The following is a 56,269-nucleotide window of genomic DNA, read 5'->3' as shown; positions in this document are numbered from 1 at the left end:
GCGCCTGCGGCTGCGTGCCTGGACCACCCGCCGCGACGACCTGGCCCGGCTCACCGACATCTACGGCCGGCCCGAGGTCACCCGGTGGCTCGGCGGCAGCCCGTCGGTGGGGCCGGTGGAGCTCGTCGCCCGATGGGCGGAGGTCAGCCGCGCCGACCCGCGCTTCGGGTGCTGGGCGGTGGAGGTGCGCGCCGATCCGCCGGTCGTGGCCGGCACGGTGCTGCTCAAGCCGCTGCCCGACGGCGTCGGCGAGGTGGAGGTCGGCTGGCACCTGCACCCCGACTGCTGGGGCCGCGGCTACGCCACAGAGGCCGCGCGCGCCGTCGTCGAACGGGCCTTCGGCGCCGGGCTGCCGGAGGTCTACGCCGTCGTCCGGCCCGGCAACGAGCCGTCGCTGGCGGTGTGCCGCCGGCTCGGCATGGAGCCGCTGGGCCGGATGCGCCGCTGGTACGACGTCGAGCTCGAGGCGTTCCGGCTCATGGCCCCGCCGGTGGTCGAGTAGCCGCCGCTCAGGCGGCGGCCGTCGGCGGACGGCGCCGCCCGGAGAGGCGGGCCCGCAGCCGCGCCCGGCGCGACGTGCGCGCCCGCACCCGGGCGCCCGCGGCGTCGGCGCTGTCGCGCTGGGCGGCCTCCTGCGGCGTGGGGGCGGTGCCGCCCAGGTGCGCCGGCACCCACCACGTGTCGCCGGGCCCCTCGGGCTGCTGCGGGTAGGTGCGCTGCGCCTCGTCCAGCAGCGCCTCCATGGCGACCTTCGTGCGGGCCAGCAGCGCCGGCGGCGTCTCGCCGGGCTCGGGCACGATCGGATCGCCGAACACGACGGTCACCGCGCGGCCGCGGGTGAGGTCGACCGGCCGCTTCTTGGTGGCCACCCGGTGCCCGCCCCACACCGCGGCCGGGAGGATCGGCACCTGCGCGTCGATGGCCATGCGGGCGGCACCGGCCTTGAGCTCCTTGACGGTGAAGCTCTGGCTGATCGTGGCCTCGGGGAACACGCCGACCACCTGGCCGTCCTTGAGCGCCCGGACGGCGGCGTCGAAGGCCGCGGCGCCGGCCTTGCGGTCGACCGGGATGTGCCGCATCGCCCGCATGAACGGCCCGGCGAACCAGTGGCCGAACACCGACGCCTTGGCCATGAAGCGCACCAGCCGGTGCCGCGGCAGCGCGCCGAGGCCGAGGAAGGTGAAGTCGAGGTAGCTGACGTGGTTGCTGCAGATCACCGCGCCGCCGGACGCCGGCACGTGCTCCGACCCCCGGACGTCGAAGCGCAGTCGCAGCAGCCGGAAGATGACCAGGGTGACGCGGACGACCAGCCGGTAGGGCCAGTCGCCGCGCTCCGGCCGGGGGCCGAACAGGTCGCGCCGGACGACGTCACGCCAGCTCGCGGTGTACATGGCGGGACGATAACCGGCGCGCCTGGGCGCCACCTGCCCACCACCTGGGGGGTCAGCGGACGACGGTGAGGTCCGCCGCCGCCCGCACCACCGCCGCCAGGTCCCCGGTCTCCCGGTACACCCGGCGCTGCAGGTCCGCGCCGGTGCCGCGGTCCAGCACGGCCCGCACGCCGTCCTCGACCCGCCGCCGGTCCCCGGAGGCGTCCAGCGCCGGGCCCACGTGCGCCAGCAGCGCCGCGACGACGTCCGCCGCGGGCTCCGGACGCCCGGTGAGCGGGTGGACGAGCTCCCCGCCGGTCCCCGAGCGGCCGGCGCGCCAGGCCGCCACCCGCAGCACCTCGCCGCGCACCGCCGGGGCCGGCCGGCCCTCCCGCCACTCGCGCGCCGCGGTGTCCACCAGCGCACGCACCAGCCCGGCGTGCGTGACGGCGTCCTCCACCCGCAGCGCCACGTCGGCGACCCGCACCTCCACCGTGGGCCAGCTTCGGGAGAGGCGGGCGGCGAAGTAGACCTGGCCGGCGTCGACGATCGTCCGGGTGGCCACGAGGTCGTCGACCACCCGGGCGTAGGTGGCGGCGTCGCCGAACACCTCCGTGGGGCCCGAGGAGGGCCAGCGGTCCCAGGCCTGCGAGCGGTAGCTGGCGTAGCCGCTGTCGCGCCCCAGCCAGAACGGGGAGTTGGCGGTCAGCGCCGTCAGCACCGGCAGCCAGACCCGGATCCGGTCGAGGACGGCCACGCCCTCCTCGTCGCCGTCGACCGACACGTGCACGTGGCAGCCGCAGGTGAGCTGGTCGGTGGCGATCAGCCCGAAGCGTTCCTCCATCTCGGCGTAGCGCGCCCCGGGCGTCGGCTCGGGGTCCACGGCGACCGGCGAGCTCGCCAGCGCCGCCACCCGGGCGCCCACCGCGCGCGCCGCCGCGTCGGCCCGGCCCCGCCAGAACCGCAGCTCCCGCGTCACCTCGTCGAGGCCGGTGCACACCCGGGTGCCGAGCTCCACCTGCTCCTGCTTGAGCTCGGGCACCAGGTGGCCGGGCCGCTCCCCCGCGCCGTCGTCGCGCTCGTGCTCCTCGGGCGTCTCCCCCTCCCCCCGGCGGGAGGCCACCGCGAGCGCCTCCGGGCCGCGGGGCACCGGCGTGCCCGACGGGTCGACGACCAGCAGCTCCTCCTCGACCCCGACCGTGCGCACCGGGACATCCTTCCCGGGCCCGGTCGCGTCTGCTCCCCGGCGGGGTCACTGCTTCCGGCGCCGGAGGCGCCGCCTGCGGTCCCACCACCTGAGGTGGTGCACATTTGTTGGGCATAACGGCGTAGGATGGGACTCGTGAGCCGCACCTGGCAGGGCCCGCTCCCGGAGATGCCGTCGGTCCCGGCGGCCCGCGCCTGGCAGCGGCTGGTGCCTCCCGAGGGCTACGCCGTCCAGTGGCGCCGACTGGTCGACGCCGCCCTGGAGCTGGGACTGGGCCCGGAGGAGCTTGCCACCGGCGGCATGGACGACGTGGCCGCGGCGCGCGGGTGGAAGCCCGCGACCGTCACGCTGTACAGCAAGGTGGCCCGCTACGGCGGCGTCCCCCTGCCCACCCCGCCGACGCCGGAGCCCGATCCCCGCACGCTCGACCTGAGGCCCCTGTGCGAGGTGCGCAGCGAGCAGCCCGAGCACCTGCGCACGGTCGTCTGGTGCGCGATCGCCCTGCACTGGCCGGCCCCGGTGGGCACCTTCCGCGACCTGCGCCGCGAGCAGGTGCACCCGACCGCCCGCCGGCTGCTGGTGCGCACCGAGGACGGCGAGTGGTCGGTGCCCGGCGCGCTGCGGGCCTGGCACGCCTGGGAGGACGTCCGCAACCGGTTCCCGGCCCTGGAGCGCAGCCCGTGGGTGCTGCCGGCGCTGCGCCGCGGCCCCGGCTTCTCCTCCGAGGTGGGCGGCCGGCTGTCCAGCCAGGCGCTGCAGGTGACCTTCGCCAAGCACGCCGTCCGCACCGCGCTGCACCTGCGCGGGACGACGACGGGCGGCGGGCGGGCGCGGGCCGACGCGCTGGCCGCCGTCTACGAGACGCTGTCCTACGACTCCTTCCGCCGCCTCGCGCTGGCCGGCGGCGCCGAGCCGGTCGCCGCCCGCGGCGCGGTGCGCGCCGAGCGGGCCGCGCGGGCCAACAAGGCCGCCGCCCCGCCGGCGCCCGGGCGCTGAGCCGCGCCCGGCCTCAGATCAGGGCGAGCTGCCCCGGGACGGCGTCGTCGCGCACGGCCGCCCGTCCCCTCCCCCGCCGGGCGGGAGCGGGCGCCGCGGGACGCACGGCGGGCAGGCTGCCCGCCGGGAAGCCCGCCTCGTCGTCGCCGGGCACCCCCGACGGCGCCTCGCCCGGCACGCCGCGCGCCTGGCCGCCGGGGTGCCCGTCGAGGCCGTGCCGGCGCAGCAGCGGCGCCACGCGCCGGGCCAGCCACGCCCGGTACTCCGCGGGCACGTAAGCGCCGCCGCGGTAGAGCTGCCGGTAGCGCGGGACGAGGGCGGGGTGCTCGCGGGCCAGCCAGGCGGAGAACCACTCGCGGGCGCCGGGGCGCAGGTGCAGCGGCACGACCGTCACCCCGGTGGCGCCGGCGGCGGCGACCTCCCCGAGGGCGGCGTCGAGGTCGGCCAGCCGGTCGGTGAGCCCGGGCAGCACCGGCGCGAGGAACACCCCGCACGGCAGTCCCGCGTCGGTGACGGCGCGGACCAGGTCGAGCCGGGCGCGCGGCGAGGGGACGCCGGGCTCGAGGCTCGCGTGCAGGTCGTCGTCCCAGATGGCCAGCGAGACGCCGAAGCCGACGGGCACGTCGCGGGCGGCGGAGGCCAGCAGCGGGACGTCGCGGCGGGCCAGTGTGCCCTTGGTGAGGATCGAGAACGGCGTCCCCGAGTCGGCGAGCGCCCGGATGACGCCGGGCATGAGTCGGTAGCGGCCCTCGGCCCGCTGGTAGGGGTCGGTGTTGGTACCCAGGGCCACGTGCTCGCGTCGCCACGACGGCTTGGCCAGCTCCCGGCGCAGCACCTCGACGAGGTTGGTCTTGACGACGATCTGGGTGTCGAAGTCGCGGCCGCTGTCCAGGTCCAACCACTCGTGCGTCTTCCGAGCGAAGCAGTTGTGGCTGATGACCCCGTTGGCGACGAAGTCACCGGTGCCCGTGGTGATGTCGAACATGGGCATCTCGACGCCCAGGTCGCGGAGCCCGGTGACCCGTAGGTCCGCGTCGCTCCTGACGGCCGCGCCGACGGTCACTGCGGTGTCCGACCGACCCACGCCCAGGAGCACGTCGTCGGTGCTCAGGTTCCGGCGACCGGCCATCGTGTCCGCGACGTGGGCCCAGCCTCCCGTGGTGAGGAAGCGGTGGTCGCCGCTCGCGACGATCTGGGTCCCGTCGCCGAGGGTGACGCGGTGTGCCGGCTTCACCGTGCTCCAGTGCGCGAGCACCTCGGTCTCGACGTAATGGCGGTACGTGCCGCGCCGCTCGGTGCCGATGATGCGGTCCCCCACCCGGAGGTCGGCGATGGGACGCTGGCTGCCGTCGGCCATCAGGACCAGGGTGTCGCCGGCCAGGCAGTACACACACTGGTGGAGGCAGCCCCGGTACGGGTTGATCGTGTAGCCGAAGGGCACCCGCGAACCGTCGGGCACCTTGTTCAGCGCCGACCGGGACAGCACCTCGTGCAACGTCACACCGGGGAACTCCGGCACCTGGACGCTGCGCAGCAGGCCCCGCGCGCTCGGCATCCCCGGGAGGAGGCCGCCCTCCTCGGCGTCGAGCCGCTGCCCCTCCCACCGCACGGGGTCCATGCGAACACACGTTCGACGGCGGTGTCCACCCGCCGCGCCCCTTCCCCGGCAACTGTGCTTTCCGTCAAGCGTCGGCTGACGCGGTAGTTGGGGATAACGGTCGTGGGGAGATGGGACGTCGCCCCCGGACGTGCGCCGGCGTCTCAGACCGGCGGGCGGTCCTCGTAGAAGGTGGAGAGCACGACGGTGGTGCGGGTGCTGACGTTCGCCGTCGTGCGGATGTCGCGCAGCAGCTGCTCGAGCGCCTCCGGCGAGGCCACCCGCACCTTGAGCAGGTAGCTCTCCACCCCCGCCACCGAGTAGCAGGCCTCGATCGCGTCGAGGTGCACCAGCTTCCCCGGGGCGTCGTCGGCCTGGGCCTGGTCCAGCGGGGTGATGGCCACGAACGCCGTCAGCCCCCGCCCGAGCAGCCGCGCGTCGACGGTGGCGCGGTAGCCGGTGATCAGCCCCCGCTGCTCCAGGCGGCGCACGCGCTGGTGCACCGCGGACACCGACAGGCCCACCCGCTCGGCCAGCTCGGTGTAGCTGGCGCGCCCGTCGCGGGCGAGGGCGGCGAGCAGCTTCCGGTCGACGTCGGAGGCCGGCTCCCCGCCCGCCTCAGCCGGGGAGGACGACGAGCCCACGGGGACCGTTGTTCAGGACGCGGACGCCCTCGTCGGTGCAGACCACGATGTCCTCGATGCGCGCGCCCGCGCGCCCGGCGAGGTAGATGCCCGGCTCGACGGAGAACGCCATGCCGGCCTCCAGCGGCAGGTCGTTGCCCGCGACGATGTAGGGCGCCTCGTGGGTGTCCAGGCCGATGCCGTGCCCGGTGCGGTGGATGAAGTGCTCGCCCCAGCCCGCGGCGGCGATCCGGTCGCGGGCGACGGCGTCGACCTGCTCGGCGGTCACCCCGGGGTGGACGGCGGCCACGGCGGCCTCCTGCGCGTCCTGCAACACGGCGTACCACTCGGCGGTCCCGGCGTCGGGCTCGCCGCCGACGGCGTAGGTGCGGGTGCAGTCCGACCGGTAGCCGGTGGGGGTCTCCCCGCCGATGTCGACGACGACGACGTCGCCGGCCTGCACCACCCGGTCGGAGAGCTCGTGGTGCGGGCTCGCGCCGTTGGGGCCCGAGCCGACGATGGTGAAGTCGACGCCCACGTGGCCCTCGGCGAGGATCGCCGCCGCGATGTCGGCGCCCACCTCGGCCTCGGTGCGGCCCACCCGCAGCCACTCCCCCATCCGCGCGTGCACCCGGTCGATGGCGGCGCCCGCGACGGCGAGCTCCTCCACCTCGGCCGGCGTCTTGACCACGCGCAGCCGGTCGAGCACCGGCGTCGCGAGCTCCAGCGCCGAGCCGGGCAGCGCCCGGTGCACCCCGAGGGCGTGCTCGGCCCAGGTGCGCGCGCCGACGGCGACCCGCGTGGGCGCCGTCCCCAGCCGGGCGGTGACCTCCCGGGCGACGACGGCGAACGGGTCGTCGGTCTCGTCCCAGGCGTGCAGCTCCAGCCCCAGCGCGCCGGCGGGCGACGCGTCGACCATCGGCGCCTCCAGCCGCGGCACCACCAGCAGCGGCTCCCCGGTGCGGGGCACGACGAGCGCCGTCAGCCGCTCCATGGCGTGGGCGGAGTAGCCGGACAGGTAGCGCAGGTCCGACCCCGGGGTGAGCACCACGACGTCGATGCCGAGCTCCTCGGCGACGGCGCGTGCGGCGTGCACGCGGTCGATGCTGACGAGGGCCCCCGTGCTGTCTCCCACGCCGGGACACTAACCCCGGGCACCGGCAGGACCGGACGGGGTTTCCCGGACCGTTACCGTCCCGGCCGTGACGACGATGCTGCTCGACGCCGCGAGTCTCTACTTCCGCGCGTTCTACGGCGTCCCGACCAGCGTGACCGCGCCCGACGGGCGGCCGGTCAACGCCGTCCGCGGGTTCCTGGACATGACCGCCCGGCTGCTCACCGCCCACTCCCCCACCCGGCTGGTCGCCTGCTGGGACGACGACTGGCGGCCGGCGTTCCGCGTGGAGGCCCTGCCGTCCTACAAGGCGCACCGGCTGTCCGCCGACGGCGGGGAGGAGACGCCCGACGAGCTCGGCCCGCAGGTGCCGGTGCTCGTCGACGTGCTGGCCGCCGCCGGGATCGCCCGGGTCGGGGCGCCGGGCTACGAGGCCGACGACGTGATCGGCACGCTGGCCACCCGCGCCCGGGGGCCGGTCGACGTCGTCACCGGGGACCGCGACCTGTTCCAGCTCGTCGACGACACCCGCGGCGTGCGGGTGCTCTACACCGCCCGGGGCATCGCCGACATCGAGGTGGTCGACGAGGCGGCGGTGACGGCGAAGTACGGCATCCCGGGCCGGGCCTACGCCGACTTCGCGGTGCTGCGCGGCGACCCCAGCGACGGGCTGCCCGGGGTCGCCGGGATCGGCGCGAAGACGGCGGCCGCGCTGGTGACCGAGTTCGGCGACCTGGCCGGCATCCGCGCGGCCGCGGCCCGCACCGTGGTGGCGAAGGCGCCGCTGACGGCGGCCGTGCTCAAGCGGCTGGCCGCGGGCGCCGACTACCTCGACGCGGCACCCGTGGTGGTGGCCGTGGCCCGCGACATCGACCTGCCCGCGGTCGAGGGGTCGCTGCCCTCCCGGCCCGCCGACCCGGCCGCGCTGGCGTCGCTGGCCGACGCGCACGGGCTGCGCTCGTCGCTGGGCCGGCTGGGCGCGGCCCTGGGCTGGCCGGCCGACGTCCTCGACTGAGCCCGCCGGCCGGCCCTCAGCGGGTCAGGACGTGACGTCCCACGTGTAGGCGGCGGAGTCGGCGTCGGTGATCGCGATCTGCAGCGTCACGTCCTCGTCGTCCTCGGTGACGCCCGAGCACTCGTAGGTGGCGCCGTTCTCCACGACCATCTCCTGGTCGCAGGTGACCTCGATGCCGACGCCGAAGGTCTCGGTGAACTGCTCGGCGATGTCCTGTTCGGCGCGGGCGGCGTCGAGGACGTCCTTGCCGAGCACGAGCGGCAGGATGATCGCCGCGGCGATGACGACGACGGCGAGGGCGACCAGGCCGATGACCAGCCCGGTGCGCGACTTCTTCGCCGGCGGCTGGCCGAACCCGCCGGGCTGCCCGTAGGGGCCGGGCTGGCCGTACTGGCCGGGCTGCCCGTACTGCTGGCCGTAGGGCTGCTGCCCGTACTGCCCGCCGTACTGCCCCGGCTGCCCGTACTGGCCCGGCTGCCCACCCGGCTGGCCGTACTGGCCGGGCTGGCCTTGCCCCGGCTGGCCCTGCTGGGGGTACCCGCCGTACTGGCCCGGCTGCCCGTACTGCCCACCCGGCTGGCCGTACTGGCCGGGCTGCCCGTACTGGCCCGGCTGGCCGGGCTGCTGGCCGCCGTACTGCCCCGGCTGCCCGTACTGGCCCGGCTGGCCACCCTGCGGTGGGTTGGTCATGGTCGCTCCTGGTCGATCCCTCGCCCCCGGCGGGGGCCGTTCCCATGACACTGCGTCACGGGAGCGGGGCGATTGTGCACCACCGCGCCCCGGCGGCGGCCCGTCCGCGCCGTGCGCGCGCCCCGACCGGGTCAGCGGCTGACCGCGTCGGGTCAGCCGCTGACAGCGACGGCCACCACGCCGCGGCGGATCCGGCCCACCGCCGCCCGGGCCACCCCGGCCACCGCCTCGTCGGCCACCTTGGCCAGCTGGTCGAGCACGTCGACGAGCTGCCGCGCCCAGCGGACGAAGTCGCCGCCGGAGAGCTCCGTGCCGGCCTGCTCGGCGCCGGCGAGCACCCGGTCGAGGGTCTGCCCGTCGGCCCAGCGGTAGGCCGCCCAGGCGAACCCGAGGTCGAGGTCGCGGGTGGCGGGCAGCCCGTGGTCGAGCTCGGTGTCCTGCAGGCGGGCGCGGATGCGGCGCATCTCGCCGATGGCGCCGGCGACCTTGCCGGCCGGCACCGCGGGCTGCCCGGGGGTCTCCCGCCGCGCCTCGAACACCAGCGTGGACACCACCGCGGCCAGCTCGGGCGGGGTGAGCCCGCGCCAGGCGCCGGCGCGCAGGCACTCGGCGATGAGCAGGTCGCCCTCGGACCAGATCCGCGCCAGCCGGCGGCCCTCCTCGGTGACCCGCGGGACGTCGTCGACGGGGGTGGGCTCCTCGGTGTCGGCGGGCACGAGCGGCGCGGCCTCGGGCACCAGGTAGCCCAGCTCCTCGAGGACGTCGCAGGTGCGGTCGAACTGGCGGGTCAGCGAGCCGGTGCGCTCGGCCATCGTGCGGTGGGTGGCCTCGGCGTCGGCGACCGCGCGCAGGTACCGCTCGGCGAAGCGCACCCGCTCCTCCCGGTCGGGCAGCGCGTGCACCGGGTGGTTGCGCACCGCGCGGCGCAGGTCGTGCAGCACCGGGTCGTCGGCGGCGGCGGAGCGCTGCTTGGTGCGGCGGGCGCCGAGGTCGTTCTCCAGCCGCGCGGTGCGCAGCGTGGCGGCGAGGTCGCGGCGGGCGTGCGGGCTGCGGTGGTTGAAGTTCTTCGGCACCCGCACCCGGGCCAGCGCGGTGACCGGCGTCGGGAAGTCGACGCTGGCCAGCCGGCCCGCCCACTTGTCCTCGGTGAGGACCAGCGGCCGCGGGTCGGCCAGGTCGGTGACGCCGGGGTCGAGGACGACGGCCAGGCCCTGCCGCCGTCCCGAGGGCACCCGGATGACGTCGCCGGGCCGCAGCGCACCGAGCGCGTCGGCCGCCTCCAGCCGGCGCTTGGCCGCCGAGTCGCGGGAGAGCTCCTTCTCCCGGTCGGCGATCTCGCGGCGCAGCCGGGCGTAGGCGAGCACGTCGCCGCCTTCGGTGGACATCTCCGCGGCGAACCTCTCCGCGTCCCGCTCCGAGCGGGCGGCCTGCCGCGCGAGCCCCACCACCGACCGGTCGGCCTGGAACTGGGCGAAGGAGGAGGCGAGCAGCTCGCGGGCCCGCGCCCGGCCGAAGGAGCCGACCAGGTTGACGGCCATGTTGTAGCTGGGCCGGAAACTCGAGCGCAGCGGGTAGGTGCGGGTGCTCGCGAGGCCGGCGACGACCGCGGGGTCGACGCCGGGCGCCCAGACGACGACCGCGTGCCCCTCGACGTCGATCCCCCGGCGGCCGGCGCGGCCGGTGAGCTGGGTGTACTCCCCCGGCGTCACGTCGACGTGCGCCTCGCCGTTCCACTTGACCAGCCGCTCGAGCACCACGGTGCGGGCGGGCATGTTGATGCCCAGCGCGAGCGTCTCGGTGGCGAACACGGCCTTCACCAGGCCGCGGACGAAGCACTCCTCGACGGTCTCCTTGAACGCCGGCACCAGGCCGGCGTGGTGGGCCGCGATGCCGGCGAGCAGGCCCTCGCGCCACTCCCAGAAGCCGAGGACGTGCAGGTCCTCCTCGGGCAGGCTGCCGGTGCGCTCGTCGACGATGCGGGCGATCTCGGCGCGCTCGGCCTCGTCGGTCAGCCGCAGGCCCGACTGCAGGCACTGGGCGACCGCGGCGTCGCAGCCGTTGCGGCTGAAGATGAAGGTGATCGCCGGCAGCAGCCCGGCGCGGTCGAGCCGCTCGACCACCTCCGGCCGCGCCGGCGGGCGGTAGCGCGGCTTGTGCCAGTCGCGCTCGCGGCGGGAGCCGCCGTTGCCGCCGCCCCAGCTGTCCAGGCGCCGCTCGTGCTCGCGCACGTACCGGACGAGCTCGGGGTCGACGACGCTGGCGCCGCGGTCGCGGGTGGACAGCGTGCGCGGCGTCTCGCCCTGCTCGGCGGCGTGCGCGGCCGGGCGCAGGCTGAACAGGTCGAACACCCGGCTGCCCACGAGCATGTGCTGCCACAGCGGGATGGGGCGCACCTCGCTGACGACCACCCTCGTGTGCCCCCGGACGGTGACCAGCCAGTCGCCGAACTCCTCGGCGTTGCTGACCGTCGCCGACAGCGACACCAGGGTCACCGACGGCGGGAGGTGGATGATCACCTCCTCCCACACCGCGCCGCGGAAGCGGTCGGCCAGGTAGTGCACCTCGTCCATGACCACGTAGCCGAGGCCGGCGATCGCCGGGGACTCGGCGTAGAGCATGTTGCGCAGCACCTCGGTGGTCATCACCACCACCGGGGCGTCGCCGTTGATGGCGTTGTCGCCGGTGAGCAGGCCCACCCGGTCCTCGCCGTAGCGGTCGACCAGGTCGTTGTACTTCTGGTTCGACAGCGCCTTGATCGGCGTCGTGTAGAAGGCCTTGCGGCCCTCGGCCAGCGCCTTGTGCACCGCGAACTCGCCGACGACGGTCTTGCCGGCCCCGGTGGGCGCGCACACCAGCACGCCGGAGCCCTCGTCGAGCGCCTCGCACGCCTCGACCTGGAACGGGTCGAGGGAGAAGCCGAGCTCGGCGGTGAAGTCGGCGAGGGTGGGGTGCGCGCTGCGCCGCCGGGCAGCCGCGTACCGCTCGGCGGGACTGGACATGCGACCCACGTTAGGCGCTCCCGCGCCGGGGCTCAGGTCGTGCCTTCGGTGCTCCTCCCCCGCGGCGGGTGCCCACCGTCCGGTGGCGCCGCTAAGTTGGGGATAACGGTTGTACGGTCGGGTCGCCACCGTCCTGCCTCGTCCCGGCGGGCTCAGGTGCGGGCCGAACCGACCACGCGCAGCGCGCCCGGCACCGCCTCGGCGACCACCGGCAGCGCCGCCACCGGCTCCCCGTCGGCGTAGGTGGTCAGCCCCGCGCCGGCGAGCTCCACCCGGGCGGCGCGGTGCACCGTGACCGCCGGGTGCGCCACGTGCGTGCCCTCGGTCAGCCGGGGCCGGGTGCGCACCAGCTCGCGGCGGGTGACCGGCCCGACCACGGTGACGTCGAGCAGCCCGTCGGTGGGGTCGGCGGCCGGGCAGACCCGCATCCCCCCGCCGTACCAGGGGGTGTTGCCGACGGCGACCAGCGTGACCGGCAGCGTCCGCGCCTCGCCGTCGAGGGTGAGCGTCACCGCGCGCGGCCGCAGCCGGGCCAGCTCGGCGAGGATGGCGACGTCGTAGCGGCGTGGCCCCCGCGGCCAGCGCAGCCGGTTGGCCCGGTCGGTGACGGCGGAGTCGAAGCCGCAGCACAGCACGGTGGCCCACCAGCGCCCGGCGGTGCGGCCGGCGTCGACGGGGCGCAGCGCCCCCTCCCGCAGGTCGGCGGCGGCCGCGGTGGCGGCGGCCACCGGCTCGGGTGGCACGCCGAGGGCGAGCGCCAGGTCGTTGCCGGTGCCGGCCGGGACCACGGCCAGCGGGGTGCCGGTGCCCGCCACCGCCTGCAGCCCGGCGTGCGCGGCGCCGTCCCCGCCGACGGCCACCACCGCACCGGTGCCCGCGGCCACGGCGCGCGCGGCGGCCCGCTCGGCGTCCTCCCGGCTGGTGGCGGGGAGCACCTGCGGGGTCACCCCGCCGGCGCGCAGCGCGTCGAGGACGGCGGCCGCGGCGGTGCGGGCCCGCCCGCGGCCGGCGGCGGCGCTGACCAGGACGGCGACGTCCACCCGGGCCTCAGCCGCGGGTGGGCGTGCGGTCCCCGTCGAGCCGCGAGGGCGTGGGGTCCAGGGCGGAGGGCCGGGCGTCCAGCGGCGAGGCCTCGTCGTCGGACAGCTCGTGGAAGTGCTCGGCGGCGTCCCGCTTGGCCCGCCGCCGGTCCACCACCCGGGCGATCTGGATGGCCAGCTCGAACAGCACGATCATCGGCCCGGCCATGAGCAGCATCGTGAACGGGTCCTGCGTCGGGGTGACGAACGCGGCGAACACGATGGTGAGGAAGAAGATCCACCGGCGGCTGCGGCGCAGCACGTCGTAGGACAGCGCCCCGACGGCGTTGAGCGCCACCGCCACCAGCGGCACCTCGAAGCTGACGCCGAAGGCCACCAGCAGCGAGAGCACGAAGCCGATGTAGTCCTGCGCGGTCAGCGCGATCACCACGCCGTCGCCGGCGAGGGACAGCAGCAGCTCCAGGCCCGCCGACAGGGACACGTAGGCGAGCACCGCGCCGAGGGCGAACAGCGTCGAGGACACCAGCACGAACGTGACGCCGTAGCGCTTCTCGTTGCGCTTGAGCCCCGGGGTGATGAAGGCCCACAGCTGGTAGAGCCACACCGGCGCCGACAGCACCGCGCCCGCGAGCAGGCTGACCTTCAGCCGGATGAAGACGCCGCCGAACACGTCGGTGATGAGCAGCCCGCAGCCGCCGTCGACGCTGCCGCCGTAGCGCAGCTCGTCGGGCAGTCCGCAGTACGGCGCGCGGATGAAGTCACCGAGGCCGTGCTCGTACCACCAGAACGCGACCGCGGTGGCGACCAGCAGGGCCAGCAGCGCCTTGGCGACCCGGTTGCGGAGCTCGGTGAGGTGGGCGACGAGGGACATCGTCGCCTCGGCGTCCCGCGGCGGCCGGCGCCGGCGTCCCCTGCGTGCGGCGGGCCCGGCCACGTCGCTGCTCCGGGAGGCGCTCAGCGGGGATCGGCGACGCCGGGCCGGGCGGCGCGCGCCCGCAGCTCGGCGGCGCGGGCCTCGGCGGCGGCCGCCTCGGCCTCCAGCTGCGCCCGGCGGTCCCGGTCGGCGGCGTCGAGCGCGGCCGGGCCGGAGGTGGCGGCGGGGGCCGCGCCGGGGGCGCGGTCGTCGTCCTTCATGCCCTTCATCTCGCCCTTGAAGATGCGCAGCGAGCGGCCCAGCGAGCGCGAGGCGTCGGGCAGCTTCTTGTAGCCGAACAGCAGCAGGACGGCCAGGATGATCAGGCCGATCTCGAGCGGGCCGAGGTTCATGCGTCCTCCAGGTCGCGGGGGCGGAGCCGATGCTACGCCGGAGGGTGTTCGTCCCCGGGGCGCGCAGCGGACGTACCGGCGGCGTTCACCCACCGTTGGAGCGGCGTTCCTCCGCCACGGCGGCCGCCCTCGCGGCGGTCGCCTGCGCCTGCTCGAGGAAGGGCCGCACGTCGCGCTCCGCGGCCTCCAGCTCGCGCACCAGCCGCTGCCGGGCGCCCAGCAGGCCGAACAGGATCGCGCCGAGCACGACCAGCGACAGCACGACGACGGCGATCCAGACCACCCAGAGCAGCACGGGCCGACCCTATGCGCCGGGGCCCGGCGCCCGCGGCCCGGGCGCGGCTCAGGTCCGGCGCCCGCTGTTCAGGCGCCGTAGCGGGCGAGCGCGGCGCGCGCGTCGGCGGCCACCGCCTCGACGAGCTCGGCCGGCTCGTCGACGGTCGCCGCCCCGCCCAGGGAGGCGACCAGCCGGCGCGCCCAGGCCGGGTCGCCGGTGCGCAGGGTCACCAGCAGGCCGCCGGGCGGGTCGTCGACCTCGCGGACGTCCTCGACCGGGTAGTACTCGGCCACCCAGCGGGCGGTGCGGGCCAGCCGCAGCCGGACCACCGGCGAGCCGGGCGCCGGCTGGTAGAGGCCCTGGTCGAGGTCGCGGGGCGCGGCCTGCGGCGGCGGGGCGGCGGGCTCGTCGAGCACCTCGACGTCGTCGATGCGGTCCAGGCGGAACAGCCGGACGCCGGCCACCTCCCGCGACCACGCCTCCAGGTACCAGCGGCCGTCGACCAGCAGCAGCCGCATCGGGTCCACGGTGCGCTCGGTGCGCTCGTCCCGGGTGGGGACGTAGTAGTGCAGGTGCAGCGCCCGCCGGCCCTCGAGCGCCTGCCGGACGACGGCGAGGGCCTGCTCGCGGGCGTCGACGCTCACCGCCACCGGGGTGACCCGCTCGGCGGCGTGCCCGGCGGCGGCCGACACCTTGGCCAGCGCGCGGCTGACCGCCTCCTGCTCGGCGAGGCCCGGCAGGTCCAGCAGGGTGCGCAGCGCGACGACGAGCGCCACCGCCTCGTCGGTGGTCAGCCGCAGCGGGCGGACCATGCCGGCGGTGAAGGTGACCCGCACCCGGTCGCCTTCGAAGGACAGGTCGATGAGGTCGCCGGGCCCGTAGCCGGGCAGGCCGCACATCCACAGCAGCTCGAGGTCGCGCCGCAGCTGCCGCTCGGGCACGCCGAAGTCGCGTGCCACCTCCGGCAGTGGCACGCCGTCGGGGCGGGCGGTGAGGTAGGGGACGAGCGACAGCAGCCGCGTCATCCGCTCGTTGGTCGCGGGCGTGGTCACGGGCGGGCTCCCATCCCGGCCAGCCGGCGCAGCCGCTCGACGACGGCGTCGCGGACCGCCTGCGGGGACTCGACGACGACGTCGGCGCCCAGGGCGGCGAGCTGGTCGGCCAGCCGGCCGGTGTCGGTGGTGCGCAGCTGCAGCCGGTCCTCGCCGTCGGGACCTGCGCCCAGTGGGGTGGCCCAGCGGCGCAGGCCGACGGCGGTGCCCGGGCGGGCGCGCACCACGACCAGCTGCTCCTCTCCCCCGCTCCCGCCGCCGGACTGGCGGGCGACGATGCCGGCGAGGTCGACGTCCGGCGGCGGCTCGAACGCGTTCTCCGGGCCGGTGGCCTTCGGGGTGCCGACCACCCGGGACAGCCGGAACACCCGCGGCGCCCGGCGGTCGAGGTCGAGGCCCACGAGGTACCAGCGGCCGTGCCAGGCGACGACGCCCCACGGCTGCACGCGGCGCCTCGCGGGGGTGTCCTCGTCGGGCCGGCGGTAGTCGAAGGTGAGCACCCGCCGGTCGCGGGCGGCGGCGTAGCAGGGCTCGAACGCCGGCTCGTTGCTGTCCAGCCGCGGCTGGACCGGCAGCGTGCGGCCGGGGTCGACGTCGACGCCGGCGGCGCGCAGCTTGACCAGCGCGCTCTGCGCGGCGCCGGCCAGCTGGGCGGACTCCCACAGCCGCAGCGCCAGACCCACCGCCGCGGCCTCCTCGCCGGTGAGCGTGATCTCGGGCAGCTCGTAGTCGGCGCGGGCGATGCGGTAGCCGTCCTCGGTGTCGAAGACGCTGGTGCGGCCGGTCTCCAGCGGCACGCCCATCTCGCGCAGCTCGGCCTTGTCACGCTCGAACATCCGCTTGAAGGCCTCGTCGGCGCGGGCGGTGCCGTCGTCGGGCTCGTAGCCGGGCACGGTGGCGCGGATGCGGGCCGCCGTCACGTACTGGCGGGTGCCCAGCAGCGCGATGACCAGGTTGACCAGTCGTTCCGCCCGCTTCGCCGACACGCGCCACAGGCTAGCCAGCCGGGGGCCGGGCCAACCCTTCCGGGCCGCGGACCCCCGGGTCCGTGGCTAGCCTCGCCCTGTGGGGGAGCAACGGACGACGCAGCAACGCATCCGCTGGCGACGCGGGCGGGTGACCGCGACCGGGCGCAGCTGGCGGGACGCGCTGGAGCTCACGGTGGACGTGCCCGGCGACGGTGAGGTGCGCTCGCTGGCCCACCCGTCGCTGGTCGGCGTCCCCGAGGTCGGCGACGACGTGCTGCTCAACACCACCGCCTGGGCGCAGAAGCTGGGCACCGGCGGCTACGCGCTCGTCGTCGCGGTCCCCGACCGGCTGCCGCCCGACCCGACCGGCCCCGGGCACCTGGTCAAGGCGCGGTACACGCCGCTGCAGGTGAGCGTGCAGGGCGTCGACGAGCAGGACACCGAGCACCACGACGCGATCGCCGAGGCCGAGGACCTCGCCGGGATGCCGGTCGTCGTCGCCGACCTGCACTCGGCGCTGCCGGCCGCGCTCATCGGCGTGTTCGCCACCGACCCCGACCTCAAGGTCGCCTACGTCATGACCGACGGCGGCGCGCTGGTGGCCGGCTTCTCCCGCACGCTGCACACCCTGGCGCCGTCACTGACCGGCGTGGTCACCGTGGGGCAGGCCTTCGGCGGCGACCTGGAGGCGGTCACCCTGCACACCGGGCTGCTCGCCGCGAAGCACGTGCTCGGCGCCGACGTCGCCGTGGTCACCCAGGGCCCCGGCAACCTGGGCACCGGCACCCCCTGGGGCTTCTCCGGGGTGGCCGCCGGGGAGGCCTGCAACGCCGTGAGCGTGCTGGGCGGGGAGCCGATCGGGGCGCTGCGGATCTCCGACGCCGACCCGCGCCCCCGCCACCGCGGGGTCTCCCACCACTCGCTGACCGCCTTCGGCCGGGTCGCGCTGGCCGGGGTGACGCTGGTGGCGCCGCGCGGGCTCGGCTCGGAGCTCGGGCAGCAGGTCGAGGAGGACCTCGCCGGGCAGCCCGAGCGCAACCGGGTGGTGTGGGTCGACGTCGACGGCCTCGACGAGGCGCTGCAGCTGTCGCCGGTGACGCTGTCGACGATGGGCCGCGGCTGGCCCGAGGAGCGCGCCTACTTCCTGGCCGCGGCAGCCGCCGGCCGCTACGCCGCCCTGCGGGTGCCCCTCCCCGACTGACCCGGCGCGTCTCCGCGGATCCGCGCCGGGCGGAGCCGCGGAGACGCCGGGTCACATCGAGGCGATGAGCTTCTCGACGCGCTCGTCGACGCTCTTGAACGGGTCCTTGCACAGCACGGTGCGCTGGGCCTGGTCGTTGAGCTTGAGGTGCACCCAGTCGACGGTGAAGTCGCGCCGCTTCTCCTGGGCCTTGCGGATGAACTCCCCGCGCAGCTTGGCCCGGGTGGTCTGCGGCGGCACGTTCTTGGCCTCGAACACCCGCGGCTCGTGCGCCACCCGCTGCACCTGCCCGCGGCGCTCCAGCAGGTAGTACAGGCCCCGCGTGCGGGAGATGTCGTGGTAGGCGAGGTCCATCTGGGCGATCCGCGGGCTGGACAGCGACAGGTCGTGCTTGGCCCGGTAGCGCTCGATGAGGCTGAGCTTGGTGGCCCAGTCGATCTCGCGGTCGATGAGCGAGAGGTCCTCGGTGTCGACGGCCTTGAGCACCCGCCCCCACAGCTCGAGCATCTGCCGGTGCACCGGGCCGAAGCCCTCCCGGTCGACGAACTCCGCGGCGCGGGAGTGGTACTCGGCCTGGATCTCCAGCGCGCTCATCTCCCGGCCGCTGGCCAGGCGCACCTTGCGGCGGCCGGTGATGTCGTGGCTGATCTCCCGGATGGCGCGGATCGGGTTCTCCAGCGCCATGTCCCGGATCGGCACGCCGGCCTCGATCATCCGCAGCACCAGGTCGGTGATGGTGACCTTGAGCAGCGTCGTCGTCTCGTTCATGTTCGAGTCGCCGACGATCACGTGCAGCCGCCGGTAGCGCTCGGCGTCGGCGTGCGGCTCGTCGCGGGTGTTGATGATCGGCCGGGAGCGGGTGGTGGCGCTGGAGACGCCCTCCCAGATGTGCTCGGCGCGCTGGCTGACGCAGTAGATCGCCCCGCGCGGGGTCTGCAGCACCTTCCCCGCGCCGACCACCAGCTGCCGGCTGACCAGGAACGGGATGAGCACGTCGGCCAGCCGGGAGAACTCCCCGTGCCGGCCCACCAGGTAGTTCTCGTGGCAGCCGTAGCTGTTGCCCGCCGAGTCGGTGTTGTTCTTGAACAGGTAGATGTCGCCGGTGACGCCCTCCTCGGCCAGCCGCTGCTCGGCGTCGACCAGCAGGCCCTCGAGGATCCGCTCCCCGGCCTTGTCGTGGACGACCAGCTCGGTCAGGTCGTCGCACTCGGCGGTGGCGTACTCGGGGTGGCTGCCGACGTCGAGGTACAGCCGCGACCCGTTGCGCAGGAACACGTTGGAGCTGCGCCCCCAGGACACCACCCGGCGGAACAGGTAGCGGGCGACCTCGTCCGGGGACAGCCGGCGCTGCCCGCGGAAGGTGCACGTGACGCCGTACTCGGTCTCGATCCCGAAGATCCGTCGGTCCACGGCCCGAGCCTAGGCGCCGGATGCGACTCCGGCCGGTTCCCTGCGCAACGGTCCGGTCACCCCTCGCCGTCGACGCCCGCGGGGCCGTCGACGGCGCCGCCGGCGGTGTCCGGCGCGGCCGGGTCGCCCAGGCCCGCGGGGGTGCCCGGCTGGGGGGCGCTGGGGGCGTGCGCGTGCGTCGCGGCCTCGGGGGCGGGCGCGCCGCCGCCGTCGCCGAGCAGGCCGTTCAGCGCCGCGCCGACGACCCGGCGGAAGGCCCGCTTGGGCCGCCGCCGGTCGAGGACGGCCACCTCCAGCTGCGCGGCCGGCAGCAGCCCGTCGCCGCCGTTGCCCGGCAGAGCCGGGCTGGACGCCGACAGCGCGCGGACGCCGACCATCAGCGCCTCGGACAGCGGCAGGCCCGCGCGGAAGTCCTCCCGCAGCCGGGCGGTGACCGCCTCGGCCTGCCCGCCCATGACGACGAAGTCGGGCTCGTCGACGACCGAGCCGTCGAAGGTGAGCCGGTACAGCTGGTCGGCCTCGCTGCTGTCGCCCACCTCGGCCACGCACAGCTCGACCTCGTAGGGCTTCATCTGTTCGGTGAAGATCGCGCCGAGGGTCTGCGCGTAGGCGTTGGCGATGACCCGGCCGGTGACGTCGCGGCGGTTGTAGGAGTAGCCGCGGACGTCGGCCAGGCGCACCCCGGCCACCCGCAGGCTCTCGAACTCGCTGTACCGGCCGACGGCGGCGAAGCCGATGCGGTCGTAGATCTCGCCGACCTTGTGCAGCGTGGAGCTGGGGTTCTCGGCGATGAACAGGACGCCGTCGGCGTAGGTGAGGACGGCGACGCTGCGGCCGCGGGAGATGCCTTTGCGGGCGTACTCCGAGCGGTCACGCATGACCTGCTCGGCCGAGGCGTAGTAGGGCATGGTCACGGCGTCAGAACCCCCGGTCGACGTTCTCGCGGTCGGCTTCGGCGCGCTCGCCGACGATGGTGTCGGCGATCCCGGCCACCTCGGCGTCGGTCAGGCGCACCGCGCCCTCGGCGTCGACGCGGTAGACGATCGGGTACAGCCGCCGCACCGGGTCGGGGCCGCCGGTGGCGGAGTCGTCGTCGGCGGCGTCGTAGAGCGCCTCGACGACGGTGCGGGTGGCGGCGTCGGCGTCGAGGCCGGACCGCCAGGTCTTCTTCAGCGAGTTCTTGGCGAACAGCGACCCGGAGCCGACGGCGGCGTAGCCCCGCTCCTCGTAGTTCCCGCCGGTGACGTCGTAGCTGAAGATCCGGCCCGGGGTGGTGCCGGCGGCGGCGTCGAGGTCGAAGCCGGCGAACAGCGGGACGACGGCGAGGCCCTGCAGGGCGGCGCCGAGGTTGCCGCGGATCATCTGCGCGAGGCGGTTGGCCTTGCCGTCGAGGCTGAGGGTGAGGCCCTCGATCTTCTCGTAGTGCTCGAGCTCGACCTGGTAGAGCTTCACCATCTCGATGGCGATGCCGGCGGCGCCCGCGATGCCGATCACCGACCAGGTGTCGGCCGGGTACACCTTCTCGATGTCGCGGCTGGAGATCAGGTTGCCCATGGTGGCGCGGCGGTCGCCGCCCATGAGGACGCCGCCGGCGTAGGTGACGGCGACGATCGTGGTGCCGTGCGGGGTGAGGTCGCCGGCGTTCACCGACGGCACCGTGCGCCTGCTGGGCAGCAGGTCGGGCGCCGCCGCGGCGAGGAAGTCGGTGAACGAGGAGCCCACGCGGTCCAGGTAGGCGGGCGGGAAGCCGCTCCGGCCCGTGTGCGACTGGGTCAACCCGTCCACCCTCTCCGCGCCCCTGCGGGGTGCTCCTCGACGTGCCGCGGGCGACCCGCGGCTGCTCGCCGTCGACCCTACCGGCGGGGCCGGTCCCCCACCCGGGACGCCGGGAGGCCTGGTGGGCGGGGCCCTCGTGGCTAGCGTGCGCCGGCCGCGACCCGGCGGTGCGGTCCGGTGCAGCGGTAGGTGGTGGACCGGACCGAGCTGGAGGGGACGGCACCGCTCCGCGGCGATCGCGACGAGCGGGTGCGCCGACGGACCTCACCTCCGCCGGCTCGGCCGGCGCCGTGGCCGCAGGCGTCCTGCCGGCCGGAGACGGTGACTCAGGGAGCGCCACCGCTGAGGAGCCGACGCAGCGTCGGGTCGGCCGGGTCGAGCGTCCCCTGCGCCTTGGCGTAGCGGAGCCGGTGCACCTCGACGTAGTCCGCCGCGGCCCGCATCAGGGACGCGTCGTCCCGCAGGAGGCCCAGCGCCAGGTTGCAGCGCTCGCAGAGCAGCGCCCGGACGAAGTCCGTCGCATGGTCGTGGTCGATGTGCCCGGGCCTCGGCTCGCCGCAGAGGGCACACATGTCGCACTGCCTCGCGCGCAGTTCAGCGATGCCGGTTCGGTCGAGTCCGTAACGACTGGCGTAGTAGCGGTCCATGTCCGCGGAGCGCTTGCAGGCCTTGCACTGACTACCGAAGCCCGACGGCTTCCTGTTCGACCGGGTGTAGTCCTCGTGCGCCACGGCCTGCTGGCACGACGGGCACCATCGGAACCCGTCGGGCACCCAGGAGTGGTCGCGGACCTCTCGCCCCTGCCGACGCCGACGCTCCCGGTACCACCGGCCGTTGCGCTCCCGATTGCACGCGAGGCAGTAGAAGGACAGCCCGTCAGGCAGAGATCTGTTCCGCCCATAAGCGGACAGCGGCTTGACCTCGTCGCATGACGGACAACGCTTGGACATCCGCCGAGCCGAGTTACTCAGAGCGAGAGGATCGTCACTCTCCGCCCTTCTGCACGTACGATCTCACGAACTCCTCGGCATTTTCTTCGAGGACGTCATCGATTTCATCGAGGATGGCGTCGACGTCCTCGGACATCTCCTTGTGGCGCTCGGCGACCTCGGTGTCGGCCGAGGCCTCGACCTCGTCGGTCTCCTCGCGCGAGCGCGTGGCGCGCTGCTGCCCGCCGGTGTCCCTGGTGGCCATGTGCCCTCCCCTGGTGCGCGCCGAGTGCGTGCTGCTGCCGAAACTACCCGCAGGTACCGACATGCGGGCGGCCGAACGCGGGCTCAGCCGGCCGCGCCGAAGGCGCCCAGCAGGTGCGCGCGGACGGCCGGCCGGGAGCCGAAGACGAGCAGGAACACCGCCTCCCGCGCGGTCCGCTCCGCCACGCTGCCCGCCCGGGCCGCCGCGCTCCCCGACGCCACCACCAGCGCGCCCGCCGCCCGGTGCGCGAGGGCCGCCGCCTCCGCCCGCGCGGCCGGCAGGTCCGCTGGCCCGGCGGCGTCGAGCCGGGTGCGCGCCGCCTCGAGCGCCGCGTCCAGGGGCGAGGGCCCGACGAGCGCCGCGCAGCGCCGGACCAGCCCGAGCGCCAGCGAGCCGTTGACCCGCAGCCCGGCCGCGTCGCCCGCCCGCACCTGGGCCAGCGGCGTGGCGCCCAGCAGCCGGCCGGCCGGCACGCGGTGGCCGCGCAGGTGCAGCTCCACCGTCGCGCTGGCCTGCACGGCCACGAGCGGCTGCGGCACCGCCTCCAGCGTCGGGCCCGCGGCCGCGTCGGCGAGCACGAAGGCGACGTCGTCGCCGTCGCGGGCGGCCACCATCAGCACGTCGACCAGGCCCCACCCGGTCACCCACGGCACGGCGCCGTCGAGCACGAGGTCGCCGCCGTCGCGCCGGAGGGTCACCGGCGGGGCGTCCGGCCGGGTCGCGGCCTGCAGCGCGATGCCCGCCCGCACCCGCCCGGCGCACAGGTCCGCCAGCAGCTCCGGGTGCGTCCCGGTCGCGGCCAGCCGCCCGACGACGCCGTGGTGCTGCAGGTACACGAACGCCGTCGCGAGGTCGCCCGCCGCCAGCTCCTCGACCACCGCGGCCAGCGTCGCGCCGTCGCCGTCGAGACCGCCGGCCGACGCCGGCCCCACCACGCCGTACAGCCCGGCCGCGGCCAGCGCGTCGAGGTGCCCGCGCGGGAGGACGCCCGCGGCGTCCACCCCGGCGGCCGCCGGCGCCAGCACGTCGGCCGCCAGCGCCCGCGCGGCCTCCACCGGCGAGGGCACTCAGCCCCCGGTGATGGTGTCGACCAGCTCCTGCGCGCTCGACGTCGACTCGAACAGCAGGCCGACGTGGTCGCGGGTGCCCTTGAGCGGCTCCATCGTGGGGATGCGCACGAGGTTCTCCCGGCCGAGGTCGAAGACCACCGAGTCCCAGGACGCGGCCGCCACCTGCGCCGGGAAGCGCCGCAGGCACTCGCCGCGGAAGAACGCCCGGGTGTCGCTGGGCGGCGTCACCATCGCCCGCGTCACCTCCTCCTCGGTGAGCAGCCGCTGCATCGACCCGCGCGCCACCAGCCGGTGGTAGAGCCCCTTGTCCGGGCGGACGTCGGAGTACTGCAGATCGACCAGGTGCAGCCGCGGGTCGCCCCAGCCCAGCCCGTCGCGGGACCGGTAGCCCTCCAGCAGCCGCAGCTTGGCCGGCCAGTCGAGCCGGTCGGCCAGCCGCATGGGGTCGACGGCGAGGTCGTCGAGCACCTCCGCCCACCGGCGCAGCACGTCGGCGGTCTGCTCGTCGGCGCCGCCGGAGCGCTCGACGAAGGCCACCGCCTGGTCGAGGTAGGCCCGCTGCACGTCGACGGCGGTCATCCGGCGGCCGTCGCGCAGCCGCACCAGGTGGGTGAGCGAGGGGTCGTGGCTGACCGCCTGCAGCGCCGCCACCGGCTCCTCGATCGAGAGGTCCTCGGGAAGCGCCCGCGCCTCGATCATGTCCAGCACGAGCGCCGTCGTCCCGACCTTCAGGTAGGTGGACAGCTCGGCGAGGTTGGCGTCGCCGATGATCACGTGCAGCCGGCGGTACTCGTCGGGGTTGGCGTGCGGCTCGTCGCGGGTGTTGATGATCGGCCGCTTCAGCGTCGTCTCCAGGCCCACCTCGACCTCGAAGAAGTCGGCGCGCTGGGAGATCTGGAAGCCCTGGGTGCGGCCCTCGGTGCCGATGCCGACGCGGCCGGCGCCGGCGAACACCTGCCGGGTGACGAAGAACGGGATGAGCCCGCGGATGATCTCGATGAACGGCGTCCGCCGGTCCATCAGGTAGTTCTCGTGGGCGCCGTAGCTGGCGCCCTTGCCGTCGGTGTTGTTCTTGTACAGCTGGATCGGCTGGGTGCCCGGGATGCGCGCGGCCCGCCGGGCGGCCTCGGCCATCACCCGCTCGCCGGCCTTGTCCCACAGGACGATGTCGCGCGGGTTGGTGACCTCCGGCGTCGAGTACTCCGGGTGGGCGTGGTCGACGTAGAGCCGCGCCCCGTTGGTGAGGATGACGTTGGCCATCCCCGAGTCCTCGTCGAGGTCGTTGTGGTCCAGCGCCTGCGCCGGGGAGAGGTCGAACCCGCGGGCGTCGCGCAGCGGGGACTCCTCCTCGAAGTCCCACCGCGGGCGCCGCCGGGTCGGGGCGTCGGCCACCGCCCAGGCGTTCACCACCTGGCTGGAGAGGGTGGTCGGGTTGGCCGTGGGCTGCCCGGGGACCGAGATGCCGTACTCGACCTCGGTCCCCATCACCCGCCTGACGCTCATGGAACCGAGACTAGGCCCCGCCCGGGACGTGCTCCCCGGGCCGGCGTGGGGGCGCGCGGGCAGGTCAGCCGCGGACGCTCGTCGTCGTCCGGCCACCCCCGGCGGGCACGAGCACGCACCGGCCGTAGGAGTACTCGGGCCACTCCTCGGCGGTGTCCACCCACACGTCGACGACGTAGCCGTTGGGCACCTCGCCGCCGCCGTAGTCCTCCGCGACGTTCGTGCACGAGCCGACCACCGAGCGGCGGGTCGGCTCGTCGGGGTAGGGCCCGCCCTCGGGCAGGGCCGCGACCTCGGTGCCCACCGGCTCCGCCTCGTGCGGCTCCGAGCAGGGGGCGACGCCGTAGTCGGCGGGTGCACCGACGAAGCAGGTGCGGTGCCGCGCCGGGTCGGACCCGGCCAGCGCGTCGGCGAGGATCCCGGGCGCGGGCTCGGGCACCAGGTAGCCGTAGAAGACGTCGCAGCGGATCCAGCGCGCGCCGGCGGCCCACTGCTCGGCGGTGGGCAGGTACGGCGCGTACCAGGCATAGGGGTCGTCGAGGGAGTCCCCGCCGAGGTACTCGCGGACGACGTCGAGGTCGCACAGGTCGGTCAGCGCCCGGCTGATCCGGCTGTCGAGGTCGTCGAGGTCGGCCTGGGTGGGGTGCGGCGCGTCCTCGGCCAGGCCGCTGTCCCCCACCACCGCGGTCTCGGCGTTGTGGTCGCCGGAGCACTCCACCGGCGCCGGCGGGTCGAGCGGGGTGCTCTGCTGCCCCTCGGCGATCGTCGAGCAGGTGCCGACGACCGGCGCCTCGGCGGGGTCGAGCGTGCCCTCGGCGGGCGGGACGGTCGGCTTGGCGACCTCGAGGCCGGCGTAGAACGCCTCGCCGTCGACAGTGGTGGTGCACCCGGCGAGCACGAGCGAGGCCAGGGCGGCCACCGATGCGGCGACGGCGCGGTGCCCGGTGCGCATGAGCCCGCCCTCCCGTCCGCCCGGCCCCGGCGGGCGCGTCGGGGCACAGGGTAGAGGCCCGCGGGCCCCGGCCGTCCCGTCCGCGGACGGGACGGCCGGGGCCGCCTCAGAGGTACTGGCCGGTGTTGGTGGCGGTGTCGATGGCGCGGCCGGAGTCGCTGCCCTTGCCGCTGATGAGCGTGCGGATGTAGACGATCCGCTCGCCCTTCTTGCCCGAGATCCGCGCCCAGTCGTCGGGGTTGGTGGTGTTGGGCAGGTCCTCGTTCTCCTTGAACTCGTCGACGCAGGCCTGCATCAGGTGGCCGACCCGCAGACCGCTGGACCCGCTCTCCAGGCTCTCCTTGATGGCCATCTTCTTGGCCCGGTCGACGATGTTCTGCAGCATCGCGCCGGAGTTGAAGTCCTTGAAGTACAGGACCTCCTTGTCACCGTTGGCGTAGGTGACCTCGAGGAAGCGGTTCTCCTCGCTCTCGGTGTACATCCGCTCGACGGTGCGCTGGATCATCGCCTGGATCGTCGCCTCGGCGCTGCCGCCGTTCTCGGCGAGGTCGTCGGCGCTGATCGGCAGCGACGGCTTGAGGTACTTGCTGAAGATGTCGCGGGCGGCCTCGGCGTCGGGCCGCTCGATCTTGATCTTCACGTCGAGGCGGCCGGGCCGCAGGATCGCCGGGTCGATCATGTCCTCGCGGTTGGAGGCGCCGATGACGATGACGTTCTCCAGGCCCTCGACGCCGTCGATCTCGCTGAGCAGCTGGGGGACGATCGTGGACTCGACGTCGGAGCTCACCCCGGACCCACGGGTGCGGAAGATCGAGTCCATCTCGTCGAAGAACACGATGACCGGGGTGCCCTCGCTGGCCTTCTCCCGGGCCCGCTGGAACACCAGCCGGATGTGCCGCTCGGTCTCGCCGACGTACTTGTTGAGCAGCTCCGGGCCCTTGATGTTCAGGAAGTAGCTCTTGGCCTGGTTGACGCCCTCGCCGCGGACGGAGGCGACCTTCTTGGCCAGCGAGTTGGCGACCGCCTTGGCGATCAGCGTCTTCCCGCAGCCGGGCGGGCCGTAGAGCAGGATGCCCTTGGGCGGGCGCAGCTCGTACTCGCGGAACAGGTCGGCGTGCAGGAACGGCAGCTCCACGGCGTCGCGGATCTGCTCGATCTGCCGGGACAGCCCGCCGATGTCGGAGTAGTCGATGTCGGGGACCTCCTCGAGGACGAGCTCCTCGACCTCGCTCTTGGGGATCCGCTCGTACACGTAGCCCGACCGCGACTCCAGCAGCAGCGAGTCGCCCACGCGCAGGGGCTGCCCGGTGAGGGAGTCGGCCAGGTAGACGACCCGCTCCTCGTCGGTGTGGCCGATGACCAGCGCGCGCTGGGTGACGCCGTCGACGGGCTCGAGCAGCTCCTTGAGCATGACGACGTCGCCCTGCTTCTCGTAGCCGAGCGCCTCGACGACGTTCATCGCCTCGTTGAGCATGACCTCCTGGCCGGGGCGCAGGCCGTCGACCTCGACGGCCGGCGACACCGACACCCGCAGCTTCCGGCCGCCGGTGAAGACGTCGACGCTGCCGTCGTCGTGCCGGCCCAGGAAGACGCCGTAGCCCGACGGCGGCTGGCCGAGCCGGTCGATCTCCTCCTTGAGCGTGACCAGCTGCTCGCGGGCGTCGCGCAGGGTGCCGGCCAGCTTGTCGTTGCGGTCGGAGAGGAAGGCCGCGCGGCCCTCCGCCTCGGCGATCCGCTCCTCCAGCGCACGCACCTGGCGCGGGCTCTCGGACACCTTGCGGCGCAGCAGGCCGATCTCCTCCTCGAGGTAGGAGATCTGGGCGAGCAGGGCGGAGACGTCACGCTCGCGCCGCGCTCGGAACTCGTCGGGACCATTGCCAAGGCCGGGGCCCATCGCGCACCTCCGCACACATCAGGGGGAGCCAGGAGGCAAATCTATACACGCCTGCCGACGTCCTGCCCGTGGCTCGCGGGCGGGGTGGGGGACTGGTACGGCCCCGCTGCAGGGTCCCGTCCCGAGCCTGCGAGGGACGGGGGGCAGCGGGGTCCTCCTACTTCTGGGCGCGGCGCTGGCGGACCGGCGCGACGACGCCCTCGGCGAGCCGGCGGGCGGTCACCAGGAACGCCGTGTGGGCCACCATCCGGTGCTCCGGGCGCACGGCGAGGCCCACCGCGTGCCAGGGGCGGACCAGCGACTCCCAGGCGTAGGGCTCGGTCCAGCAGCCCTGCGCGCGCAGCGCCTCCACGTAGGTGGACAGCTGGGTGACGGTGGCGACGTAGCCGACGAGGACGCCGCCGGGGCGGAGCGCGGCGGCCACGGTGGGCAGCACCGCCCACGGCTCGAGCATGTCGAGGACGACGCGGTCGACGACCTCCTCGGCGGGGTGCTCGGCGAGGTCGCCGAGGCGCAGGTCCCAGTTCTGCGGCACGCCGCCGAAGAAGGCGCCGACGTTGCCGCGGGCGACGTCGGCGAAGTCCTCGCGCCGCTCGTAGCTGGTGACCCGGCCGGACTCCCCGACGGCGCGCAGCAGCGAGCAGGTGAGCGCGCCGGAGCCGGCGCCGGCCTCGAGCACCCGCATGCCGGGGCCGATGTCGCCGCTGCCGACGATCTGGGCGGCGTCCTTGGGGTAGATGACCTGCGCGCCGCGCGGCATGGAGAGGACGAAGTCGGCGAGCAGCGGGCGCAGCGCCAGGTAGCCGGTGTTGGCGGTGGAGTGCACGACCGACCCCTCGGGGGCGCCGATGAGGTCGTCGTGGGAGATGGCGCCGCGGTGGGTGTGGAACTGCTTGCCGGGCTCGAGGACGACGGTGTGCAGCCGGCCCTTCGGATCGGTGAGCTGCACCCGGTCCCCGACGGCGAACGCGCCCGCGACGGGGGTCCGCCCGGCCGGCGCCTGCTCCTCTCCCGCCGGCTCGTCCCCCGCGGGCGCCGGCCCGGCGGCGGGCGCCGGGGCGGCGCTGTCGGCGGTCTGGCTGGGCTCGGGCTGCTCGGTCACGGGCGGCCAGCCTACGGCGAGCGCCGCAGGTGCCCGTCCCCGGCGCGGGGACGCAGGACTGTCGGTGGGGCGACCTAGCCTCGATGACATGACGGCCGTGTTCTCCCCCGACACCGCGTCCGACGGCGGCGAGCAGGCTCCCGACGCGGAGAAGGCGCCGCGCCGCCCGTCGCTGTCGCCCAGCCGCGCGGCCGACTTCAAGACCTGCCCGCTGCTCTACCGCTTCCGCACCATCGACCGGCTGCCGGAGAAGAAGAGCGCCGCGGCGGTGCGCGGCACGCTGGTCCACGCCGTCCTCGAGCGCCTCTACGACCTGCCGCAGGCCGAGCGCACCGTCGAGGCCGCGCGCGGCCTGGTGGCGCCGGCGTGGGAGGAGCTGCAGGCCGACCCGGAGGTCGCCGCGCTCTTCGCCCCGGGTGAGGACGGCGCCGAGCCGCCGTCGCTGGACGCGTGGCTGGCCTCGGCCGGGGAGCTGGTGGAGACCTACTTCCGCCTGGAGGACCCGACCCGCATCCAGCCCGAGGGCCGCGAGCAGCTGGTCGAGGTGACGCTGCCCGACGGGCTGCTGCTGCGCGGGTACGTCGACCGGCTCGACGTCGCCCGCAACGGCGCGCTGCGGGTGGTCGACTACAAGACCGGGTCGATGCCGCGCGAGGCGTTCGAGTCCAAGGCGCTGTTCCAGATGAAGTTCTACGCGCTGGTGCTGTGGCGCACCCGCGGCGTGGTGGCCTCCCAGCTCAAGCTCATCTACCTCGGCGACGGCGACGCGCTCACCTACGCGCCGGAGGAGGCCGAGCTGCTGCGCTTCGAGCGGACGCTGCTGGCCATCTGGGCGGCGATCGAGCGGGCGGTGGCCACGGGCGACTTCCGGCCCAACCGCACCCGGCTGTGCGGGTGGTGCGACCACCAGGCGCTGTGCCCCTCCTTCGGCGGCACTCCCCCGCCGTTCCCGGCCGAGGCCGCGGCCGCCGCGGGCTGGAGCACCCTGCCGGTCGTCGAGCGCGACTGACGCGCTCCGGCACGGTCCGCGCGCTCCCCGTCCGGGTCCGCGTCCGGAGCCGACCGCGAGCGCTCGTCCCGTCCCCGGCCGCGATCATGGAGCCGCGGTGGCGACACGCCGGGCGGCGTCGGGATGTCGCCACGCGGGCTCCATGATCGCGGGGGCACCGCCGCCGGAGCGCTGCCCGGGGGCTCAGGCGCCGAGGGCCGCGGTGCGGGCGTCGACCTCGGCGTAGGGCGTCGCGGGTGGGGCGGGCTGGCCGTCGCGCAGCCGCCGGGCCACCGCCACGGCGGCGTCGAGCGCGGCGCGGAACAGCAGCGAGCCGGTGCTCACCCGGCGGACGCCCAGCCCGGCCAGCCGGGGCGGCGGGTGGTCGGGGCCGGCGAGCACGTTGAGCGGCACGGGCAGCTCGGCGGCGAGGACGGCGATCTCGTCGGCGGTCAGCCGGCCGGGCACGAAGACGCCGTCGGCGCCCGCGGCCACGTAGCGCCGCGCCCGCTCGAGGGTGGTGGCGAGGTCGGCCCGCTCCCCCAGCCAGTACGTGTCCACCCGGGCGTTGACGAACACCCCGGGCGCGGCGTCCGCGACGGCGGCCACCTTCGCCGCGTGCCGCCCCGGGTCGGCCAGGCGCCCGCCGGTGCTGTCCTCCAGGTTCACCCCGGCGGCGGGCAGCCCGGCGACCAGGGCAGCCACCTCGGCGGGGTCGTCGGAGAGGCCGTCCTCGAGGTCGACGGTGACCGGGACCGGCAGCCCCGCCAGCCGCCCGGCGAGGTCGAGGGTCGCCGCACGCGCCGCCCGCGCGGCGTCGGGCAGCCCGGCGGCCGCCGCGACGCCCAGGCTGGTGGTGCCGACGGCGGGGTGCCCGTCGGCGGCCAGGGCGAGCGCCGAGGCGACGTCCCAGGCGTTGGGCAGCAGCAGCGGCGCGGGCCCGGCGTGCAGGGCCCGGAAGGCGGCCCGGCCGTGCGGGTCGGCGCTCACGGGAGCACCGCCGCCCAGGCCTCGGCCAGCGACCGGCCCGGGCAGGCGTGCGGGCCCCGGCCGAACGGCGCGCCGGCCAGGTCCACCTCCACCTCGGTGCCGTCCGGCGCGACCCGCCGGGTGGTCGGCACCGGCGGCCCCGGCCTCCCCTCCCGCCGCTGCCGGGCCAGCGCGGCGAGGCCGGCGTGCGCCTGCACGAGCAGGCACAGCCGCGCGGCGGTGTCGTCGCCGCGCCCGCCGCAGGCCGCCACCAGCCGCTCGAGGGCGGCGTCGGCATCGGCCGACTGCGGGGCGTGCGGCTGGTAGGCGGCCGCCACCCGGGCGACGTCACCGGCTCGCTCGGCCGGTAGGTCGAGCCCCTCCAGCAGCACCACCGCCGGATCGGCGCATGAGTTGGGGATAACGGTCAGGGTGGCGAGGAGGGCGTCGAGCCCCGCCCGCCGGCGGGCGTGCTCGGGCCCGTCGCAGAAGCGCGGCACCCGGGAGCGCAGCCAGGCCAGCCCCGTCGCCGCGGGCGGCGCGGCCGGGACGCGGTAGCGGGGATCCTCGAGGACGGCGGAGGTCAGCACGGGCCCACCCTGGCCGCGCCCGTGTTCGGCGGGGACCGAACCGTCGGTGCGCCAGGATGGCGGCGTGCCGGTGTCCGCCGCCTCCCTCGCCCGCTTCGCCGGGCTGCTGTCCGACCGCAGCCGGGTGGCGATGTGCCTGGCCCTGCTCGACGGCCGGGCCTGGACGGCGGGCGAGCTGGCCCGGCACGCCGGCATCGCCCGCTCCACCGCCAGCGAGCACCTCACCCTCCTCGTGGGCGCCGGCCTGCTCACCGAGCGGCGGCAGGGCCGGGCGCGCTACGTCGAGCTGGCCGGCCCGGAGGTCGCCGCGGCCCTGGAGGACCTCGGGGCGCTGGCCGGCGAGCGCGAGCGCCCGCGCTCCCTGCGGGCCGTCCGGGCCGACGCCCGCCTGGCCGAGGCCCGCACCTGCTACGACCACCTGGCCGGCCGCGTCGGCGTCGCCGCCCTCGACGCCCTCGCCGCCCGCGGGCTGCTGGACATCGGGGGCGGCCTCGCCCTCACCCCGGCCGGGCGGCGCTGGTCCGCCGAGGTGTGCGGCGCCCCACCGCCGGGCGGCCGCCCGCTGCTGCGCGCCTGCCTCGACTGGACCGAGCGGCGTCCCCACCTCGGCGGCGCCCTGGGCGCGGCGCTGCTGCGCACCGCCCTCGAGCGGGAGTGGGTGACCCCGGTGCCGGGCCTCCCCCGCGCGCTCACCGTGACCCCGGCCGGCGCGCTCGCCCTGACCGGCCCGGCCGCCGTCGCCGGTTGACCCGGGGCGGCGTCGCCCCCGGAACGGCGTGGCACCCGGAGCGGCGTGGCACCCGGAGCGGCCGAGCGAGACGCGCCGGGTCCCGTCGACCGCGCCGGTCCCCCGGCCTAGCGTCGGGCGCCTCCTCGCGGAGGGAGCCGCCATGCGGGGCTACCGGGCCGACCGCGCCTTCGACGGCGAGCGGGTGCTGCGCGACGGCGCCCTCGTCCTGGTCGACGACGGCCGCATCGTGGGCGTACAGCCGGCGTCGGCGGCCGCGCCCGACGGCGTGCCCGTCACCGCCCTGCCCGGGACGACCCTGCTGCCCGGTCTGGTGGACACCCACGTGCACCTGTGCGGGGACAGCGGCCCGCGCGCCCTCGACCGGCTGCCCGAGCTCTCCCCGGCCGAGGTCGACGCGACCGTGGCCGGGTCCCTGCGCCAGCACCTCGCCGCGGGGGTGACGGCGGTGCGCGACCTCGGCGACGTCGGCTGGGCGGTGGTCGAGCGGGCGCCGGACGACGGCCCGACCGTCGTCGCCTCGGGGCCGCCGCTCACCTCTCCCGGCGGCCACTGCGCCGGCATGGGCGGCGGGGTGCGGGGCGCCGGGCCGCTGCGGGCCGCGGTGCGCGAGCGGGCCGGGCGGGGCGCCGGCGTGGTCAAGCTGATGGCCAGCGGCGGGGCGATGACGCCGGGCACCGACATGGCCGCCTGCCAGTTCACCGCCGCGGAGGTGCGCGCCGTCGTCGAGGAGGCGCACCGGCTGGGCCTGCCGGTGACCGCGCACGCCCACGCCCTGTCCGCCGTCCGGCAGGTGCTCGCCGCCGGCGTCGACGGCATCGAGCACTGCTCGTGCCTGACCGCGACCGGCTGGGGCGTGCCGCCCGGGCTGGCCGGTCAGCTGGCCCGGGCGGGCGTGGTCGTCGGGCCGACGCTCGGGCTGGCGGAGGGCGCCGTCCCGCCACCGCGGGTGCAGGCGCTCATCGCGCGCCTCGGCATGACCGAGGAGGCGCGGGCCGCCGACGCGGCGCGGCTGCACGCGGCCGGGGTGCGGCTGGTGAGCGGGGTGGACTCCGGGATCGCGCCGGGCAAGCCGCACGGCATCGTGGCGCGGGCGGTCGCCTCGCTGGCGGGCGCCGGGGTGCTCGCCGCCGACGCGCTGGCGACGGCGACCGCCGGCGCGGCCCGGGCCTGCGGGCTCGGGCACCGCACCGGGCGGCTGGCGCCGGGCCTGGACGCCGACCTGCTGCTCGTCGACGGCGACCCCACCCGCGACGTGGCCGCCCTGGCCCGGGTGCGGCTGGTCGTCTCCCGCGGCCGGCAGCTCGTCGCGGCCTGAGCGGTCAGCGGCGGGCGGCGTCCCGGTCGAGCACCAGGCGCTCGAGGTCGGCGAGCCCGACGCCGGCCAGCGTGTCGCGCAGGACCAGCCCGTCGGCCGGGGCCAGGGGCTGCAGCGAGGGGACGCCCAGCACGGCGGCACCGGCGGCCAGCCCCGCGGCCACCCCGGCCGCGGAGTCCTCGACGACGACGCACGCGGCCGGGTCGACACCGAGCGCCGCGGTGGCCTGCAGGTAGGGCGCCGGGTCGGGCTTGCGGGCGGGCACCTCGTCGCCGCAGACGGTGAGGTCGAACGGCGGGACGTCGAGGTCGGCGGCGAGGCGGGCGATCACCAGGTCGGCCAGCGCGCGCGGCGTCGTGGTCACCAGGGCGGTGGGCAGCGCGGCGGCGCGCACCTCGGTGAGCAGCTCGCGGGCGCCGGGCCGCCAGGGCACGTCCTCGGCGAGCAGCCCCGCGACGGTCGCCTCGACGTCGGCGGCGTCGGCCTCCCACACGTCCTCGCGGTCGACGCCGAGGTCGGCGTAGAGGATCCCCAGCGCGGTGCGCATGCTGGTGCCCACGGTGGCCTCGCGGGCGGCGGGGCTGAGCTCCCCGCCCAGGCGGCGGGCGAGGCCGAACAGCGCCGCTCCCCAGTGCTGCTCGGTCTCCACGAGCGTGCCGTCCATGTCGAACAGGACGGCGGCGAGGTCGTGCGGCATGGTCCCCTGCTGGCTCGGTCCCCCGGGCGGTGCGGCGGGGCGCGGTCGGTGTGTCGCCGTCCAGTCTCCCAGCCGCGTCCGGCCCGTGCGGGCCCGCGGGCCGCCGCCCGCCGCGACGCCCCTCACAGGAGGGACGCCGCGGCGCCGGCCTCAGGCGGCGGGGACGACGACGACCTTGCCGCTGAGCCCGCCGCCGGCGGCCCTCTCGTGCAGCTCGGCGAGCCCGTCCAGCGGGACGCGCTCGGCGACGTCGACCCGCAGCTCGCCGCGGTCCACCCGGGCCACCAGCTCGGCCAGCTGGGCGGCGTCGCTGCGGACGAACAGGTCGATCCCGCGGACCCCGCGCGCCTCGTCCGACGGCGCCGGCATCCAGACGGTGGTGTTGACCAGGACGCCGCCGTCCCGGACCAGGCCGGCGAGCGCGGCGAGCTGCTCCGGCTCCACCGGCGCCAGGTTGAGCACCACGTCGACCGGCTCGGGAACCGCGGCCGCGACGTCGCCGGCGGTGTGGTCGACGACCTCGGAGGCGCCGTCGGCCCGCACCCGCTCGGCGCTGCGCGGGCCGGCCGTGGCGATCACGTGCGCGCCGGCGGCCCGGGCCAGCTGGACGGCGTAGCCGCCGACCGCGCCACCCGCGCCGTTGACCAGCAAGCGCTGCCCGGCCTGCAGGCCGGCGTGCTCGAACAGCGCCTGGTACGCGGTGAGCCCGACGATGGGCAGCGCCGCGGCGTCGGGCAGCGGGACGGTCGCGGGCGCGGCGGTGAGCACCTCGGCCGGGGCCAGCACGTACTCCGCGGCGGCGCCGTCCCCGGTCATCGGCAGGAAGCCGACGACGGCGTCGCCGACGGCCGGGGCGCTCACGCCCTCGCCGAGCGCGTCGACGGTGCCGGCGACGTCGATGCCCGGCGTGTGCGGCAGCGTCACGGGGATGGGGCCCTGCATGGTGCCGCCGCGGATGGTCGCGTCGACGCCGTTGAACGACGTGCCCGCGACCCGGATGCGCACCTGCCCGGGGCCGGGGACGGGCTGCTCGGCGTCCTCGTAGCGGAGCACGCCGGGGCCGCCGAACTCGTGGAAACGGACTGCCTTCATGGGTCTTCCTCTCGGGATGCGGTCGGCGGGGTGGGAGGTCAGGGGGTCGGGGTCAGCGGGGCGGGCCGAGGACGACGTTGCCGCCGAGTTCGGCGGCCTCGGCGAGCAGCTCCGGGGGGATGGCGAAGCCGTCGGGGCGGGGCCCGCTGCGGTCGCGGCCGGCGTGGCGGAACATCGCCTCCAGCCCGCCCGGCGTCGCCACGAGCAGCAGGTCGGCGCGCTCGGAGGTGATCCGGTAGCCGTGCGGGATGCCGCGCGGCAGGAAGACCGCGCCGCCCTCGCCCAGCTCGTGCCGCTCCTCGCCGGCCCACACCACGGCCTCGCCCGAGACGACGACGAAGACCTCGTCCTCGCGGGTGTGCAGGTGGAACGGCGAGGCGTCACCCTGCTCGACGTCCAGGCGGGCGACGGTGAGCGCGCCCCCGGTCGCCTCGGCGTCGAGCAGCACGCTCACGGTGCTGCCGCCGATCCACTCGAGCTGCTGCTGGTCCTGCCGCGGGGCGAGGAACGGGACGGTCACGGGATCTCCCGGGGTCCGGTGGACGGCGGCGCCGTCCTGCTGGCACCGACCCTGCGCCGCGCGGCTGCCCGGTCGCCACGCCCCCGGGTGCTCACCGGTGCCCACCGGTGCCCACCGCCGTCCGCGTGCGTGCTCCCGGACCCGGCCCCCGGCGCGCGATCATGGACGGCGGCGAGAGGAGCCGGGTGGGCACGGGACTGGGCAGCAGGCTGGCGGCCGCGCGGGCGGGGGCGCTGGTGGGCCGCGACCGCGAGCGGGGGGTGCTCGACGCGGCGGTCGCCGGGAGCGACGGCGCACCCGTCGTCGTCTACCTGCACGGCCCCGGCGGCATCGGGAAGTCGACCCTGCTGCGCCACGCCGCCCGGCAGGCGGAGCTGGCCGGGCGTCCGGTGGTGCACCTCGACGTCCGCTTCCTCGACGCCGAGCCCCGGCGCTTCGAGGAGGCCGCCGCGCTGGCGTGCGTGCAGCCCGGCACCGTCCTGCTGCTCGACTCCTTCGAGCACTGCCGGCCGCTGGAGCCCTGGCTGCGCGACACGTTCCTGCTGCGGCTGGCCGACGACGCGCTCGTGGTGATCGCCGGCCGGGTCGCCCCGGACCCGGAGTGGTCGCTGGACCCCGGGTGGGCGCCGCTGTTCTGCGAGCTGCCCGTCCGGCCGCTGGAGCCGGCCGAGTCCTCCGCGCTGCTCGCCTCCCGCGGCGTCGCCCCGGCGCAGCGGTCGCGGCTGATCGGCTTCGCCGGGGGCAGCCCGCTCGCCCTGTCCCTGGCCGCCACCGTCTCCGCCGGGAGCCCCGCGACGGGCGCGCCGTGGGAGCCGACCGGCGACGTGCTGACCACGCTCGTCGAGCGGCTGGTGGGCGACGTGCCGGGGCCGGCGCACCGGCGGGCCTTGGAGGTGGTCGCGCAGGCGTACGTGACGCGGGAGTCGCTGCTGCGCGCGGTGCTGGGTGGGGAGGACACCGCGGAGCTGTTCGCCTGGCTGCGCCAGCTCCCCTACGTCGAGGCCACCGCCGAGGGGCTGCACCCGCACGACGCGGTGCGGGCCACCCTGGAGGCCGACCTGCGGTGGCGGGACCCCGCGCGCTACGACGACGTCCGGGTGCGCGTCTCGGCCGCCCTGCTCCACGCGGTGCGCGCGGCCGCCGACGACGACGCCCTGCTGCGGGTCGCGGAGTGGATGTTCCTGTTCCGCGACCAGGCGGGGGTCGACGCGCTCTACGACTGGCGCGCCCACCCGCACGTCGAGGACACCCCGCTGACGGCCGCCGACGTCCCCGACGTGCTGCGGATGGCCGGGGAGGCGGAGGGACCGGGGTCCGCCCGCATGGCGGAGCACTGGCTCCGGCGGCGACCGGGCGGGTTCCGCGTGTACCGGTACGCCGGGTCCACCCGGCCGGTCGCCTTCATGGCCGTCCTGCACATGGCGGCGCCGTCGCCGGAGGACCTGGCGGCGGACCCGGTGGTCGCCGCGCTCTGGGAGCACGTGTCGGCGACCGCGCCCCTGCGGCCGGGCGAGCACCTCGCGATCCGCCGCTTCGCGGTGCAGCCGTCGTGGCACCAGCAGCCCTCGCCGGTCATGGACCTGATCAGCCGCCGCGCGATCGCCGACGAGATGCGCGCCCGCGGCCGGGCGGTGACCGCGACCGTCTTCGAGGACGCCGACCGGTGGGGCGCCTACCTGGCCGCCGCGCGGCTGCGGGAGGTCGCCGTCGTGGACGTCGGCGGCCGCCGCCAGCACGTGTTCGGCCGCGACTGGCGCAGCGAGCCGGTCGAGCGCTGGGTGGAGCTGCGGGCCCGGGCCGCGGTGGCCCCGAGGGCACCGGTGGAGGCGCCCGCCCCGACGCCCGTCGCGCAGGAGCGCACCGCCGGGGAGCCCCTGCCGGACGCCGCGTTCGGGGCGGCCGTGCTCGAGGCGCTGCGCACCTGGCACGCGCCCCGCGAGCTCGCCACCAACGCCCTGCTCGGCTCGGCGCTGGTGCCGCCGGGCTCGGCCGACCCCGTGGCCGACCTGCGGGCCGCGGTCTCCGCCGCCCTCGACGCGCTGCGGACCGACCCGGCCGGCGTGCGCGCCCACGAGGCGCTGACCGCCACGTTCATCACCGCGTCGCGCACCCACAAGGCGGCCGCCCGCCGGCTCGGGGTGCCCTACGGCACCTACCGGCGCCGGCTGGCGCTGGGCCGCGAGCGGCTCGTCGCGGAGCTGCGCCGCCGGACGTCGCCCGGCGACTGACCGCGCCGGCCGGCAGGCGTCCTGGGGCCGTCAGGCTGCGACGGCCCTCCTCCGGGCGCGGGCGAGGGCGAGCGCCGCGGCTCCCCCGGCCGCGGCGAGCACGATCGGCAGTCCGGCGCCGTTGCCGTCGGCGGGCATCTGGGTCGACGGCGGGCACGCGGCGTCGCCCTTGCGCGCGGCCAGGTTCGTGCTGCCGAGGTGCCACGTGGGGCCGCCGCCGCGGGTCACGGTCACCGCGAACACGCCGTGCCGGAGGCCGGGCTCGAAGGTGGTCGGCTGGGGCGTGCCGTACTGCGTCGGCGTCACCTGGTTCGCCGGGCCGACCGGGATGGTCACCGTCGTGCCGGTGCGGTTGTCGTAGCCGAACACCGCCGTCCAGCTGCCGTCGGCGGAGGTGGTGACGCAGTCGAGCACGGGGACCACGTCGGGCGGGTCGGACCGGTTCGGCGCCGCGGCGGCGGCACCGGGCACCAGGGCGACGAGGACGGCGACCGCCGCCGTCGCCAGCAGGCGGACCGGGGTCCGCGGGGTGGTCGTGCGTGCGTACCGCGGCATGGCGGCGTCCCGTCGTCTCGGCGGCTGCTTCACCTGGCGGGCAGGGCATCGGCAGGACGGCGGCGGCCCTGCAGCGCAGCGCCGGGATCTCACCCGCCCGGGTGTAGGTTCGGCGGTGGCGTCACTGCGGCGCTCAGCCCCCTCCGCATCCGGAGGGAGATCGGCGGTCCCTGTCATGGGACTCACCACGCACTCCCGCACCACGCACTCCCCCACCAGCGCGGCCGGGACACCCCGCCGGGCCGGCGCCGTCCGGCTGGCGCTCATCGAGCCGGCCGCGCCCCGCACCACGCTCGACGGCGCGTGGTGGCCCCGCACCGCGGACCTCGACGGCGAGCTCGGGCCCCTGCTCGAGGAGCTGCAGCGCCGCGGCGTCCGGGCCACCCGGGTGGCCTTCAACCCCGCGTCGTGGGCGCCGACCGGGCGCCGGCTGCGCACCGGCGACCGCACGGTCCGCCTCGGCTGGTTCGGCCGGCTCGACCCGCACCTGGTCAGCCTGACCGGGGACCTCGGACGCGCCCGGGTCGACCTGCTGGTGGTGCCGCCGGGCACGCCGCGGGCGACGGCGGACCGCGCGTTCGCCGCGGCCACCGACCACGGCAACCGCGCCGAGCCCACGGCCCTGCTGCGGTCGCTCGACACCCCGGTGCACGGCCGGCCCGAGCCGGCTCCCTGAGCCTCCCGGGGCCGGTCCGCCGGCCCCGGACCCCGCCGGCCGTCCGGCCGGCGGCCCCGGCCGCCCGCCGCCACGGCGGGCCGCCCTCCCCCAGGAGTCCGCATGAGCGACAAGTCGCCGCGCCAGTCGATGTCCGGGAAGTCCGCGAAGTCGATCAAGGAGAAGCGCACCGAGCGCAAGGCCAAGGCCGACGCCCGCACGCAGGCGGACCGGCCCGCTCCCGGGAAGGGCTGAGGACCGCCGCCCGGGCGGAGGACCCGTCCCGCCCGGGCGGAGGACCCGCCCGGGCGGTGTGGCGGCTCAGCCGAAACGGACCGGCTGCCCCGTCGCCTCGAGCACCGACATCCACAGGTCGCCCAGCGGGTCGACGTGGTTGCGCCGGCTGACGGCCAGCGCCATCGGGATGTGCACGAACCGCCGCCGGCGCCGCGCCACGATCACCTCGGTGCGCCCGGCCATCGCCGCGTGCACCGCCGCGTGCGCGAGGCGCAGGCAGTACGCGCTGTCGTAGGGGTTGGCCGGCACGCTGCGGATGGCGTAGCTCGGGTCGAAGTAGCGGACGTTGTTCTCGACCCCGGCCTTGTCCAGGTGCTCGCTGATCAGCCGGCGCATCAGCCGGCCGATGTCGCCGAGCCGGACGTTGCCCGACGCGTCCCGGCCGGGCTCGTGCTCCTCGATGTGCTCCTGCCCGGCGCCCTCGGCCACCACGACGACGGCGTGCCCGCGGTCCTCGACCCGGCGGCGCAGGTGCTCGAGGAAGCCGCCCTCGCCGTGCAGCGCGAAGGGCACCTCGGGGATGAGCACGTAGTCGGCGTCGTCCTTGGCGAGGGTGGAGTAGCAGGCGATGAAGCCCGAGTGCCGGCCCATGAGCTTGACCAGCCCGACGCCGCCGGGGGCCGAGCGCGCCTCGACGCTGGCGGCGTGGATGGACTTCGTCGCCTCCGACATCGCCGTCTGGAAGCCGAAGCTCTGGTCGATGTAGGGGATGTCGTTGTCGATCGTCTTCGGCACCCCGACGACGGCGATCTTCAGGCCGCGCTCCTCGACCACGCGGACGACCTCCATCGCCCCGCGGATCGTGCCGTCGCCGCCGATGACGAACAGGATGTTGATCGCCAGCCGCTCGAGGGCGTCGACGATCTCCTCGGGGTCCTGCATGCCGCGCGAGGTGCCGAGGATGGTGCCGCCCTCGTCGTCGATGTGCTGCACGACCTCCGGCGAGAGGTCGACGACGTCCTCGCCGTAGCGCGGGATGAAGCCGCGGTAGCCGTTGCGGAACCCGACGATCCGCCGCACCCCGTAGTGCCGGCACAGCTCGAGCACCAGGCCGCGGATGACGTCGTTGAGGCCGGGGCACAGCCCGCCGCAGGTGACGATGCCGACGCGGGTCTTGGCCGGGTCGAAGTAGATGCGCTGGCGCGGCCCGCCGGGCTCCAGGCTCGGCAGCTCCTCCACCGGGAGGCCGCGCGCGCCGGCCATGGACAGGGTGTCGTCGAAGAGGACGCGGTCCCCCTCCTGCACCGAGTGCTGCGTCGTCTCGCGGGCGGCCAGCCGCTCCGCCAGGGGCGAGTCGATGCGGCACGGGCCGAGCGTCCGCACCGCGAGGTCCTCGTGTCCGATCACGGGGAGAACGCTCCCACACCGGGGTGCCGCTCCGACGCGCGGCACCCCGGTCATCAGGACGTCATGTCGATTCATCCTCCCGGATGACCTCCCCGGCCCCGCCCGGCCGCACCCCGCGGTGCCGGTGAGGTGCTGGAACGGCCCCGGTGCAGGGGCCCGCGTCGAGCGGAGCGAGGCGTGGCGGGCACCCGGGTCCTTCGTCAGTCCACGAGGTCGAGGGCCGCGCCGACCACCGAGTCGACGTCGAGGCCGTGGTAGCGGTACACGCTGTCGAGGTCGCCGCTCTGCCCGAACCGCGTCACGCCCAGGTGTGCGGCCGGCACCCCGCGCAGGCCGGCGAGGAACGCCAGCGTGTGCGGGTGCCCGTCGAGGACGGTGACCAGCGGGGTGGCCCGGTCGGCCGGGAAGACGCTGTCGAGCACCCACGGCGAGGCGTCGTCGAGGCCGCGGCGGGCCTGCGCGGCGCGGAACAGCAGCCCCGGGCCGGTGACGACGACGACGTCGGCCGGGAAGCCCAGCCCGTCCAGCCGCTCGGCCGCCGCCAGCGCCTCGGGGACCACCGCCCCCATCGCGGCCAGCGTGACCGCCGGGCGCGGCACCCGCCGCAGCGGGTAGGCCCCGGCCACCACCTGCCGGCGGCGCCGCTCGCGGGCCGCCGCGTCGGCCGGCACCGCGGCCAGCGCCTGGTCCACCGGCCGGGTCGAGAGCCGCAGGTAGGCCGACTGCCCGCCCGGGCGGCCCATCTGGCCGAGCGCGGCGAGCAGGCACCACTCGGTGTCGAGGGCGAAGGCCGGCTCGTAGGTGAGGCAGCCGGGCTGCTCCAGGCCGAGCGACGGCGTGGTGATCGACTGGTGCGCCCCGCCCTCGGGGGCGAGCGTCACGCCCGACGGCGTCCCGACCAGCAGGGACTGCCCGCCGGCGTAGATGGTGAACGACCACGGCTCCAGCGCCCGCTCCACGAACGGGTCGTAGAGGACGCCGATGGGCAGCAGCGGCTGGCCCCACCGCGACCAGGTGGCGCCGAGCTCGCCGATCGCGCCGACCAGGTTGGTCTCGGCGATGCCGAGCTCCACGTGCTGCCCGGAGGGCCGCTCGCGCCAGTGCAGGATCGTCTCGGCGTCGTCGGCGAACCAGTCGCGTCGGTCCTCGTGCGACCAGACGCCGACCTTGTTCACCCAGCCGCCGAGGTTGGTCGAGCTGGACACGTCGGGGCTGACGGTGACCACCCGGCGGCCCACCTCGGGCGCGGCGCGGTTGAGGTCGAGCAGCGTGCGGCCCAGCGCCGCCTGGGTGGTGGCCGTGCCCGAGGGCGTGCGGCCGAGGTCGGCCGGCACGTCGGGGGCGGGCGCGCTGCCGGCCGCCGCTCGGGCCAGCCGGGCCGCCGCGGCGGCCAGCAGCTCGGCCGGCCGGCTGCCGGCCGGGAACCCGGCCCACGGCTGCGCCGGGTCGACGCCGACCCGCGCGGCGAGTTCGTGCAGCTGGGCCTCGGTGAGCAGCGCCGAGTGGTTCTGCGGGTGGCCCTCGGTGGCCAGGCCGTAGCCCTTGAGCGTGTAGGCGATGACGACGGTCGGGCGGGTGTCGTCGATCTGCGCGAACGCCGTCCGCAGCGCGCTGAGGTCGTGCCCGCCGAGGTTGCGCACCGCGGCGAGCAGGTCGGCGTCGGCCACGTCGTCGATCAGCCCGGTGATGGCGGCCGCGGCGGGGCCCCCGCCCGGCAGCTCGCGGCGGACCTCCGCGGCGGTGCGGCGCAGCAGCCGCTGGTACTCGGCGTTGCTCATGCCGTCGATGCGGTCGCGCAGCTCCGGGCCGCCGGGGCGGGTGTAGAGCTCCTCCAGCAGCGCCCCGTACTTGACGGTGAGCACCTGCCAGCCGGCCGCGGTGAACATCCCCTGCAGCCGGGTGGCGCCCATGGTGGGGACGACGCGGTCCAGCGACTGCCGGTTGAGGTCGACGATCCAGTTCACCTCGCCGAGCTCGGCCACCATCGGGTCGAGCACGGCCTCCCAGACGGCGCCCTCGTCGAGCTCGGCGTCGCCGACCAGCGACCACTGCCGCCCGGTGCCGCCGGCGCCGAACTGGGTGTTGACGTAGCGGCGGGCCAGCGCGCCCCAGATCGGCGCCGTGGCCCCGATGCCGACCGAGCCGGTGGAGTAGTCGGCCGGGACGGGGTCCTTCAGGCGCGAGGGGTAGGACTGCAGCCCGCCGAACTCGCGCAGCGTGGTCAGCCAGGAGGCGTCGAGCTGCCCGAGCAGGAACTCCAGCGCGTGCAGCACCGGGGAGGCGTGCGGCTTCACCGACACCCGGTCGTCGGCGGACAGCTGCTCGAGCCACAGCGCGGTCATGATCGTGACCATCGAGGCGCTGGAGGCCTGGTGGCCGCCCACCTTGAGGCCGGTCGGGTTCGGGCGCACCCGGTTGGCGTGGTCGACGACCGCCGTGGCGAGCCAGAGCACGCGCTGCTCGATCTCGCGCAGGGCGGCGTCGTCGGCGCCGGTGGCGGGCGGGCGCGGGGCGGCGAGCGTCATGGGTCTCCCGTCGGTGGGTGGCGTTCCAGCGTCGCCGGATGGCGTACCAGCATCGCGCGCGGGCGGGTCCCCCGCGGCCAGGGAGGCCGTGCCAGGGTGCTGCCCCGTGACCGCACCGGACCGCGAGGCGCGGCTGCGCGCCCTCTACCAGGCCTTCACCGCCCGCGACCTCGACGCGGTGGGGGCCGCCATGGCCCCCGGCGTCGACTGGCCCAACGGCTGGGAGGGCGGCCGGGTGCACGGCCGGGACGGCGTGCGCGCGTACTGGGAGCGCCAGTGGGCGCACATCCGCCCGCTGCTGCGGCCGACCGGGTTCGAGGAGCGCCCGGACGGCTCGGTCGCGGTCACGGTGGCGATGACCGTCCGCGACCCGGGCGGGGCGGTGCTGTCGCGGGAGACGGTCCGGCACGTCCACCGCTTCGACGGCGCGGGCCTGGTGACCCGGATGGACGTCGAGCCGGTCGGCCCCGCGCGGTAGGTGCCCCCGGCGGGACCGCCGGGGGCACCTCCCGGTCACGGCACGAGGATCGCGCGCCCCCGTACCTTGCCGGCGTCGAGGTCACGGATGGCGTCCACGGCGCGGTCGAGCGGGTACCGCTGGGTGTGCAGGGTGACCTTCCCGGCCTGCGCGAGCACCATCAGCTCGGCGAGGTCGGTGTAGGTGCCGACGATGTTGCCCACGATGTTCTTCTCACCGGCGACGAACTCCAGCGTCGGGATGCGCAGCTCCCCGCCGTAGCCGATGACGTATAGCGAGCCGGCCGGGCCGGTCATCCGCCAGCCGTCCATCTCCGCCCCCTGCTCGGCGACGAAGTCGAAGACGACGTCGGCGCCGCCGCCGGTGAGCTCCTGCACCGCCTGCACCTGGTCGCCGTCGGCCACCACGGTCTCGTCGGCGCCGATCTGCCGGGCGAGCTCGAGGGCGTCGGGGTTGCGGTCGACCACGACGACGCGGGTGCCCGACAACGCCGCCAGGCACTGCACGCCGATGTGCCCGAGGCCGCCGGCGCCCTGCACGACCGCCGTCGTGCCGGGGTGCAGCAGCGGCAGGGCCTTGCGGACGGCGTGGTAGGCGGTGATGCCGGCGTCGGCGAGCGCGGCGACGTCGGCCGGGTCGGTCGACGGGTCGAGCTTCACGCAGGCGCGGGCGGTGGTGCGCAGGTACTCGGCCATCCCGCCGTCGTCGTTCGACAGTCCCGGGAAGAACGCGTTCTCGCACTGCATGTCCCGGCCGGCGCGGCAGGCCGCGCACAGGCCGCAGCTGGGCTGCGGGTGGAGGATCACCGTGTCGCCGACGGCGACGTTGGTGACGCCCTCCCCCACCGCGTGCACCCAGCCGGCGTTCTCGTGGCCGATGACGTAGGGCAGGTCGGGGTTCTGCAGCTCGGCCCACTGGCCCTCGAGGATGTGCAGGTCGGTGCGGCACACCCCGGCGCCGCCGATCTTCACGATGACGTCGAGGGGCCCCTGCAGCGTGGGCTCGGGGATGTCGTCGAGCGAGGGGTCGGCGTGGTACTCGTGCACGCGCACGGCCTTCATCTAGCGCACCTCCAGGGGGATGAGCGGACGGTCGTCGGGGCGGGGGGTCTGGTCGGCCTCCGACCCCGGGTAGCGGGTGGTGAGCAGGCCGCGGCAGAAGTGCGCGTTGCCGTCGACCGAGATGCGCACCGAGCGGGCCCGCCGCAGCACCATCGGCGCGTCGGCGGCGTCGGGGCGGGTGCCGTCCTCCCGGAGCAGCACCGGGGCGTCGTCGCCCGCGGGGAGCCCGAGGGCGGCCCGCCGGCGGCGGAGGGCGTCCGCGGCGTCGGCCGGGAGGTCGCCGAGGGTGACCGCGCGGACGTCGGCCGACGGGTCGGTGCGCAGCAGCGCGGTGAGCGCCCGCTCCATGGCCGCGGTGTGGGCCTTGCGGACGAAGGTGGCCCGCAGCTCGTCCAGCGATTCCTCGGCCTCGTGCCCGAACGTGCCGCGGTAGCCGAGCCCGGCGGCCAGCCCCCGGTTGATCAGGTCGGAGTCGGAGTGGTCGTCGAGCTCCACGACGACCCGCCCGACGCCCGGGACGGCGGAGACGGCGTCGTGCGCGTCGGACACCATCAGCCAGGCGAAGTTCGGCGCGCAGAACGAGGTGGGCAGCCGCAGGTGCACCTCGACGGTGGCCGGGCGGCTCGAGCCGTCCACGGCGACCGAGCGGACGAAGCCGAGGTCGGTGATCGGCTCGTCGAGCTCGGGGTCGACGACGGTGCCCAGCGCCCGGCGGACGGCGGCCTCGTCGACCCGGGCGGCCTCGACGACCCCGGCGGCCAGGCCGGGCAGGACCGCCGTCATCAGACGCTCGCCAGGTCGGCCGCGGCCGGCTCGCGCGGGCCGGTCTCGGTCTCGTCGGCCTCGGGCAGCCGCAGGTGCTCGGGCACCGGGAGGTCGTAGAGCCGGGCGGCGTTGAGGCCGAGCACCTTCTTCTTCTGCGCCGTGGTGATCGGCGCGTACTCCGGGCTCATGTCCTCGGGGATCTGGAAGTCGACGAACTTCTCCACCAGCCACTTCGGCGTCCACAGCGCGTAGTCGCTGGAGAACAGGATCCGGTCCTCGCCCAGCCAGTAGAGGAGCTCGCCCATGATCTGCGCGAAGTAGCGCGGCCGGGTGTGGATGAACGGGATGGCCACCGCCAGCCCGGCGACGACGTTGGGCTCCTGGGTGGCGATCCAGCAGAAGTCCTCGAGGCGCGGCAGGCCGCAGTGCTCGACGACGAACGTCAGGTCCGGGAAGTCGGTGGCCACGTGGTCGACGTCGGCCACGTCGAAGGCGTCGCGGTCCAGCGGGCGGATCGTCGGGCCCTTGTGGATGTGGATGTTGCGGATGCCGAGCTCCTGGGACAGCTCCAGGTAGCGCTGGGCCATCGGGTCGGTGAGCTTCCAGCCGCGGGACTCGCCGTGCCAGTCGGCGGTGTAGAGCTTCACGCCCGTGAGGTGCATGCGCTCGGCGGCGGCGCGCAGCGCGTCGAGGCCGTTCTCGCCGTCGCGCGGGTCCCAGTAGTGGTTGTAGGTGAGCTTGTCCGGGTGGGCCTGCGCGAGGGCGAACGCCTCCTCGGTCTGGCCGAAGCCCCGGTGGTAGAACTCCGCGAGCCGGGCCGGCTGGAAGACCGCGTGGTCGACGATGCCGTCGACGAACACGTCGCGCATCAGCCGCTCGCCGCCCTGGTACAGGTACTCCTCGTAGCCCCAGACCTCGGACTCCGGGCTGAGGTTGCGGTGGTAGTCGTAGAAGCAGTCGATGAACTGCTTGCCGTGGACGTTGCGCTGGTTCTCCGGCCGCGCGTCCCACAGCGCGATGTGCGCGTCCACCACGTAGTACTGCTCGCCGTCCCTGGTGTACATGCGTCGGCCTCCGTCGGCTCCGGTCGTGAGCTGGGTCACGTGCTCGCCGCCGACGCTAGGGCGGCTGCGCCGCCGTGCACCCCCTCCGGCCGTCTCACTCTGAGACACCGCCCGCGAGGCCGCGCCGCGTACATTGCCGTGACACAGGCCACAGCGGGAGGCGACCGTGGACGAGCCGGCCGGACCCGCGCCGCTGCCCGACCCCGCGCTCGCGGGGCGCCGCGGGACGGCGCCGCGGGTGCGCGCGTCCTGGCGGCGCAGCCAGGGCTACGGGGTGCCGCCCGACGAGGTGGTGCCGGTGTTCACCGGGACGCCCGACACCGGCTCGCTGCTCTACGAGTGCGCGCACCGGGTGCTCAGCGACCTGCAGACGACGATCGCCAACGAGCCGGTGAGCCTGATGGTCGCCGACCCCGCCGGGTTCGTGCTGGCCCGCCTCGGCGACGACGCGTCGATCCACCGGGCGCTGGACCGGGTGCACCTCGCGCCGGGGTTCTCCTACGCCGAGCGCAACGCCGGCACCAACGGCCTGGGGCTGTCGCTGGCCGACCGGGCGCCGACGCTGGTGCGCGCCGCCGACCACTGGGTCACGGACCTGCGCGGCTACACCTGCGCGGCGGCGCCCGTGCTCGAGCCCGGCACCGGGGAACTCGCGGGCAGCATCAACCTCACCACCTGGTCGGACTCCTCCTCCGAGCTGCTGCTCGGCCTCGCGCAGACCGCGGCGAGCGCCACCAGCGCGCTCATGGCGCTGCGCAGCGGCGGCCGCCTGGTGCGCCCGGCGCCGCGCGGGGAGGTGTTCCGCGTGATCGGCGGCTCGCTGGCCCCCGACGACGGCGACCCGTGCGTCACCCCCGCCTGGCGGAGCGCCGTCGACCGGGCCGCGGTGGCGGTCTCCTCCGGCGCCGGGACGGTCGTCGTCGGCGAGCCCGGCGCCGGGAAGGCGACCCTCGCGGCGCTCGCCCGCCGGCGGCTGCCCGGCCGGCAGCGGCTGCTGCACGCCCGCGCGCCGGAGGCCGGCGACGTCGCGCCGTGGCTGGAGCTGTGGACGCCGGAGCTGCGCGACGCCGACACGTGCGTGATCGTCTCCGGGCTGCACCGGCTGCCGGCGTGGGCGGCCGGGGAGCTGGCGCACGTGCTCGCGGCGGTGCGGCGCGCCGGGCGGCCGCAGCCGTTCGTGCTCACCGCGCCGGACTACGGGGCGCTGCCGGACCCGGTGGCCCGGCTGGCCGACGCCGTCGTCGAGGTGCCGCCGCTGCGCGACCGGGCCGACGACGTGCTGCCGCTGGCGTCCTGGACCGCCCGCCAGGAGCGGCACCGCGAGGTGGCCTTCACGCCGCGCGCCGCCCGGGCGCTCACCGGGTACGCCTGGCCGGGCAACGTCGCGCAGCTGCGCCGTGTGGTGCGCGAGGCGGTCACCCGGGCCGACGTCGTCGACGTGCACCACCTGGCGCCGGAGGTGCTCGACGGCGGCGGCCGGGCGCTGACCCGGCTGGAGCGGCTCGAGCGCGACGAGATCGTGCGGTGCCTGACCGAGCCCGGCACCACGATGACGCGCGTCGCCGAGGAGCTCGGCATCGGGCGGGCCACCCTCTACCGCAAGATCGCCCAGTACCGGATCACCGTCCCCGACCGCTGAGCCGACGGGACGGCTCAGGCCGCGCGGGTGGTCACCAGGGTGGCGAAGGCGATGACGTTGTCCTCGTAGCTGCGCACCGCGGAGTCGAAGTCCCCGCCGCAGGTGATCAGCCGCAGCTGGGCGTCGTCGGTGTTGCCGTAGACCTCGATGGTCGGGAAGTCGTCCTTGGGATGCGTCTCCACCCGGTCGACGGCGAACACCGCGACGGTGCCGTCCGCGCGGGTGACCTCGACCTCGTCGCCGGGCCGCAGCGCGCCGAGGTCGAAGAAGACGCCCGGCCCGTACTCGGCGGAGTCGACGTGGCCGAGCAGGACGGCGGGCCCGACCGCGCCGGGCGCCGGGCCGTTCTCGTACCAGCCCGCCCGGTCGTCCTCGGCCAGGGGCGGCACCGCCACGGTCCCGTCCCCGTTGAGCCCCAGCCGCAGCAGGTCGCTGGTGACCCCGATCGAGGGGATGCGCACCGCCACGGGCGCGGCGACGGGCTGCGCAGCGGGATCCGGGGCCTCCCCCGTGCCGACCGCGGAACCCGGCGCGCCTGCGGTCCCGTCGCCGGCCGGAGGGCCGCCGGGGTCCGCGGCGGACGGCGCGGCCGCCGACGTGCCGGCGGTCGTGGTGGTGGCGGCGGGCGCGGGCGCGCTGCGCTGCCCGGTGACGGCGACGACCAGGGCGACCACCCCGGCGACGGCCAGGGCGGCGGCCAGCACCGCCCAGGTGCGTGCGCCGGTCCTGCGGCGGGGCTGCTCGGTCATGGCGTCCTCACTGACGACGGGGGGTGCGGGCCGGGGCCGGGCCGCACGGGAGGTCTCCCGCGCGGCCCGGCGACCGGTCAGGCCTGCTCGGCCGAACGCCGGCGGTAGGCCACGGCACCGGCCACGGCCGCACCGGCGAGCGCCAGGGCGCCGGCGCCGATCGCGGCCTGCTGCTCGGTGCCCGCGGTGCTCCCGCCGCCGGTCTCCGCACCGCCGGTGGGCGCGGTGCCCATCTGCGACATGACGAGCGGGGCGCAGGCGGCCGGGGCGGTGGCCTCCATCGGCAGTGACGGGTCGAGGTCGCTCATGACGTCGCCGTCGTAGGTGCCGCTGCCGTTCTCGTCCACACCGTGCAGGACCAGCACCGCGGTGCCACCGGCGAACGCGGCCTGCACGTCCTCGGTGATGTCGAAGGTCCGCGAGTAACTGATGCTGCCGTCGGTCGGGAAGCGGTCGATCGCGAGGCCGCTGTCCGGGCTGGTGTCGCCGGTGGTGGTCAGCGAGGTGCCGATCGCGCCGTAGTAGGGCGCGCCCTCGGTGACGCTGACGAAGCCGTCACCGTTCTCGTCGTCGGCGTCGGTCGGGCACTCGCCCTGCGCGCCGATGTGGAAGTGCTGGGCGTGGGGGGCACCGGCGAGCAGGCCGGTGGCCTCGATCACGACGGTGGCGGAGTCGCCCTGGACGGTGACCATGCCGGTGCCGGAGACCCCGGACTGGTTGAGGGCGACGAGGTCGGCCTGGTAGCTGCCGTCGTGGTCGGCCAGGGCCGGGGTCATGGTCAGCAGCGGGAAGGCCGCTGCGGCGAGAGCGATGGTGGGTACGGCGAGTGCCTTGCGCACGATGGGCTCCTCAGAGTCGTGTGCCCGCCGGGTCCCCGAGGGGCTCGCCGGCAGTGGACGCCGTTCGGAACGGCGTCCGTCGTGCGCCGCAGACGCGTCCTCGCGCTGCGGCCGGGTCCTCCGGGAGGACCACGCGGAGTGGTCGGGTCCCCCAGCCGGTGGTGCACCGGCTCCCGCGTCGTCCACCCCGTGTACGTCGCCAGTGGCCCGAGCGGTTCACCCCGCCCGGCGGGAATCCGCGGACGCCTCCCGGTGCGAACGCCGGTCATGCGCCGGCACCGGTCCACCGCCCCCGTCCAGGCCTCCTCCGCCCGGGCCTCCTCCGCCCACCGGGGGCGGGGGCCGGCCGCGCTGGTCACCGCCGCCGTCGCCGCCCTCGTCCTGTGGGGCCCGGGCACGCCGGCGGCACAGGCCCACGACGAGCTGGTCGCCACCGTTCCCGCGGCCGACGCGACCGTGCCGACCGCCCCCGCGCAGGTCGAGCTGCAGATGAGCGGGACGCCGCAGGCCGTCGGCACCGCGGTGCTCGTCAGCGGGCCGGACGGCACACCGGTGTCCGCGGGCGACGTCGAGTTGCGGGACACCGCGGTCGTGCAGCCGCTGCGCGCGGACCTCCCGGCCGGCGCCTACTCCGTCGCGTGGCGGGTGACCTCCGCCGACGGCCACCAGCTCGCGGGGTCGTTCACCTTCACCGTCGCCGACGGCGCGGCGCCCGCCGACACCCCCGCCACCGACACCCCCGCCGCCGACAGCCCCGCCGCCGACAGCCCGGCCACCGATCCCGCATCGGCCGCTTCCCCGCCGGACGACGAGGGGTCGGCGCTGCCGGCCGTGCTGCTCGGCAGCGGGGGCCTGCTGGCCGCGGGCGCCGTCCTCGGCGTCCGGCAGCTCCGCCGGCGGTCGTGACCCGCGCCCCGGGGGTCGGCGCCCGGGGGGCGCCGGCCGTTCCGCCGGCTCCCCGACGCGGTGCTGGCGACCCGCCGGCGGGCCGCCGCGTTCCCGCCGGTGCCGTGCTCGCCGCCGTCCTCGGCCTGCTCGGCGTCCTCGTCCTGGCGCTCGCGGCGGGCGGCGCGGCGACCACCACGACGGCCTCCCCCGGCCTCCCCCAGGCCGGGTGGCCGGTCGAGTGGGGACTCCCCGTCACCTCCCTCGCCGCCCGCATCGCGGCGGTGGGCACCGTCGGCGCGCTGCTGTTCGCGGCCGTGCTCCTCCCCGGCAGGGGCGCCGGGTTGCCCCCGGCTGCGCGCCGCGCGGTGCGGGCGGCGTCCTGGTGGGCGGCGGCCTGGGCCGCGGCCGCGGCGCTGACGGCGGTCCTCACCGTCAGCCGGCTGCTCGGCACCGCGCCCACCGCGCTGCCGGGCTCGGCGCTCGGGGTGTTCCTCACCGACGTCGCCGCCGGCCGGTCCGTCCTCGTCGTCGTGGCGCTCGCCGCGACGGTCACCGTGCTGGCCCCGCGGTGCACGCGCGCGGCGGGCGCCGGCGCACTGCTGCTGGTCGCGCTCGCCGGGCTGGTCGTGCCCGTCGTCCTCAGCGGCCACTCCGCTTCCGCCGGTGACCACCTGCTCGCGGTCGGCAGCCTGGCCGCGCACGTCGTCGCGGCGGCGGCGTGGGTCGGCGGCCTGGGCGCCCTCCTCGTGCACGGCCGCGGGCCGGGCGACCTCGCGCCGGCCGTGGCGCGCTACAGCGCGCTCGCCCTCGGCTGTCTCCTGCTGACCGGGGCCTCCGGGCTCGTCGGCGCGTGGGTGCTGCTCGGCTCCTCCCCCGCCGGGTTCGGTGCCGCCCTCGGCAGCGGCTACGGCTGGCTGCTCGGCGCCAAGACGGCGGCGCTGGCCGGGCTCGGGGTCCTCGGCCTGCGCCACCGCCGCGCCACGCTGCCGCGCCTGCGCGCCGGCGAGCCGCGCGCCTTCCGCCGTCTCGCCGGCGTCGAGGTGGCCCTGATGACGGCGACCGTGGCGGTCGCCGTCGCGCTGGCCGCCTCCCCGCCTCCCGAGCCGGCCCCGACCGCGGGGGCCGTCACCGCCGTCCCGGGCGGCGCACCGGCGCCGTCCCCGCCCGCCGCCGGCCCTGGCGCCGACCCCGGCACCGGGCCCGACCCCATGGCCGGCCACGACCACGGCGAGCTGTCGGTGGGCGTGCTGGTCGACGCGGAGCGCTTCCACGTGCCGGCACCGGTGGCGCCGGGCGCGCTCGTCACGGTGTTCAACAGCAGCTCCACCGAGGTCACCCTGACGGCGGCCGACGGGTCCTTCGACGTCGTCGTCCCGGGGCACACGTTGCTGACCTTCCCGGCGCCGGCCGGACCCGGCACGTACGCGTTCTCCAGCCGCCACGACCCCGCGTTCGCCGATGTCCTCGTCGTCTCCTGACCGCCCGCTGAACCGCTGGGGGCTCCGCACCGAACGCCGTGCACCGCGGCCTCCCCACCGTCCGGCACCGAGGCCGCAGAACCCGAGGAGCACCGATGCTCACGTCCCCGCGTCCGACTCCGTCCCCCCTGCGCAGGCGCCGCACGGGCATGGTCCTCGGCGCCGCCGTGGCCCTCGGGGTGCTGACCGGCTGCTCCGGCGGCACCGGGGCTCCCGACGCGGGCGGGACCGCGTCCTCCTCCTCGTCGTCCTCCGCGCCGGCGTCCCCGCCCGCGACCGGTGCGGCGCCCACTCCCGGCGGGGCGCGGTCCCCGTCCCCCGCCACCTCGACGCTGCGGTCAGCGCTCGTGGACTTCGCCGTCGAGATGCCCGAGACCGAGCTCGCCGCCGGCACCTACACCGTCGAGGTGACCAATGAGGGCGGGGCCAGCCACGACCTCGTGGTCGAGGGGCCCGACGGCGAGGACGTCGCGGCCACCGAGATCCTCGCCCCCGGCGGGTCGGGGTCGCTCGAGGTGACCCTCGAGCCGGGCGAGTACGTCTTCTACTGCTCGGTCGGCACCCACCGGGCGATGGGCATGGAGCTCGTCGTCACGGTCGTGTGATGACGCGCGCCGCGCGCGCGGCCGACCGCCGGGCACCCGCGGCGGTCCTCCCGCTGCGGGTGCCCGGCGCGCTGCTGCTGGCCGCCGCCGCCGCGATCCACGGGTGGTTGTGGCTGCAGGGCTACGACGGCATCCCCGTCATCGGCCCGGCGTTCCTGGCCGACACCGTGCTCGGCGGCCTGCTCGCGCTGCTGGTGGGGCTGGGCCCCCGCCGGTGGCTGCCGTGGGCGGCCGCGGCCGGGGCGCTGTTCGCACTCGGCACCCTGGGCGCCCTGCTGCTGTCCACGACGGTCGGGCTGTTCGGGTTCGTCGAGACCACCGCGGCGCTCCTGTGGTGGGAGTCGTTCTGGGTGGAACTGGCCGCGGTGCTCGTGCTGGCCGCCCTGGCGGTGTCGGCCGCGCCGTCCCGCTCGGCCGGGGCCGCTCCCGCCCGGCCGGCACCGACCCCCGCTCCGGGGGCCGGACCGCCGTCGGCGACCTAGGGTCGCGGGCAGGAGGTGGGGCGGTGTCGGACGGGCTCTACATCACCGGCAGCGAACCGGCCACGGGCAAGTCCGCGGTCGCCCTCGGCCTGTTCGACCTGCTGGCGCGGCGCGTGGGCCGGCTCGGGGTCTTCCGGCCGGTGGTGCGCAGCCGCGACGAGCCGGACCGGGTGGTCGACCTGCTGCTCCCCCGTGCGCCGGGCTCCCCGCCCTACGAGGCCTCGCTCGGCGTCACCTACGCCGACGTGCTCGCCGACGAGGACCGGGCGCTGTCGGAGGTGGTGGCCCGCTACCGCGCGCTGGCCGCCCGCTGCGACCGGGTGCTCGTCGTCGGCACCGACTTCGGCGAGGCCGGTGCGGCCCGCGAGCTCGGCCTCAACGCGCGGATCGCGGTCAACCTCGGCCTGCCGGTCGTCTGCACCGTCTCCGGGCACGGCCGCAGCGCCGCCGAGGTGGACCGCGCCGTCGACGTGGGCACCGACGCGCTGCGCCGCGCGGGCTGCGACGTCGTCGCCGTCGTCGTCAACCGGGTGTCCGCCGGCGAGCACGCCGCGGTCCGGGCGTCGCTGGCGCAGCGCGAGCCGCCCGCCTGGGCGCTGCCCGAGGTGCCGGCGCTGACCGCGCCGACCATGGCCGAGATCGCCTCCGCCTGCGACGCCCGGGTGCTCGTGGGCGGCGCCGCGGACCTGCGCCGGGAGACCTCCGGGGTGCTGGTGGCGGCGATGACCGTGCCGAACCTGCTCGACCGGCTCGTGGACGACGTCGTCGTCATCACCCCCGGCGACCGGGCCGACGTGCTGCTCGGCGTCCTCGCCGCCCACCTGTCCGACGCCCTCCCCCAGCCCGCGGGCCTGGTCCTCACCGGCGGCCTGGAGCCCGCGCCGAGCGTGCTGGAGCTGGTCCGGCGGCTGCCCACGGTCGTGCCCGTGGTGCTCACCGACCTCGACACGCACGCGACGACGACGGTGGCCGACACCGTCCCCGGGTGGCTCAACGCCGAGGCGCCCCGCAAGGTCGACGTCGCGCTGGCGCTGTTCGAGGAGCACGTCGACGGCGCGGCGCTGCTCGACCGGGCCGAGGTGCACCGCACCCGGGTGACCACGCCGCTGATGTTCGAGTACGAGCTGCTCGACCGGGCCCGCGCCGACCGGCGGCACGTGGTGCTGCCCGAGGGCACCGACGAGCGGGTGCTGCAGGCCGCCGACCGGCTGCTGCGGCGCGGCGTCGTCGACCTCACCCTGCTCGGCGACCCGGCCGAGGTGCGCGCCGCGGCCGTGCGGGCCGGGGCCGACGTGTCCGCGGCGGGGGTGCTCGACCCCTGTGACCCGGCGCTGCGCGAGGAGCTGGCCGTCGAGTACGCCCGCCGGCGCGCCCACCGCGGCGTGACGATGGACGCCGCCCGCGACGTCGTCGTCGACGTCTCCTATGCGGGCACGCTGATGGTGGCGCTCGGGATGGCCGACGGCATGGTGTCCGGCGCGACGCACACCACCGCGCAGACGATCCGCCCGGCGCTGGAGCTGATCCGCACCACCGAGGGGGTGTCGATCGTGTCCAGCGTCTTCTTCATGTGCCTGGCCGACCGGGTGCTGGTCTACGGCGACTGCGCGGTCAACGTGCACCCGGACGCCGAGCAGCTGGCCGAGATCGCGGTGACCTCGGCCGCCACGGCCGCCCGCTTCGGCGTCGAGCCGCGGGTGGCGATGCTGTCCTACTCCACCGGGGAGTCCGGCAGCGGCGCGGACGTCGACCGGGTGCGCGCGGCCACCGAGCTGGTGCGCGGGCGGGCGCCGGACCTGTCGGTGGAGGGCCCCATCCAGTACGACGCCGCCGTCGACGCCGGGGTGGCGCGCACCAAGCTGCCGGGCAGCGCGGTGGCCGGCCGGGCGACGGTGTTCGTCTTCCCCGACCTCAACACCGGCAACAACACCTACAAGGCGGTGCAGCGCAGCGCGGGCGCGGTGGCGGTCGGCCCGGTGCTGCAGGGACTGCGGCGGCCGGTGAACGACCTGTCGCGGGGCGCCACGGTGCAGGACATCGTGAACACGGTGGCGATCACGGCCATCCAGGCGCAGGGGATCGCGTGAGCGGGCGGGTGCTCGTCGTCAACGCCGGCTCGTCGTCGCTGAAGTACCGGCTGGTCGACGTCGCCGCCGGGGCGGCGCTGGCGTGGGGGCTGGCCGAGCGGGTGGGGCAGCCCTCCGGGCGGCTCACCCACTCCCTGCCGGACCGGCCGCCGGACGTGGTGGAGCGGCCACTGCCCGACCACGGGGTGGCGCTGGGCGCGGCACTGGAGGCGTTCGACCGGTCCGGGCCGCGGCTGGCCGACGCCGGGCTGGTCGCCGTGGCGCACCGGGTGGTGCACGGCGGCGACCGGTTCTCCGCGCCGGTGCGGGTCGACGACGACGTGCTGCGGGCGATCCGCGACCTCGCGACGCTGGCGCCGCTGCACAACCCGGTCAACGCCACCGGCATCGAGGTGGCGCGCCGCGCGTTCCCGGGCCTGCCGCACGTGGCGGTCTTCGACACCGCCTTCCACGCGACGCTGCCGCCGGAGGCCTACACCTACGCCGTCCCGCCGCAGTGGGCGCGGGCGCACGGCGTGCGGCGCTACGGCTTCCACGGCACCTCGCACGCCTACGTCTCCCGCGCCGCGGCCGGCCTGCTGGGCCGGCCGCCCGAGGAGGTGAACACGGTGGTGCTGCACCTGGGCAACGGGGCGAGCGCCACCGCCGTCGCCGGCGGCCGCAGCGTGGACACCTCCATGGGCATGACGCCGCTGGAGGGCCTGGTGATGGGCACCCGCTCCGGCGACGTCGACCCCGCCGTCGTCGCGCACCTGCACCGGGTCGCCGGGCTCGGGCCCGAGGACGTCGACCGGGCGCTGAACTCCTCCAGCGGCATGCTGGCGCTGGCCGGCACGAACGACCTGCGCGAGGTGCACCGGCGCATCGGCGAGGGCGACGAGGCCGCCGCGCTGGCCCTGGGCGTGTTCTGCCACCGGGTGCGCAAGTACGTGGGCGCCTACCTGGCCGTGCTGGGCCGCACCCACGCGATCGTGTTCACCGGGGGCATCGGCGAGAACGACGCGGTGGTGCGCTCGCGGTCCCTGGCCGGGCTGGAGCCGCTGGGCATCCGGCTCGACGAGGAGGCCAACGCCGAGCGGGTGCTGGGCGCCCGGCGGATCTCGGCCGGGGACAGCGCCGTCGCCGTCCTGGTGGTCCCCACCGACGAGGAGCTGGAGATGGCCCGCCAGGCCGTCGCCCTCCTGGGCAGCCACTAGCGCGACGGAGCCCGCCCCCGGCCTCCCTCCTGGAGAGCCATCAGCGCTACGAAGGCCGCCCCCGGTCCGCCGTCCGTCCACGGACGGCGGACC

54 protein-coding genes (1 of these 54 cut by a window edge) are annotated in these 56,269 nt (G+C 76.4%); 18 read left to right on the top strand and 36 right to left on the bottom strand.

The window, feature by feature from the left end:
* Positions 1-502: the 3' portion of a GNAT family N-acetyltransferase gene (locus tag ACI79X_RS14880; protein ID WP_457026187.1), read on the top strand. Its footprint begins 26 nt before the window's first position; only the last 502 of its 528 coding nucleotides appear in the window; the start codon falls outside the window, past its left edge; its stop codon occupies positions 500-502.
* Between the two features lie 7 nt (positions 503-509).
* Here the strand turns inward: ACI79X_RS14880 and ACI79X_RS14875 are convergent, their stop codons facing one another.
* Both ACI79X_RS14875 and ACI79X_RS14870 read right to left on the bottom strand, forming a co-directional pair.
* Entirely contained in the window at positions 510-1,391 is an 882-nt protein-coding gene (locus ACI79X_RS14875; protein WP_457026186.1) for a lysophospholipid acyltransferase family protein, read from the bottom strand.
* 52 nt (positions 1,392-1,443) lie between these two features.
* Complete coding sequence (locus ACI79X_RS14870; protein ID WP_457026185.1) at positions 1,444-2,577, bottom strand: carboxylate-amine ligase; 1,134 nt, start codon at positions 2,575-2,577, stop codon at positions 1,444-1,446.
* A 135-nt stretch (positions 2,578-2,712) separates the two neighbouring features.
* Here ACI79X_RS14870 and ACI79X_RS14865 point away from each other — a divergent pair, with 135 nt between their 5' ends.
* On the top strand, positions 2,713-3,573 hold the full coding sequence (locus ACI79X_RS14865; RefSeq protein ID WP_457026184.1) for a hypothetical protein: 861 nt from the start codon (positions 2,713-2,715) through the stop codon (positions 3,571-3,573).
* 13 nt (positions 3,574-3,586) lie between these two features.
* On the opposite strand, the gene ACI79X_RS14860 is transcribed toward ACI79X_RS14865, so the two are convergent.
* The 3 genes from ACI79X_RS14860 to ACI79X_RS14850 all read right to left on the bottom strand — a co-directional run bounded on the left by ACI79X_RS14860 (position 3,587) and on the right by ACI79X_RS14850 (position 6,928).
* On the bottom strand, positions 3,587-5,191 hold the full coding sequence (locus ACI79X_RS14860) for an Rv2578c family radical SAM protein (RefSeq protein ID WP_457026183.1): 1,605 nt from the start codon (positions 5,189-5,191) through the stop codon (positions 3,587-3,589).
* 143 nt (positions 5,192-5,334) lie between these two features.
* A complete protein-coding gene (locus ACI79X_RS14855) occupies positions 5,335-5,814 on the bottom strand; it encodes an Lrp/AsnC family transcriptional regulator (protein WP_457026182.1) in 480 nt (159 codons plus the stop codon).
* Complete coding sequence (locus ACI79X_RS14850; protein ID WP_457026181.1) at positions 5,789-6,928, bottom strand: M24 family metallopeptidase; 1,140 nt, start codon at positions 6,926-6,928, stop codon at positions 5,789-5,791. Before ACI79X_RS14850 ends, ACI79X_RS14855 begins: the two co-directional genes overlap by 26 nt.
* A 76-nt stretch (positions 6,929-7,004) precedes the next feature.
* Here ACI79X_RS14850 and ACI79X_RS14845 point away from each other — a divergent pair, with 76 nt between their 5' ends.
* Positions 7,005-7,922, top strand: coding sequence for a 5'-3' exonuclease (locus ACI79X_RS14845; RefSeq protein WP_457026229.1), 918 nt, complete (start codon positions 7,005-7,007; stop codon positions 7,920-7,922).
* Between the two features lie 24 nt (positions 7,923-7,946).
* Here ACI79X_RS14845 and ACI79X_RS14840 read toward each other — a convergent pair whose 3' ends face one another.
* The 8 genes from ACI79X_RS14840 to ACI79X_RS14805 all read right to left on the bottom strand — a co-directional run bounded on the left by ACI79X_RS14840 (position 7,947) and on the right by ACI79X_RS14805 (position 16,232).
* Positions 7,947-8,612 (bottom strand): DUF4333 domain-containing protein, encoded by a 666-nt coding sequence (locus ACI79X_RS14840; protein WP_457026180.1) that lies wholly within the window; start codon positions 8,610-8,612, stop codon positions 7,947-7,949.
* A 152-nt stretch (positions 8,613-8,764) separates the two neighbouring features.
* Positions 8,765-11,611, bottom strand: coding sequence for a DEAD/DEAH box helicase (locus ACI79X_RS14835; RefSeq protein WP_457026179.1), 2,847 nt, complete (start codon positions 11,609-11,611; stop codon positions 8,765-8,767).
* Between the two features lie 152 nt (positions 11,612-11,763).
* Positions 11,764-12,651, bottom strand: a complete 888-nt coding sequence (locus ACI79X_RS14830) for a diacylglycerol/lipid kinase family protein (protein ID WP_457026178.1) — start codon at positions 12,649-12,651, stop codon at positions 11,764-11,766.
* A 7-nt stretch (positions 12,652-12,658) separates the two neighbouring features.
* Positions 12,659-13,522, bottom strand: a complete 864-nt coding sequence (tatC, locus tag ACI79X_RS14825) for a twin-arginine translocase subunit TatC (RefSeq protein ID WP_457026177.1) — start codon at positions 13,520-13,522, stop codon at positions 12,659-12,661.
* An 83-nt stretch (positions 13,523-13,605) separates the two neighbouring features.
* The gene (gene tatA, locus ACI79X_RS14820) at positions 13,606-13,917 is read right to left on the bottom strand and encodes a Sec-independent protein translocase subunit TatA (RefSeq protein ID WP_457026176.1); all 312 of its coding nucleotides are present in this window, start codon (positions 13,915-13,917) and stop codon (positions 13,606-13,608) included.
* Between the two features lie 85 nt (positions 13,918-14,002).
* Complete coding sequence (locus tag ACI79X_RS14815) at positions 14,003-14,212, bottom strand: hypothetical protein (RefSeq protein WP_457026175.1); 210 nt, start codon at positions 14,210-14,212, stop codon at positions 14,003-14,005.
* A gap of 68 nt (positions 14,213-14,280) precedes the next feature.
* The gene (locus tag ACI79X_RS14810; protein ID WP_457026174.1) at positions 14,281-15,246 is read right to left on the bottom strand and encodes a helix-turn-helix transcriptional regulator; all 966 of its coding nucleotides are present in this window, start codon (positions 15,244-15,246) and stop codon (positions 14,281-14,283) included.
* Positions 15,243-16,232, bottom strand: coding sequence for a helix-turn-helix transcriptional regulator (locus tag ACI79X_RS14805; protein WP_457026173.1), 990 nt, complete (start codon positions 16,230-16,232; stop codon positions 15,243-15,245). Before ACI79X_RS14805 ends, ACI79X_RS14810 begins: the two co-directional genes overlap by 4 nt.
* 130 nt (positions 16,233-16,362) lie before the next feature.
* Between ACI79X_RS14805 and ACI79X_RS14800 the strand changes: the two genes are divergently transcribed.
* Entirely contained in the window at positions 16,363-17,415 is a 1,053-nt protein-coding gene (locus tag ACI79X_RS14800) for a DUF3866 family protein (RefSeq protein ID WP_457026172.1), read from the top strand.
* Between the two features lie 51 nt (positions 17,416-17,466).
* Here the strand turns inward: ACI79X_RS14800 and pafA are convergent, their stop codons facing one another.
* From pafA to ACI79X_RS14750, 10 genes are all read right to left on the bottom strand, one after another.
* Complete coding sequence (gene pafA, locus ACI79X_RS14795; protein WP_457026171.1) at positions 17,467-18,825, bottom strand: Pup--protein ligase; 1,359 nt, start codon at positions 18,823-18,825, stop codon at positions 17,467-17,469.
* A gap of 56 nt (positions 18,826-18,881) precedes the next feature.
* A complete protein-coding gene (prcA, locus tag ACI79X_RS14790; RefSeq protein ID WP_457026228.1) occupies positions 18,882-19,733 on the bottom strand; it encodes a proteasome subunit alpha in 852 nt (283 codons plus the stop codon).
* A 10-nt stretch (positions 19,734-19,743) separates the two neighbouring features.
* The gene (gene prcB / locus ACI79X_RS14785) at positions 19,744-20,601 is read right to left on the bottom strand and encodes a proteasome subunit beta (RefSeq protein WP_457026170.1); all 858 of its coding nucleotides are present in this window, start codon (positions 20,599-20,601) and stop codon (positions 19,744-19,746) included.
* A gap of 326 nt (positions 20,602-20,927) precedes the next feature.
* On the bottom strand, positions 20,928-21,332 hold the full coding sequence (locus tag ACI79X_RS14780; RefSeq protein ID WP_457026169.1) for an endonuclease domain-containing protein: 405 nt from the start codon (positions 21,330-21,332) through the stop codon (positions 20,928-20,930).
* Between the two features lie 253 nt (positions 21,333-21,585).
* Complete coding sequence (locus ACI79X_RS14775) at positions 21,586-21,795, bottom strand: ubiquitin-like protein Pup (protein ID WP_073419843.1); 210 nt, start codon at positions 21,793-21,795, stop codon at positions 21,586-21,588.
* An 83-nt stretch (positions 21,796-21,878) separates the two neighbouring features.
* Positions 21,879-22,862: an acyl-CoA dehydrogenase family protein gene (locus ACI79X_RS14770; protein ID WP_457026168.1), complete on the bottom strand. Its 984-nt coding sequence runs from the start codon at positions 22,860-22,862 to the stop codon at positions 21,879-21,881.
* Positions 22,863-24,368, bottom strand: coding sequence for a depupylase/deamidase Dop (gene dop, locus ACI79X_RS14765; RefSeq protein ID WP_457026167.1), 1,506 nt, complete (start codon positions 24,366-24,368; stop codon positions 22,863-22,865).
* Positions 24,369-24,432: 64 nt separating this feature from the next.
* Entirely contained in the window at positions 24,433-25,320 is an 888-nt protein-coding gene (locus tag ACI79X_RS14760; RefSeq protein WP_457026166.1) for a septum formation family protein, read from the bottom strand.
* A gap of 106 nt (positions 25,321-25,426) precedes the next feature.
* On the bottom strand, positions 25,427-27,214 hold the full coding sequence (gene arc, locus ACI79X_RS14755; RefSeq protein WP_457026165.1) for a proteasome ATPase: 1,788 nt from the start codon (positions 27,212-27,214) through the stop codon (positions 25,427-25,429).
* A 157-nt stretch (positions 27,215-27,371) separates the two neighbouring features.
* Positions 27,372-28,316 (bottom strand): tRNA (adenine-N1)-methyltransferase, encoded by a 945-nt coding sequence (locus ACI79X_RS14750; RefSeq protein ID WP_457026164.1) that lies wholly within the window; start codon positions 28,314-28,316, stop codon positions 27,372-27,374.
* A gap of 88 nt (positions 28,317-28,404) precedes the next feature.
* On the opposite strand from ACI79X_RS14750, the gene ACI79X_RS14745 reads away from it, so the two are divergent.
* Positions 28,405-29,325 carry a RecB family exonuclease gene (locus ACI79X_RS14745; RefSeq protein ID WP_457026163.1) on the top strand — a complete coding sequence of 307 codons (921 nt, stop codon included), beginning with the start codon at positions 28,405-28,407 and terminating at the stop codon, positions 29,323-29,325.
* 183 nt (positions 29,326-29,508) lie between these two features.
* Here the strand turns inward: ACI79X_RS14745 and ACI79X_RS14740 are convergent, their stop codons facing one another.
* Both ACI79X_RS14740 and ACI79X_RS14735 read right to left on the bottom strand, forming a co-directional pair.
* Positions 29,509-30,294, bottom strand: coding sequence for an isocitrate lyase/PEP mutase family protein (locus ACI79X_RS14740; protein WP_457026162.1), 786 nt, complete (start codon positions 30,292-30,294; stop codon positions 29,509-29,511).
* Positions 30,291-30,863: a hypothetical protein gene (locus tag ACI79X_RS14735; RefSeq protein ID WP_457026161.1), complete on the bottom strand. Its 573-nt coding sequence runs from the start codon at positions 30,861-30,863 to the stop codon at positions 30,291-30,293. Before ACI79X_RS14735 ends, ACI79X_RS14740 begins: the two co-directional genes overlap by 4 nt.
* A gap of 64 nt (positions 30,864-30,927) precedes the next feature.
* Here ACI79X_RS14735 and ACI79X_RS14730 point away from each other — a divergent pair, with 64 nt between their 5' ends.
* Together ACI79X_RS14730 and ACI79X_RS14725 are read left to right on the top strand one after the other, a co-directional pair.
* Positions 30,928-31,611, top strand: a complete 684-nt coding sequence (locus ACI79X_RS14730) for an ArsR/SmtB family transcription factor (RefSeq protein ID WP_457026160.1) — start codon at positions 30,928-30,930, stop codon at positions 31,609-31,611.
* 142 nt (positions 31,612-31,753) lie between these two features.
* Complete coding sequence (locus tag ACI79X_RS14725; protein WP_457026159.1) at positions 31,754-32,929, top strand: amidohydrolase family protein; 1,176 nt, start codon at positions 31,754-31,756, stop codon at positions 32,927-32,929.
* Between the two features lie 4 nt (positions 32,930-32,933).
* Here the strand turns inward: ACI79X_RS14725 and ACI79X_RS14720 are convergent, their stop codons facing one another.
* The 3 genes from ACI79X_RS14720 to ACI79X_RS14710 all read right to left on the bottom strand — a co-directional run bounded on the left by ACI79X_RS14720 (position 32,934) and on the right by ACI79X_RS14710 (position 35,238).
* Positions 32,934-33,626, bottom strand: a complete 693-nt coding sequence (locus ACI79X_RS14720) for an HAD family hydrolase (RefSeq protein ID WP_457026158.1) — start codon at positions 33,624-33,626, stop codon at positions 32,934-32,936.
* 150 nt (positions 33,627-33,776) lie between these two features.
* Complete coding sequence (locus tag ACI79X_RS14715; protein ID WP_457026157.1) at positions 33,777-34,718, bottom strand: NADP-dependent oxidoreductase; 942 nt, start codon at positions 34,716-34,718, stop codon at positions 33,777-33,779.
* A 52-nt stretch (positions 34,719-34,770) separates the two neighbouring features.
* The gene (locus ACI79X_RS14710) at positions 34,771-35,238 is read right to left on the bottom strand and encodes a cupin domain-containing protein (protein WP_457026156.1); all 468 of its coding nucleotides are present in this window, start codon (positions 35,236-35,238) and stop codon (positions 34,771-34,773) included.
* A 185-nt stretch (positions 35,239-35,423) separates the two neighbouring features.
* Here ACI79X_RS14710 and ACI79X_RS14705 point away from each other — a divergent pair, with 185 nt between their 5' ends.
* Positions 35,424-37,466 carry an AAA family ATPase gene (locus ACI79X_RS14705; RefSeq protein WP_457026155.1) on the top strand — a complete coding sequence of 681 codons (2,043 nt, stop codon included), beginning with the start codon at positions 35,424-35,426 and terminating at the stop codon, positions 37,464-37,466.
* A 30-nt stretch (positions 37,467-37,496) separates the two neighbouring features.
* Here the strand turns inward: ACI79X_RS14705 and ACI79X_RS14700 are convergent, their stop codons facing one another.
* Positions 37,497-38,021, bottom strand: coding sequence for a hypothetical protein (locus ACI79X_RS14700; RefSeq protein ID WP_457026154.1), 525 nt, complete (start codon positions 38,019-38,021; stop codon positions 37,497-37,499).
* Between the two features lie 175 nt (positions 38,022-38,196).
* Here ACI79X_RS14700 and ACI79X_RS14695 point away from each other — a divergent pair, with 175 nt between their 5' ends.
* Together ACI79X_RS14695 and ACI79X_RS14690 are read left to right on the top strand one after the other, a co-directional pair.
* Entirely contained in the window at positions 38,197-38,697 is a 501-nt protein-coding gene (locus ACI79X_RS14695; protein WP_457026153.1) for a DUF5994 family protein, read from the top strand.
* A 102-nt stretch (positions 38,698-38,799) separates the two neighbouring features.
* Positions 38,800-38,931 carry a hypothetical protein gene (locus ACI79X_RS14690; RefSeq protein WP_457026152.1) on the top strand — a complete coding sequence of 44 codons (132 nt, stop codon included), beginning with the start codon at positions 38,800-38,802 and terminating at the stop codon, positions 38,929-38,931.
* A 66-nt stretch (positions 38,932-38,997) separates the two neighbouring features.
* On the opposite strand, the gene ACI79X_RS14685 is transcribed toward ACI79X_RS14690, so the two are convergent.
* Positions 38,998-40,320, bottom strand: a complete 1,323-nt coding sequence (locus tag ACI79X_RS14685; protein ID WP_457026151.1) for an ATP-dependent 6-phosphofructokinase — start codon at positions 40,318-40,320, stop codon at positions 38,998-39,000.
* A 200-nt stretch (positions 40,321-40,520) separates the two neighbouring features.
* Entirely contained in the window at positions 40,521-42,845 is a 2,325-nt protein-coding gene (locus tag ACI79X_RS14680) for a transketolase-like TK C-terminal-containing protein (protein WP_457026150.1), read from the bottom strand.
* Between the two features lie 106 nt (positions 42,846-42,951).
* On the opposite strand from ACI79X_RS14680, the gene ACI79X_RS14675 reads away from it, so the two are divergent.
* Entirely contained in the window at positions 42,952-43,323 is a 372-nt protein-coding gene (locus ACI79X_RS14675; RefSeq protein ID WP_457026149.1) for a nuclear transport factor 2 family protein, read from the top strand.
* Between the two features lie 35 nt (positions 43,324-43,358).
* Here ACI79X_RS14675 and ACI79X_RS14670 read toward each other — a convergent pair whose 3' ends face one another.
* From ACI79X_RS14670 to ACI79X_RS14660, 3 genes are read right to left on the bottom strand one after another with little or no spacing between them, the layout of a single operon-like run.
* Positions 43,359-44,384, bottom strand: a complete 1,026-nt coding sequence (locus ACI79X_RS14670; protein ID WP_457026148.1) for an NAD(P)-dependent alcohol dehydrogenase — start codon at positions 44,382-44,384, stop codon at positions 43,359-43,361.
* A complete protein-coding gene (locus ACI79X_RS14665) occupies positions 44,385-45,167 on the bottom strand; it encodes a metal-sulfur cluster assembly factor (RefSeq protein ID WP_457026147.1) in 783 nt (260 codons plus the stop codon).
* A complete protein-coding gene (locus ACI79X_RS14660) occupies positions 45,167-46,213 on the bottom strand; it encodes an amidohydrolase family protein (RefSeq protein WP_457026146.1) in 1,047 nt (348 codons plus the stop codon). The genes ACI79X_RS14665 and ACI79X_RS14660 overlap by 1 nt, the downstream gene beginning before the upstream one ends.
* A gap of 166 nt (positions 46,214-46,379) precedes the next feature.
* Between ACI79X_RS14660 and ACI79X_RS14655 the strand changes: the two genes are divergently transcribed.
* Positions 46,380-47,852, top strand: a complete 1,473-nt coding sequence (locus ACI79X_RS14655; RefSeq protein ID WP_457026145.1) for an AAA-type ATPase lid domain-containing protein — start codon at positions 46,380-46,382, stop codon at positions 47,850-47,852.
* A gap of 14 nt (positions 47,853-47,866) precedes the next feature.
* On the opposite strand, the gene ACI79X_RS14650 is transcribed toward ACI79X_RS14655, so the two are convergent.
* Together ACI79X_RS14650 and ACI79X_RS14645 are read right to left on the bottom strand one after the other, a co-directional pair.
* Positions 47,867-48,601, bottom strand: a complete 735-nt coding sequence (locus tag ACI79X_RS14650) for a class F sortase (protein ID WP_457026144.1) — start codon at positions 48,599-48,601, stop codon at positions 47,867-47,869.
* 77 nt (positions 48,602-48,678) lie between these two features.
* Complete coding sequence (locus ACI79X_RS14645) at positions 48,679-49,440, bottom strand: hypothetical protein (protein WP_457026143.1); 762 nt, start codon at positions 49,438-49,440, stop codon at positions 48,679-48,681.
* A gap of 252 nt (positions 49,441-49,692) precedes the next feature.
* On the opposite strand from ACI79X_RS14645, the gene ACI79X_RS14640 reads away from it, so the two are divergent.
* The 6 genes from ACI79X_RS14640 to ACI79X_RS14615 all read left to right on the top strand — a co-directional run bounded on the left by ACI79X_RS14640 (position 49,693) and on the right by ACI79X_RS14615 (position 56,176).
* A complete protein-coding gene (locus ACI79X_RS14640) occupies positions 49,693-50,346 on the top strand; it encodes a copper resistance CopC family protein (RefSeq protein ID WP_457026142.1) in 654 nt (217 codons plus the stop codon).
* 104 nt (positions 50,347-50,450) lie between these two features.
* On the top strand, positions 50,451-51,806 hold the full coding sequence (locus tag ACI79X_RS14635) for a copper resistance D family protein (protein WP_457026141.1): 1,356 nt from the start codon (positions 50,451-50,453) through the stop codon (positions 51,804-51,806).
* A 347-nt stretch (positions 51,807-52,153) separates the two neighbouring features.
* Positions 52,154-52,411: a cupredoxin domain-containing protein gene (locus tag ACI79X_RS14630; RefSeq protein WP_457026140.1), complete on the top strand. Its 258-nt coding sequence runs from the start codon at positions 52,154-52,156 to the stop codon at positions 52,409-52,411.
* On the top strand, positions 52,411-52,893 hold the full coding sequence (locus ACI79X_RS14625) for a hypothetical protein (RefSeq protein ID WP_457026139.1): 483 nt from the start codon (positions 52,411-52,413) through the stop codon (positions 52,891-52,893). Before ACI79X_RS14630 ends, ACI79X_RS14625 begins: the two co-directional genes overlap by 1 nt.
* A gap of 23 nt (positions 52,894-52,916) precedes the next feature.
* Positions 52,917-54,980 carry a phosphate acetyltransferase gene (gene pta, locus ACI79X_RS14620; RefSeq protein ID WP_457026138.1) on the top strand — a complete coding sequence of 688 codons (2,064 nt, stop codon included), beginning with the start codon at positions 52,917-52,919 and terminating at the stop codon, positions 54,978-54,980.
* Positions 54,977-56,176, top strand: a complete 1,200-nt coding sequence (locus ACI79X_RS14615) for an acetate/propionate family kinase (protein ID WP_457026137.1) — start codon at positions 54,977-54,979, stop codon at positions 56,174-56,176. The genes pta and ACI79X_RS14615 overlap by 4 nt, the downstream gene beginning before the upstream one ends.
* Positions 56,177-56,269 lie beyond the last annotated feature (93 nt).

The sequence above is a fragment of the Geodermatophilus sp. SYSU D01119 genome (assembly GCF_054049975.1).
Note: the sequence above shows the minus strand (reverse complement) of the source record. Positions and strands in the feature narration are given on the sequence as shown.

Bases quoted from the DNA above. Each gene is read 5' to 3' on its own strand.
- ACI79X_RS14725 (WP_457026159.1), top strand. From the start codon at position 31,754: ATGCGGGGCTACCGGGCCGACCGCGCCTTCGACGGCGAGCGGGTGCTG.
- dop (WP_457026167.1), bottom strand. From the start codon at position 24,368: ATGAGCGTCAGGCGGGTGATGGGGACCGAGGTCGAGTACGGCATCTCG.
- tatC (WP_457026177.1), bottom strand. From the start codon at position 13,522: ATGTCCCTCGTCGCCCACCTCACCGAGCTCCGCAACCGGGTCGCCAAG.
- ACI79X_RS14625 (WP_457026139.1), top strand. From the start codon at position 52,411: ATGACGCGCGCCGCGCGCGCGGCCGACCGCCGGGCACCCGCGGCGGTC.
- ACI79X_RS14845 (WP_457026229.1), top strand. From the start codon at position 7,005: ATGCTGCTCGACGCCGCGAGTCTCTACTTCCGCGCGTTCTACGGCGTC.
- ACI79X_RS14650 (WP_457026144.1), bottom strand. From the start codon at position 48,601: ATGACCGAGCAGCCCCGCCGCAGGACCGGCGCACGCACCTGGGCGGTG.
- arc (WP_457026165.1), bottom strand. From the start codon at position 27,214: ATGGGCCCCGGCCTTGGCAATGGTCCCGACGAGTTCCGAGCGCGGCGC.
- ACI79X_RS14665 (WP_457026147.1), bottom strand. From the start codon at position 45,167: ATGACGGCGGTCCTGCCCGGCCTGGCCGCCGGGGTCGTCGAGGCCGCC.
- tatA (WP_457026176.1), bottom strand. From the start codon at position 13,917: ATGAACCTCGGCCCGCTCGAGATCGGCCTGATCATCCTGGCCGTCCTG.
- ACI79X_RS14680 (WP_457026150.1), bottom strand. From the start codon at position 42,845: ATGACGCTCGCCGCCCCGCGCCCGCCCGCCACCGGCGCCGACGACGCC.
- ACI79X_RS14875 (WP_457026186.1), bottom strand. From the start codon at position 1,391: ATGTACACCGCGAGCTGGCGTGACGTCGTCCGGCGCGACCTGTTCGGC.
- ACI79X_RS14760 (WP_457026166.1), bottom strand. From the start codon at position 25,320: ATGCGCACCGGGCACCGCGCCGTCGCCGCATCGGTGGCCGCCCTGGCC.
- ACI79X_RS14660 (WP_457026146.1), bottom strand. From the start codon at position 46,213: ATGTACACCAGGGACGGCGAGCAGTACTACGTGGTGGACGCGCACATC.
- ACI79X_RS14695 (WP_457026153.1), top strand. From the start codon at position 38,197: ATGGGACTCACCACGCACTCCCGCACCACGCACTCCCCCACCAGCGCG.
- ACI79X_RS14775 (WP_073419843.1), bottom strand. From the start codon at position 21,795: ATGGCCACCAGGGACACCGGCGGGCAGCAGCGCGCCACGCGCTCGCGC.
- prcA (WP_457026228.1), bottom strand. From the start codon at position 19,733: ATGCCCTACTACGCCTCGGCCGAGCAGGTCATGCGTGACCGCTCGGAG.
- ACI79X_RS14840 (WP_457026180.1), bottom strand. From the start codon at position 8,612: ATGACCAACCCACCGCAGGGTGGCCAGCCGGGCCAGTACGGGCAGCCG.
- ACI79X_RS14745 (WP_457026163.1), top strand. From the start codon at position 28,405: ATGACGGCCGTGTTCTCCCCCGACACCGCGTCCGACGGCGGCGAGCAG.
- ACI79X_RS14720 (WP_457026158.1), bottom strand. From the start codon at position 33,626: ATGCCGCACGACCTCGCCGCCGTCCTGTTCGACATGGACGGCACGCTC.
- ACI79X_RS14700 (WP_457026154.1), bottom strand. From the start codon at position 38,021: ATGCCGCGGTACGCACGCACGACCACCCCGCGGACCCCGGTCCGCCTG.
- ACI79X_RS14715 (WP_457026157.1), bottom strand. From the start codon at position 34,718: ATGAAGGCAGTCCGTTTCCACGAGTTCGGCGGCCCCGGCGTGCTCCGC.
- ACI79X_RS14860 (WP_457026183.1), bottom strand. From the start codon at position 5,191: ATGGACCCCGTGCGGTGGGAGGGGCAGCGGCTCGACGCCGAGGAGGGC.
- ACI79X_RS14690 (WP_457026152.1), top strand. From the start codon at position 38,800: ATGAGCGACAAGTCGCCGCGCCAGTCGATGTCCGGGAAGTCCGCGAAG.
- ACI79X_RS14670 (WP_457026148.1), bottom strand. From the start codon at position 44,384: ATGAAGGCCGTGCGCGTGCACGAGTACCACGCCGACCCCTCGCTCGAC.
- ACI79X_RS14835 (WP_457026179.1), bottom strand. From the start codon at position 11,611: ATGTCCAGTCCCGCCGAGCGGTACGCGGCTGCCCGGCGGCGCAGCGCG.